Genomic DNA, 56,746 nt, shown 5'->3' on the forward strand with positions numbered 1-56,746 from the left:
CCCTGAACAAGGTCTGCGGTTCGGGCCTCAAGGCCCTCCACCTGGGTGCCCAGGCGATTCGTTGCGGCGATGCCGACGTGATCATCGCCGGCGGCCAGGAAAACATGAGCCTGTCCAACTACGTCATGCCCGGTGCCCGCACCGGCCTGCGCATGGGTCATGCACAAATCGTCGACACCATGATCAGCGATGGCCTGTGGGATGCGTTCAACGATTACCACATGGGTATCACCGCCGAGAACCTGGCCGAGAAGTACAACCTGACGCGCGAGCAGCAGGATGCCTTCGCCGCCGCCTCGCAGCAGAAAGCCGTGGCTGCCATCGAAGCCGGGCGTTTTGCCGACGAGATCACGCCGATCCTGATCCCCCAGCGCAAGGGCGATCCGCTGTCCTTCGCCACCGACGAGCAGCCACGGGCCGGCACCACCGCCGAATCCCTGGGCAAGCTCAAAGCCGCGTTCAAGAAGGACGGTTCGGTGACCGCCGGTAACGCTTCGTCCCTGAACGATGGCGCCGCCGCCGTGATCCTGATGAGCGCCGACAAAGCCAAGGCCCTGGGCCTGCCGGTGCTGGCGAAAATCGCCGCTTACGCCAACGCAGGCGTGGACCCGGCGATCATGGGCATCGGCCCGGTGTCCGCCACACGTCGTTGCCTGGACAAGGCCGGTTGGTCCGTTGACCAACTGGACCTGATCGAAGCCAACGAAGCGTTCGCCGCACAATCACTGGCCGTGGCCAAGGACCTGGAATGGGACTTGAACAAGGTCAACGTCAACGGCGGCGCCATCGCCCTCGGTCACCCGATCGGTGCTTCGGGCTGTCGCGTGCTGGTGACGTTGCTGCATGAAATGATCAAGCGCGACGCCAAGAAAGGCCTCGCCACCCTGTGCATCGGTGGTGGTCAAGGCGTGGCACTGGCGCTCGAGCGGGCGTAAGCCAACAGCGTTCAACAGACGGCGCGGGGACCCACGAAGAACCACGCCGCCTGGCAACACCCCCCGGTGCGATGCAAGTCTCACCGGGTTTTTTATGCCTGCGTTTTTTCAGGTGGACCGCGTTATCGATCATCGCGAGCACCAATCCCTGTAGGAGCAAGCTTGCTCGCGATGAACCTGTAGGCGCCCCATTTCCCCAGACAAAACCCGTCATCGTTAACGACCATCGCGAGCAGGCTCGCTCCTACAAAGGTCGGACCGTAGTTTGTATACAAAACCCATGAATCCGTAGAGCAATCGACCCGGCGCGATGTTAACGTTACGGCCTCATACAGGTCGGAGATGTACGCGTGTTGATCCTGAAACTGTTGGTAATTCCCGGATTCCTGCTGCTGATTTCCCTTGCCGGTAAACGTTGGGGACCAAGCGTGGCGGGCTGGTTGTCGGGATTGCCGGTGGTGGTCGGGCCGATTCTGTTTTTCCTCGCCATCGAACAAGGTCAGGTGTTCGCCGCGCAATCGGCAACCGCCGCGTTGTCGGCCATGTTCGCGATGATTGCCTTTTGCGTGACCTACGCCCAGGTTGCACAACGCGCCGAATGGCCGTTGGCATTGACGGTTTCGCTGTCCGTCTGGGCGGGCGTGGCCATCGTGCTGTCGCTGATCCCGGCGTCCCTGGTGTTTTCGGTGTGCGCCGCCGCGATTGCGTTGCTCGCTGCGCCGTATCTGTTCCCTGCGGTGCAACCGGTCATCAACGGCCCGGCGCCCAAATCCGACAAACTGATTTTGCGGATGATCGCCGGCGCCCTGCTCACTTTGTTCGTGACGCTGTTGGCCAGCACCGTCGGCGACCGCTGGAGCGGCTTGCTCGCGGTGTTCCCGGTACTGGGTAGCGTGATGGCGGTGTTTTCCCAGCAAACCCGTGGCCCGGCGTTCACTGCCGCATTGCTGCGCGCCACCGCCACCGGGATGTATTCATTCGCCGCGTTCTGCCTTGTCCTGGCGCTGACGCTGCCCGATATGGGCCTTAACGCATTTGTGTTGGGCGTTGCGGTTTCCATCGCCATGCTCGGCGTGACCAAACGCCTGCTGGCGCGGCCGGTCGGGACGGCAGCAAATGTGCCCGTCGCAGAGGATCGCTCTACCCAGGGAAAGTGACCGCTTGTTAGTCAGCACTGGAGTCATCGACAGTGCCCATGGGATGATCACGCCTCACCGCGCGCCCCCCCTGGAGATTTCAATGTCACTGTTCACTAAAAAAGCCCTGGTCCTGTTGCTGACAGCGGCGGCAAGTCTGGGGGCTTTGAATGTGCACGCCGCCACGGCCACATCCAGCAATGCGCCAGCGCATAAAGTTTCGATGCTCGGTGGCAAGTTCATCTTCAACTTGCCGAAGGGCTTCATCGCCAATCCGTTGCCCACCAGTCCGAACGGCGCGAGCGGCACGATGTACAGCAACGAAACCACCAAGACTGTGGTGATCGCCGCTGAAAACAGCCTGCCCAATGATCTTAGCGTCAAGGACAACGACGGCGAGTTTCTCGACGGCACCGCGGCCGATTTCGAGACGGCACAACACAGGTCCCTGCCGGACTACAACAAGCTCAGCGAAAAAAGCCTGACCCAGAAAACCGGGCTGGGCCTTCGCCAGGTAGACGGCACCGCCACTCAAGGCGGCGGTCTGACCCTCAACACAACCCTGATGGCGGCGTCCGGCAAGCGCATGGCAGTGGTTCAGGTCATTTCCCGCCCCGGCGACATGGCGGCCCACGAAACCCTGATCAAACAGATCGTCAGCGGCAAGTGAGATTCAAGGGTTGAGACGCTGCAACCAGGCGCTCAAATCTTCAATCTCTGTCGCACTGATGCTGTGCCCCAGGCCTGGATAGGCGTGGAACTCGGGTTCGAGTGACACGCTCTGCAACAGGCTGTTGGCCTCGCTGCCGTCACTCAACGGCAAGCGTTTGTCCTGCTCGCCATGACCGATGAAAATCGCCAGCGACTGGCGTTTTTCATCGGGCTCGAGTTCGGACTTGAGCACCGGCAGAATCCGCCCGCTCAACGCCGCAATCCCGCCGACCGCCTGCGGATGCCGCAGCGCCACTTCGTAGGACATGATCGCACCCTGGCTGAAACCCACCAGGAACACTTTCTCGGGTTCGGTGTGATATTTCTTCGCGGCCTGAGTGATGAAATCCAGCAGCACCTGACCGCTGGCTTTCAGATCATCCGTCTCACCGTTGTAGGCGCCTTCGCCCTTCTTGCGAAACCACTGATAGCTGCCCGCCTCCATCACCATCGGGGCCCGCACGGACAGGTAGTTGTATTGCGCAGGTAAATCATCCTTGATGCCGAACAGGTCGTGCTCGTTACTGCCATACCCGTGTAGAAAAATCACCAGGGGTTGATGGGTCGATTCGGCGTTGGCCTGCTCCAGGTACTTGAGTGGCAGGTCAGTTTGCAGCGGCGGGGTTTGGGCGTGGACAGCGGTGGATACCAGCAGCGTAAGCAAAGCGAGAATCTTCAACATAAACCTTCCTTCACAGAGCGCAGGATTCGGGCAGAGCCTAACATCTCTCATCGCCTATGCCTGTAGGAGAGTTGAGTCAGTCGTTGATCAACTTGCCCGCCCGAATCGGCTCGCGCCCGGCAACTTTCGCCTGCCACGTACCCGGCTGGGTGTAGCGCCCGCGGTCGATGGCGAACAGAACGCCGCTGGTGCCGGCGCACACCGTCGTGACCTTGTCACTCAACGGATCGACCACCTCAAACAGCGCATCGCCCTTCTCCACCCACTCACCGGCCTCCCTCAAAAAACTGACCACCCCGTGGTGCGGTGCAAACAGGTATTGGGTGCCTTCGAACGGCATACCTTCGCAGCATTCGCTCGGTGCTGCCGGCCAGGTGCCTTTGATGAACCCCTGCTCGGCCAGAAACCCCAGAATCGCTTCACAATTGGCCTGGGCCTGATCGACCCGGGTATCCCCCATACTGCCCAGCTCCAGCGTGGTCGCCAGGTTGGCCGGCGGAATCGCCGCTTCAGGGAATGCCCGGGCCAGACGCAACCATGGAGAGGAGCAGGATTCGTCGAACGAACTGCCACCAGAATCTTCACACAGCAACGCGACCCCGGCCTTCAACCGAGCCGCCAGGGATTGCCACTGCGGCCAGTGTTGCGGCAAAGCGTAAATGTGAATCGCCGCCTCGAAATCACAATGCAAATCCAGGGTAATGTCGGCATCGCAAGCATGGCGCAGCAACAGGCGATGCATCGCTTCAAGTTGCGACGCCGCAGGCGGCAACCCGTCGAGGACCTGACCCATGGTCTGGCGAATCAGAGCGATATTGGCCTCGGCATCAGCGCCCAGGCGATCACCAACCAACTCGCCCACCGGGGCACTGAGTTCAACGAACGAACGGTTGAAGTTCTTACCGCTGCCGAGCTCGAAGCGGCCCATGTGGCTGCCTTGCAAGTGCTGATCGAGACCGATGGGATTGGCCACCGGCACCAACTCGATCACGCCGTTCAACTGCCCCTGGCTTTCGAGTTCGGCCAGGCGTTTTTTCAGTTCCCAGGCGGTGCGCATGCCCGGCAACTCGTCGGCGTGCAGGCTGGCCTGGATGTACACCTTGCGAGTACCGGCGCCGTAACGGAACACACTGAGGGTGCGCTCGCTGCCCAGGTGACTCCAGGGCAGAGGATGGTCGATGCGTTGCATTGCGAACTCCTACAAAACCTGTAGGAGCTGGCTTGCCAGCGAAGACGTCGGCACCGTCGAAAAGGATGTGACTGTCAGATCGCTTTCGCTGGCAAGCCAGCTCCTACAGGTAAGAAATGTGTTAGGCAGGATAAATCATGAACACAAAAAAAGTGGCAACCGCGTCAACGGTTGCCACTTTTCCAAACGGCTGGATTACTCGCCGTAAACGTCAAACTTGAAGTACTTGTCCTGCACTTGCTTGTACTTGCCGTTGGCGCGGATTTCGGTGATCGCGGTGTTGAATTTCTCGGCCAGGGCGGTATCGCCCTTGCGCACGGCAATGCCGGCGCCGCCACCGAAGTATTTCGGATCGTTGTACTCAGGGCCAACGAATGTAAAGCCTTTACCGGCGTCGGTTTTCAGGAAACCGTCGTCCAGGTTGACCGAGTCCGCCAGCAGCGCGTCAATGCGACCGGAGACCATGTCCAGGTTGGCTTCCTGCTGGGAGCCGTAACGCACCAGGACGATCCCGGCTGGCTGCAGCACTTCGGTGGCAAAGCGGTCATGGGTACTGGCGCGCAGTACACCGACTTTCTTGCCCTTGAGTTCGGTCAGCGGGTCCTTGACGTCGGAGCCTTCCTTCATCACGAAACGCGCTGGGGTGTGGTAGTACTTGATGGTGAAATCGACGTTCTTCTTGCGATCGTCAGTGATGGTCATGGACGACAGGATCGCGTCGATTTTCTTGACCTTCAGGGCCGGGATCAGGCCGTCGAACTCTTGCTCGACCCACGTGCACTTCACTTTCATCTGTTCGCACAGGGCATCACCGATGTCCACGTCGAAACCGGTGAGTTTGCCGTCAGGGGTTTTCATCGAGAATGGCGGGTAACCGGCTTCGATACCGATGCGGATCGGCTTGGCGTCTTCGGCCACGGCGGTCAGGGACAACATCGACAGTGCCAGGGCACCGAACATCACTAGCTTCTTCATTTATAACTCCCGTGTGCGGAGACTTTTATTGGCAGCTTCGATTGGCAGCGTTCGGTGACCGCTTTATGGGCGAAAACCGAAGTGGCCGGCAGTCTAGAGTGGCAACGGGAGGGTAAATTGTGCTGAAGCGACAAAAAGTTACAGGGATGAGAACAGTATTTTGTGCGGTGTTTTCAGATCAGCATTCGCAACCGATTGCAGCAACGGGCGATTTCAGCTCTTCGGTACTCAACGCAAACCCCTCATCCAGCCACCCGGTTACGCCGCCGATCATCTCCTTGACCGGGTAACCCAATGCCGCCAGTTTCACCGCAGCCTTATTGGCACCATTACAGTGAGGCCCGGCGCAATAGACCACGAACAGGTTGTTTTTCGTGTAGCTCGCCAACCCTTCGGCCGTGAGCAGACGGCCCGGGATATTGATCGCGCCCGGCACATGACCGCGCTCGAACGCCAGCGGCCCACGCACATCCACCAGAATGAAATCGACTTCACCGTGCTGCTGACTGGTATAGACGTCGGAACAATCGGTTTCGAAGGTCAGACGGTTGCTGAAATGCATCAGGGCGATGGCCGATGGGGCGGCGGGAATGTCGCGAACCAGGCTGGGCATGGGCAGTACTCCAAAGTGTCGTCAGGTGTGAGAAGACTTTATCCGTCCCGTTCTTCCCGCTACAGTGGCGCACAAGACACTAACCGGGAGTTTTCCGCCAAATGCAACCCAACCCAGGATTGGTCGCGATTCTCGCCTACGACGGCCTTTGCACCTTCGAGTTCGGTATCGCCGTGGAAATCTTTGGCCTGGCACGCCCGGAATTCGAGTTCCCGTGGTATGCCCATCGCATCGTTGCCGTCGACCAAGGCCCGATGCGTGCCATGGGCGGCATCCAGGTGCTGGCCGATGGCGGCATGGAACTGCTCGCAGACGCCCGGACCATCATCATTCCCGGCTGGCGCGACCGCAGTGCGGCGGTGCCCGAGGAGTTGATCGCGGCGCTGCGCCAGGCTCATGCCCGAGGCGCGCGTTTGCTGTCGATTTGTTCCGGCGTGTTCGTGCTGGCCGCAACCGGTTTGCTCGACGGGCATGGCGCCACCACGCACTGGCGCTACACCACGGAGCTCGCCGAACGTTTTCCCAACATCCTGGTGGACCCGAACGTGCTCTATGTCGACTCGGGCCAATTGATCACGTCCGCCGGCAGCGCTGCGGGCATCGATGCATGTTTGCACTTGGTGGCGCGGGATTTCGGCACGCAAGTGGCCAATGCCGTGGCGCGGCGGCTGGTGATGTCGCCGCAACGCACCGGTGGCCAGGCGCAATTCATTCCGACGCCGGTCAGTCCTACACCGCGCAGCGATCTTTCCCGCATCATGCAGTGGGCGCGGGAGCGCCTGCACGAACCGCTTGAAGTGCGCGACCTGGCCAGCGAAGCGGCCATGAGCGAACGTACGTTCTTGCGCCGTTTTACCGAGGCCAGCGGCCAGTCCCCGAAAACCTGGCTGCAACATGAACGTCTGGGGCGCGCCCGCGAACTGCTGGAAAGCACCGATCAGAACACCGAGCAGATCGCCCAGCGCTGTGGTTATCGCTCGGTGGAAAGCTTCCGGGTGGCATTCCGTTCTGTGGTTGGCGTACCGCCGTCGGTGTATCGGGAGCGATTCGGGCGCGGTGTCAAAACCCTATCGTGAGGTGGCCCTTATTTCTCGGGTTTGCGCAGCAGATAGGTATCCATGATCCAGCCGTTGGCCTCTCGTGCAGCGTGGCGTACCCGCGCTATTTCGTCCTCCACGTCCTTGAGCTTGCCGCTGATCAGGATTTCATCCGGGGTGCCCAGGTAGGCGCCCCAATAAATGTCTGTCTCCTGGTCCGCCACCTGACGGTAGGCATCCTGCGCATCCAGCATCACCACCACACTGTCGGCCTCTCCCGCCTGCCCTGCCGCCAGTCGTCGCCCGGTGGTGATCTCGACGGATTGGCCGATCCGGTTCAGCGGCACCTTGTGTTGCGCCGTCAGGGCCTGGACGCTGGTGATGCCGGGGATCACCTCAAATTCGAAGGCGCAGACACCTGACGCCAGAATCGCCTGCAAGATACGGATGGTGCTGTCGTACAACGCCGGGTCGCCCCAAACAAGGAAACCGCCGCACTGACCGTCAGCCATTTCCTCGTTGATCAGGCGTTCGAAGGTTTGCTGTTTGGCCAGGTTCAGATCGTCGACACTGGTCTTGTAGTCCACGTCACCGCGCGCTCTTTCCGGGCTATGGGCCTCGACAACGCGGTAGTCGCGGTCGGTGATGTAGCGCTCGCAGATCTCGCGGCGCCATTCGATCAACTGGTTTTTACTTTCGCCCTTTTCCATCAGGAAAAACACATCGACCCGATTCAACGCCTTTACGGCTTGCATCGTGATGTAGTCCGGATTGCCCGCACCGATGCCGATGACCAATAGCTTTTTCATTCAAGCGACTCCCCGGGATCCGTGCCCGCCAAGCGCAGCCGCCAACGACCCTGGAATCGCAATTCCACAGCCGACAGCGGTTCTACATCGATCAGATTGAACGATGCGCCTTGCAACACGTGCGTCAGCGCAGCACGAATGACAAAGGGATGGGTGATGGCAACGATGTGTCCCGGTGTCGATTGCACTGACGTCAGCCATGCACTCACGCGTTCGCAGAGCCGGGTCACCGACTCGCCACCGTGGGGTGCCGAATCGGGGTTCTCCAGCCAGTGCTGAAGGGCCTCGGGTTCGGTGTTTTGCAGTTCACCGATGCGCACACCGCTCCAGCGCCCAAAATCGCAATCCTTCAGGGCTTCGATGATCTGCGGCGCGCTGCCGAACAATTCGGCGGTTTGCCGGGTTCGCAATTCGGGGCCGCACAGCAGGCGCGGGGCTCCCTTGAATTGAGTGCATCGGGATTGCTGCGCCGATTGCCAATCCATCTCCAACGGCTCGTCGGTAGGAAAGCGCGCCAATTTCTGTGCGACGGTTCGAGCGTGGCACATCAGAGTCAAACGGGTTGCCTGCACAGGTCATCACTCTATAAACGGACGTTAAACGCCTTCACGCAACGGGGCGTGCGCAATTGTGCCGTAGAAATGGTCATCCGGGCGTAATCGCCTTCGTCTTTTCAGCGTTCGCGGGTACCGGCTACTTGCCACTGACTCGGCTATCTCCGACCCCAATTTAGGCAATACCCTACAAGGCTGATCTACGTTGACTGACTCCCCGTGGCACCGGGGGTTTCGCCCCATTTTTGGGCAGGGAGAAACCCTGCAAAAATTAACTAGACAGGCCATACTCGATAAATAAATACTGCTTTCAATGAACGATTGAGGCACCCATCACGCCATCCAGCTAGAGCCCGGCACCCTCTCTGCAACCCCGGAATATCGATCAGCGGTGGTGTTCAAGCTGACCAAAACTATCAATCCGCGCCAACACCGTTAAACGCAAAAAACACTTAAAAAAACAGCGACACCTGAGCAAGAACAGATGACCGCCGATTTGACGTGAGTAAAAAACCGACAGTGATAGTCAGATTTGGCCCGGCGCCGAATCCATTGATACAAGGAGTGTCTCCATGCTGGTCTTGCGTCCAGTCGAGTTAGCCGACCTGCCCCAATTGCAGCGCCTGGCTCGTGAAAGCCTCGTGGGTGTAACGTCCCTGCCCGACGACTACGAACAATTGCACGAGAAGATTCGGCAGTCCTGTGCCTCATTCGAAAAAAACGTCCAGAGCCCTGGCCAGGAAAATTATTTCTTCGTCCTGGAAGACCCTGCGCAGCAACGCCTGTTGGGCTGCTCGGAAATCCTCGCCACCGCCGGGTTCAACGAACCGTTCTATAGCCTGCGCAACCGGCCGTTCACCAGCGCCTCGCGTGAATTGAACATCGAGCATGGCGTACCGACGCTGTCGTTGTGCCAGGATCTGAGTGGCCACACCCTCTTACGCGGTTTCCACATCGACAAGAGCCTGGAACGCACGCCACATTCCGAGCTCCTGTCGCGTGCGCGCTTGTTGTTTATCGCCGCCCACACGCAACGTTTCGCCGCCGCAGTGATCACTGAAATTGTCGGCTACAGCAACGATGAAGGGCACTCGCCGTTCTGGGATGCCATCGGCAAACACTTCTTCGATTTGCCCTACGTCGAGGCCGAACGACTTTGCGGTCTGGAAAGCCGGTCTTTTCTCGCCGAACTGATGCCGCATTACCCCCTCTACGTGCCCATGCTGCCCCAGGCGGCACAGGACTGCATCGGTCAAATCCATCCCGATGGCCAGGAAGCCTTCGATATCCTCGAACGAGAAGGCTTTGAGACCAACAGCTACGTTGACCTTTTCGACGCAGGTCCAACGCTGTTCGCGCGCACGTTGACGATCCGCTCAATCGTCCAGAGCACCTCGGGGCTTGTCCGACCGGGTACTTGCATTGATGCCCGGGGTCACTATCTGTTCAGTAATGATTCATTGAAAAACTACCGTGCCATCGTCGCCGAGCTCGACTACACCGCCGGGCAGCCTGTCATTCTGGACGCGGCCATGTGCTCAGCGCTGAAGGCCACCGAAGGCAGCGAAATCAGGCTGATCCCGCTGTGATTACGGACCGCTCCCGACACCCGAGCACGCATGAAAAAGGAACTTCAGCATGATTGTCCGCCCGGTTCAGATCACCGACCTGCCCGCTCTGATGGCGTTGGTGGGTCATGCGGAAACAGGGCTCAGCAACCTGCCGTTCAACGAAGAACGCCTGGCCCACAAGATCCGCTGGGCCCAGCGGGCTTTCGCCGAGCAGGTCGATCGTGCCGATGCCGACTACCTGTTTGTGCTCGAAGATGACGATCAGCAAGTCGTGGGCGTGAGCGCGTTGACGGGTGGAATCGGTCTGCGAGAACCTTGGTACAACTATCGGGTCGGGCTCACGGTGAGTGAGTCGCCCGACCTTGGCATCCAGCGCCAGCTTCCGACCCTGTTCCTGAGCAATGAAATGACCGGGCAATCGGAAATCCATTCGTTGTACCTGCACCCCGATGAACGCCGTGGAAGTAACGGTCGTTTGCTTTCCCTGGGGCGCTTACTGTTTGTGGCCGAATTTACACACCTGTTCGGTGACAAACTGATCGCTGAACTGCGGGGCAGTGCTGACGAACACGGCTGTTCACCGTTCTGGGACAGCGTGGGCCGCCACTTCTTCAAGATGGATTTCGGCCACGCCGAGCAATTGTCAGAACTGGGCAACAAATCCTTCATCGCCGAACTGATGCCGCGCCAACCGCTCTATACCTGCCTGCTGACCGAACAAGCCCAGGCGGTGATCGGCAAGGCCCACCCCCATACCGAACACGCTTTGAAAATCCTCGCCGCCGAGGGTTTTGCCCATAAGGGCTACATCGATATTTTCGACGCCGGCCCCGTCATCGAAGCCCCGATTTCGAGCATCCGCACCGTGCGCGAGAGTCAAAACCTGATACTGGACATCGGCACTCCGGACGATCAGGCACCGGAGTGGCTCATCCACAACCGGCGCCTGGAAAACTGCCGCATCACCAGCGCCCGGGCACGATTGGCGGGCGGAACGCTGATCGTTGACCGACTGACCGCCAAGCGCCTGCAACTGCAACCGGGGGACTCGGTGCGCGCGGTACAGCTGCTCAAGCAACAGCCCCGGGCCGTGGCGGCGTAACCAGCCGGCATCGGTCTCAATCTGTCCCGGCCTGCAAATTCGTCATCATTCTCCACCCGTTCGCGTGATAGCCTTTTGTTCCTTCGGCGTTGACACTTTTGCTCAAGCCCTTCCATTCCATTGGTGGAACTCATATGTCCAGGCTTTCTCATCAAGATTTGCGCCGCAATTTTCGCCAGCTGTTCGCTTCCAAAACCTGCTACCACACCGCCTCGGTTTTCGACCCGATGTCGGCCCGTATTGCGGCGGACCTGGGGTTCGAAGTCGGCATCCTCGGCGGCTCGGTCGCCTCGTTACAAGTGCTGGGCGCTCCTGACTTTGCCTTGATCACCCTCAGCGAATTCGCTGAGCAGGCCACCCGCATCGGCCGCGTCGCTCAATTGCCGGTGATTGCCGATGCCGACCACGGTTACGGCAACGCACTCAATGTCATGCGCACCATCGTCGAACTCGAACGCGCCGGCATCGCCGCCCTGACCATCGAAGATACCTTGCTGCCCGCCCAGTTCGGCCGCAAATCCACCGACCTGATCACCGTCGCCGAGGGTGTCGGCAAGATTCGCGCCGCGCTGGAAGCCAGGGTCGACTCGGAAATGGCAATCATCGCCCGAACCCACGCGGGCATTCTGCCGGTCCAGGAAATCATCAGCCGCACCCAGCAATATCAGGCTGCCGGAGCGGACGGGATTTGCATGGTCGGGGTCAAGGATTTCGATCACCTGGAGCAGATCGCCGAGCACCTGAGCGTCCCGCTGATGCTGGTGACCTACGGCAACCCGTTGCTACGCGACGATCAACGCCTGGCAGAACTGGGTGTACGCGTGACCATCGACGGCCACGGCGCCTACTTCGCCGCGATCAAGGCCACTTACGACAGCCTGCGTGAGCAACGACAGATCTTCACTCAGGGGGCGGATCTGAGCGCGACCGAGCTTACCCATACCTATACGCAGCCTGAGGAATACATCCGCTGGGCAGAGGAATTCATGCAAGTCAAAGAGTAATGGCGATCGTTGGAGCCTGGTTTTTGCTCACACCGAATCCGTCACTTCATGTCGCGGCCAGTCACAATCGCAACAGATAACCCGATTGCGCCCGGTTGTCTTGGCCTCATACAGCGCCTGGTCGGCGTCGTTGAGCCATAGCGTCGCGTCAGTATGGTCGGAATTGAACGCTGCCAGGCCAATGCTCAAGCTGACTTCCAGCGCCGGACTCTGCTCATAGCCCAGGGTGGAGAATCGGTCGCGCAGTGCATCCATGACCGTCGCGGCTCGGTTCAGCGGCAAATCCGGAAGGATCACGCAGAACTCATCACCGCCATAACGCCCGGCCACATCGGTTGCCCGCAGGTTCTGCTTGAGCATTTTGCTCAGCTGGCGCAGCACGATATCTCCGGCGACGTGGCCGTAGGTGTCATTGATGGCTTTGAAATGGTCGATGTCGATCAGCGCAATCGCCCCACCTTTTTGCTGGCGTTTGCAGCGCTGGAACTCGACTTCCAGTTGATCTTTCCAGGTCCCGTGATTGAGCAACCCCGTGAGGCTGTCGGTGCGGCTCAGTGCCAGCAGTTCACGCTTTTGCCGGCCAAGGGTGTGCGCCTGCCGGAAGCAGATCCAGCCCAGTGCCAGCGGGTACAGGCACAACAAGGGTAAACAGGCATAGAGCTGCAGCGCACTGGTGGCGGGTATAAAGGCCGGGGAGAAAATCAGAACCCCAACGCCCATACCCAGCAGCTGCGCAGCCGTGCCCACCAATAGAAAGCGCGGGCCGCCAATGGAGACATTGTTCATTGCCATCATGGAGACGGTGGTGGCGCTGGGCAGCGGATTGAACTGCATGGCAGCGATCCAGAAGCCGCCAAGAAAGGAATCGATCAGCAAGTTTCGGTATTCGGCGTGATACGGCACCCTGGCCCGACGCGCCCATTGGTAAGCCAGATGTGGCCACAGCAGGCCATTGAACAACATCAATCCCCAGACCCACGGTGCCGGGTCGAGTGGATACATCGCCGCGCTCACGCACACCAAACCGAGGGCAATCCCCAGGATTCGCGATGTGTAGAGCCTCCTGGCCAGTGAAAGTCCCTTTCCTCCCGTTTTTTCCATAGGGCCTCTGTGCCACTGAACGGAATCCGATAAAACCGGGGTTGCGTGTGTGCTGGAGTCTATCAGGGCGAATTTAAATAGCCATCACCGATCAGACGGGCTGAATACCCGGGCATTTCGCCAGGCACAGGTGCCTGCCGATGCACGCAGAAGCAGCTATACATGAAGGAAGGGTTGATCAATGACGATAGGCGGAGGCGCATGCAGACCTTTCAAGTGTTGATCATCGGCAGCGGATTTGGCGGGCAGTGCGCCGCGATCAATTTGCTCAAGGCCGGCATCGATGATTTTCGCCTGCTGGAACGGCGGGATTTCTTCGGCGGCACCTGGTGCCAGAACACCTACCCCGGTGCAGCCGTCGACGTCCCCTCCCCCCTGTATTCGCTGTCCTTTGCGCCTTTTCTCTGGACGCAAATGTTCGCCGGGCAGGCAGAGCTGCACCGCTACACACATCATGTCGTGGAACACTTCGGCCTGCGGGACAAGGTGGAGCTGGGCGCCAACGTCGAAGGCATCGAATGGGACGACGCCAATAAGCACTGGACTGTGCGCACTGCGGGCAAAGGCATGTTTTGCGCGCGATTCCTGATCAATGCCACAGGCCCGCTGAGCCAACCGGTCATTCCGCACTTCGAGGGCCGGGAGCGTTTTCAGGGCAAGACATTTCACACCAACCGTTGGGACCATGCCTACGACTATCGCCACAAGCGCGTGGCGATCATCGGCAGCGGCGCCAGCGCTGCCCAAGTGATTCCGGCCATTGCCCCGGACGTCGAGCACTTGCACGTGTTCCAGCGCACACCGCATTGGGTACTGCCCAGAGCCGACCGCACCTTCGGTCGTTTCCAGCGCTGGCTGCTCGGGCTCAAACCGGCCTACACACTGCTGCGCTGGATGATCTACTGGCAATTCGAAACGCGGGTCATTGCCTTCAAGTATTCGAAACCGGCCGTGCGCATGGTCCAGCATCAAGCGCTACGCTTCCTCAAGCGCCAGGTGCCGGACGCCGAGCTACGGCGCAAGCTGACACCGGACTACACCATCGGCTGCAAACGGGTGATCCTGTCCAGCACGCTGTACCCGGCGCTGGGCCGGTCAAACGTCACGCTGCACAACCAGGAACAAGGCATCGCCTCCCTCGATGAGACCGGCATCGTCACCCGGGATGGCCAGCACATCGACGTGGATTTGATCGTCTGGTCCACCGGCTATGATGCTACTGACGGGGTGATTTCCTACCCGGTAACGGGAAAAAACGGCAACCGACTCAAGGATGTGTGGGCGCAATACCCTCGGGCCTACCTCGGCACCGCCCTGCCGGACTTTCCCAACCTGTTCATCGTTACCGGCCCCAACACCGGAATCGGCCATACATCGGCGCTGTTCATCATCGAATCCCAGATGAATTACATCCTCGATTGCATTCGTACCTTGAACGCACAAGGTTTAAGCAGCATCGAAGTTCGACCCGAAGCAGAACGTACCTACACTGAAATGATCCACCGTGAAATGGAACGCACGGTGTGGAAGTCAGGAGGTTGCCACAGTTGGTATCAAAGCAAGAGCGGTCATGTGATCGCCATGTTTCCAGGGTTCAGCTTCAGCTTTCATCGCTTGACCCGGGTACTGAAACCCGCCGATCACATTTTGTCCTGATCAGCAGTAGGGAGACGCGAAATGCTTTTATTGGTCGTCGTTATTGCGGTTTTCCTGGCCTGGAGCTGGTTGACCTACCCGGCCATCGGCTACTGGGTCTATGACTTGAACATGGCGGTCGAAGCCAAGCTGTACCGGTTGCACAAAATCGTCGTGCCAATACCCGAAATGACCGTTTCGACCTGGCAAGGCGGGCCTTACGAGGCGACCAGCAGTGTCTTGATGCTCCACGGTTTCAGTGCCGACAAGAACCTCTGGCTGCGTTTTGCCCGGCACTTTGTCGGCACCCATCGGGTGATCATCCCGGACATCGCCGGCCATGGCGAAACCGGCTTCAAGGCCGGTGGCGGCTATGACATCCCGCTGCAGGCCAAGCGGATGATCCAGTTGCTGGATGTTTGCGGTGTTGAGAAAGTTCATGTGATCGGCAATTCGATGGGCGGCTACATGGCTGCGTGGCTGGCGGCCCACTATCCGGATCGGATTGTCTCGGTGGCGCTGATCGACCCTGCCGGTGTCACTTCGCCCGAACCCAGCGATCTTGAGCGTCATTTGGCCAAAGGCCACAACCCGTTCCTGATCAACTCGCGCGAAGAGTTCCAGCGCTTCTACGCCATGACCATGGCGTCGCCGCCATGGGTGCCGAAACTGGTGCTGGATGCTGTTGCCCAGCGCTACGAACAGTCCAGGGATGATCTCGAAGAAATCTTCCGGGATTTTCGTGCCAGCCCGCCGATGGAACCCCACCTCCCCGACATCACCGCCCCCGCGCTGTTGCTTTGGGGCCGCAAGGACCGGTTGATCGACGTCAGCAGCGTGGCCATCTGGAGCAAGGGCATCGCCGATCTGCGCGTGGAAATCTGGGACGGCGTCGGCCACATGCCCATGGTCGAAGTGCCTGCCGGTTCAGCGCGTCTGTATCGGGACTTTTTGGCATCACTGCGCTCGGAAAGCCCTCAGGATCAACGGCTGCACTAAAGATGCAGTCCTTTGAAGAATGAAGTTCGTCAGAATCTTCGTTTGTCGGCGTCGTGGAAGGCTGCGATCTTTTCTCCCATCCTTCACGTCACCGCGCCAGGAATCCTGTTCATGAGCCACCCGAGTTTCGTCAGCCCAGACCTGATCCGCCAACGATTTTCCAAAGCGATGTCTGACATGTATCGCGAGGAAGTGCCGTTGTACGGCGCGTTGATGGCACTGGTGGAGCAAACCAACCGTCACGTGCTGGACAGCGATCCACAGGTTGCGAAACACCTGAACAGCACCGGTGAAATCGAACGCCTGGACCTGGAGCGCCACGGTGCGATCCGCGTCGGCACCGCCGAGGAACTGGCCACACTCGCCCGACTGTTTGCGGTGATGGGCATGCAACCGGTGGGTTACTACGACCTGACACCGGCCGGGGTGCCCGTGCATTCCACGGCGTTTCGCGCGGTGCACGAAGCAGCGTTGCAGGTCAGCCCGTTCCGGGTGTTCACCTCGCTGCTGCGTCTGGAACTGATTGAAGACCTTGAACTGCGGGCGTTCGCCCAGTCGGTGCTCGATCAGCGCTCGATTTTCACCCCTGCAGCCCTCAACCTCATTGATCGCGCCGAAACCCAAGGGGGCCTGACCGAACAGGAGGCGGATGAGTTCGTTGAGCAGGCACTGGAAACCTTCCGCTGGCACCACAGCGCCACGGTGACCGCCGAGCAATATCAACAACTCAGTGCCCAGCATCGTCTGATTGCCGACGTCGTGGCATTCAAGGGCCCGCACATTAATCACTTGACGCCTCGCACCCTTGATATCGACATCGTGCAGGCGCAAATGCCGGCCCATGGCATTACCCCCAAAGCGGTGATCGAAGGTCCGCCCCGCCGGCAGTGTCCGATCCTGCTGCGCCAAACCAGCTTCAAGGCTCTGGATGAGCCGATTGCCTTCACCGACCAGCACGAGACGCGTGGCAGCCACAGCGCCCGCTTTGGCGAGATCGAACAGCGTGGCGCGGCCCTCACACCCAAGGGCCGGGCGCTTTACGATCGCTTGCTGAATGCCGCGAGGGACGAATTGAAGGACTTCCCCAACGAAGCCAACGCCGCACGCTACAACGCCCTCATGACGCAGCATTTCAGCGAGTTTCCTGACACCTGGGAAGGCATCCGCCAGCAGGATCTGGCGTACTTTCGCTACTTCACGACAGGAAAAACCCTGGCCCCGGATGCACTGAAAGCCTCGACTCTGGAAGCGTTGCTCAGCAGCGGCTATCTGCGGATTGAACCGCTGGTGTACGAAGATTTTCTGCCGGTCAGTGCAGCGGGGATTTTTCAGTCGAACCTTGGGGACGCGGCACAAGCCCATTACGGCGAGCATCCCAATCAGCACGCCTTTGAGAAGGCCTTGGGACGATCGACCATTGATGAACTGACGTTGTATGCCGAATGTCAGCAGCGGTCGATCGAGCAGTGTTTGGCAATGCTGGAGAAGTAGGCGGTAAGCCATCCAACGGTTCCGCTTCGCCCGATAATGGCCTGGTGCCGTAATGCGCAAGAAATGGCGTATCACAGCACCATATCCGCGTTAAAAAAGGCTTGAAGCCGAACCTGTCAGGCCCTCCGGGCGAGCTCGTAAAACATTGCGCAGCGTAGCGCAGGTTTTTGCGCGCTTTTCTGGAAAAATCAGGTGATCCGGTCGCACAAAATTCACATAACCAACTGTTTTTATAGATATTTATTAGCCATGGCACAGACCTTGTTTAGGTCATTGGCCCGCAGGAGCCGTTTTTCCCGTGGGTCTCTCACCGTTCAGCAAGGAGCGCATTCATGGCAACACCCGCGTACATGTCCGTCACCGGCGAAAAACAAGGCTTGATCACTGCCGGCGCGTTCACAGCCGACTCTGTCGGCAACACTTATCAGGAAGGCCACGAAGACCAGGTCATGGTTCAGGCCTTCAGCCACGAAGTCATCATTCCGCGTGACGCACAATCCGGCCAGCCAACCGGTCAACGTATTCACAAACCCGCTGTGATCACTAAGGTGTTCGACAAGGCTTCGCCGCTACTGTTGGCGGCCCTGACCTCCGGCGAACTCATCACCAAAGTCGAAATCCAGTGGTTCCGTACCTCCGCTCAAGGTACTCAGGAACACTATTACTCCACTGTTCTGGAAGACGCGATCATCGTTGATATCAAGGACTACATGCACAACTGTCAAGACCCATCAAACTCGCACTTCACCCATTTACAGGACGTGCATTTCAGTTATCGCAAAATTACCTGGACTCACGAAGTCTCCGGCACTTCAGGTTCCGATGACTGGCGCTCCCCGATTGTAGGCTAGGTCTGGCTGGACCGCATAAACCATCGACCGGCCCTGCTGGTCGATGTGATTTTGAGAACTGCAAACAATAACTTGCCGACCGACACCAATCGGCTAATCGACAAAAACAATGAAAAAAAGAAATACCGAGCATGTATTCAGACAAAAAAAATGGCAACCATGCGGTTGCCATTTTTATTTTGAATCAGGGGCTTAGCTTATGAAGAAAGAGTCCGCCCAGTGCAAAGGCCTCGGCAATCCATGCACTGGTAAAGAGCCATGGCACTGAGCGAACGAGGGGTATTTTAGTAGAAGTAGCGGGATATGTCCGTATCGCGAAGATGAAATTTATCACATGATATTTAACTACATGTCGAATTAAATACTATGGGGCGAAATTTCCAAACTCACTTGTTCGTTCATTCAAGCGGGTTGTTCTTGTACAAAACTTGCACAAGAACAACCCACACATATAGAGCTACTACTCGATTTTAGTGCTTGCTGGTTACTGTGAGGATATCGGTGTACGTCACAATCACCGACTGGCCAACTTTCAGGTCTTTGAGTTTTGCCTGAACTTCCGGCTTCTTGACATCGACAGTCTTGGTATTGCCCTTCGGCCCTTCGAACGTCACCTGGTTCTTGGCCAAATCGATGTGGGTGATTTTCAGCTGGACTTGCACTTGGCGGTAAGCTTCGCCACCCGGGGTATCGCTGCCCGGTGCGGCACGAACTTCACCGGCGCGTTCGACGCTGCCTGGCAGGCCTTTGTCGATATCAGTATCGAGGTAGGCGGCGACGGCGCTAGTGACGCGGATGTCGACTTCATCGCCAGCCTTCAGCTTGTCGAGGTTTTTCGCTTTGTCGGTAAGCGTTACTGGAAACTCTTTGCCGTCCGGCCCCTTGAGCACCACATGATGGTTGGCAGGATCAACCGAAACGACTTTAGTGGCGACCACATCAGACACTACGACCTCAGACAGCGCAACGTCTTCGGCAACGGCGTTAAAACTGGCGGCGGACAGCAAAGTGGCGAGGGCGATGGCTTTGGTCAATGCATGGCGTTTCATAGGCAGAGCTTTCCCTGTGATAGATGGCAACAGACGGCGTACCACTAGGTTCAACGCCGCGTGTGCGATCAGCATAGACGTTGTACAGCGAGTGTTGGCAGTTTCTTGTGCAAGGGTTTCATCGCTCGGCGTGTTAATAGCGCTTTTCTTGAGCCAGATCAGTTCGCCTGCCTGCAAAAACATCGTGCCTCGCTCGATTTTTCGGGTGGCCGTGGCTCGCCGGAGTTGCGGGGCCGTCACTTGGAGTTCCGGCTGATTTCAATACCCGGTCATTTCCAGATAACCCCGCCCGGCATGACTGCCGCTCAAGCGCACCGGGCCTTCCCAGTAAGGAATGCGCAAATCCATCCACGCCTGGGTATTGAGCGCGTTGATCACGATATCGAGGTGTTTACCGGGGACTTTGATTGCCCAGCGCACCGGCATTGTCCGCCCGGCGACATTGGTGGCGTCCTGTGGAATGAGGGTGATGTCACTCGCGTGCAGCAACTGTGTCCGGCCCTCGGCGTCGATCCACGTCCCGGTGAGATAAGGCTCGCCGTCCTTTTGCCGCATGCGGTAAAGCATCACTTGCTCGCCGCTGTCCAGGTGCAGGGAAAACCAGTCCCAGCCGCTCTGGTTGGCGGTCAGCGGTTGGCTGCTCCATTCGCGATCGAGCCAGGCCGGGCCGCTGACCTGAACGCTTTTGCCGTCGATTTCCAATGTGCCGCTGGCCTGGAAAAACGGCTGGCTGTAGTAATACGAAGCCTGGCCCTGTTCGGATTTCTGGCTGAAGCCCTTTTCACCCTGAAGCACCAGCGGACGCGTCGACGTCAACTGCAATTGATAGCTGAACGTCTTGTCGCGTGCGCTCAGGTGCATCTGTGCCAGTGGGTTGTCCGCCGTGGCCTGACTGCTGAACTGCCAATCGTCGATCCATGCCTTGAACGGCCCAAGGCTGACCCCCGCCTGACCCACGCCGCCACGGGCATAGCGTTCGGCCGCATGATGCAGCGTCGCCGACGTCACGGCTGCGTGACCCAGCCAAATCGCTTGATTGCCCCAGCCCGCCTGCTCGGGCGCGGCCGTCAGGGCGCTGCGAAACAACGTCCATTGCGCGCCGAATTCGTTGCCTTGAGCATCCTTGAGATTGGCGGTGACGTACCACCACTCGATGCGAAAGCCGTCGTGGGGACCGTGATCCGCCGGAAAAATGAACGCACGGCCGGGCACAACCGGTGTGAATGTCGCAGCCTGGTTACCCAGGCCGGCGAAGCCTTTTTCATCCGGTGCGGGTTGATCGCAACCACTCGACAGCAGCGCCAGAATTAATACGCTGACCTTAATCCTCATGGGCAAACGTCCTCAACAGGTCCGCCGGTTGCGTGCGGTACAAACTGTACAGCGGCCACGCCGAAGCCAATAACGTCGCCAGCATTGCCAAACCCATCAGTTGCAACAATTGCAGCGGGAACACCCGCAGCGGCAGTTTCCAGCCAAAGGCCTGCACGTTGATGACCGTGTCCAGGCACCACGCCAACGCGATGCCCAGTGGCAACGCCAGCACCAAGGTCAGTAACGCCAGCAACCAGGTTTGCCCGAGGTTGAGCAGCATCAGTTGCCGACGCGTCACGCCCAGCGCCCACAGGGGTGCCAGTTGCCCGAGGCGGCTTTTGCTCTGGGTCAGCAGGCTGATGAACAGCGCCACGCCGGCCACGCACAACGTCAGGCTGTTGAGCGCGGCGGTGGCGGCAAAGGTGCGTTCGAAGACCTGCGTGGACCAGCCCTTGAGCCGCGCCTGATCGACAATCCGGCTGTCATCCAGGGTGAAACGCGCTTGAAGCGTTGTGACAAACCCGGGGATCGATGCCGGGTCGATGCGCAGGTTGAAGCGGTTCGGCGTGAGCTGTGGCCAGCCGCGCAGCAGGTGATCGATATTGACCAGGACATGGCCCTTGGGATTGCCATAGTCGGCATAGATCCCGACGATCTTCGGCGACCACGGGCCATTGGGTGTTGGCAAGGTCAGGTGATCGCCCAGTTTTACGTTCAGCCGCCGGGCCAATTGTTCACTGAGCATCACCGCGTCTTCCTTGGCCAACTGTTCCCACGCTCGCTCGCCCGACGCTTCCAGCAACGGCCAGTGCTCGCGATAGGTCGGGTGATCAATGATGCCAAACACCTCGGTCGGCCAGCCTTGCAGCTGAATCGATACCTGCCAGTTGGGCAGCACGGCCGCCAGTTGCGGCTGCTGATCGAGCCAGGTGTGCAGCTCCCGCGCCTGCGCCGGGCTTTGTGGATTGAGGTAGAGCTCGGCGGTCAGGCGATGTTCGAGCCAGTCGCTGAACGTCTGGCGGAATCCGGCGGTCATGCTGCCGGCGCCGATGTTCGCCGCCAGGGCCAGCAACAGCGCCATCAACGCCAGGCTCAGGGCTGGCAGTTGCTGGCGGCAATCGGCGAGAAACCATTGGCCGAGCACTGAGTGACTGCGTCGCAACGCGAGGTTCAGCGACGTACTGAGCGCCACCGGCAACGCCAGCGCTGCGCCGATCAACAGCGCGGCCATCAGCACGAAACCGCTGACCAGGCTGTCGCCGAAAATCAACGCCAGCAGTGCGATCACGCCCGTCAACGCTGCCACCCAACCCTGGCGTCGCAACCAGCGTGCGTGGGCCTGATGCCAGGCTTGCGGGTCGGCCAGCGCCAGCAAGGGCAAACGCGCCGCCCGCAGCAGGCTGTTGGCCCCGGCGAGCATGGCACCGAACAGGCTCAAGCCGATGCCGCTGAACCACCACAACGGGCTCAGGCTCAACTGCCCCGCTACTTCGGCGCCGTACAACCCGCGCAGGCTGGCGGCGACATCCGGCAGCAACACGCTCGCCAACAGGTAGCCGCTGGCGACACCGGCCACACCGCCGAGGAAGGCCAGCGCGCCCAGTTCCACGGCGAGACAGCTCAACAACATCCGCGCACTGACCCCACAGGCGCGCAGGGTTCGCAGCAAACCGCGTCGCTGCTCCAGTGCCAGGCCGATGGCGGCGTGCACGATAAACAGCCCGACCACGAACGACAGAACGCCCAGAGCATCAAGGTTCAAATGAAAACTCTCGGTCAGGCGCGCCAGGTTGTTTTCTTCGCCGCGGGTCTTGAGCTGGAGTTGTCCCTTGAGTTGATCGGGCAACGGCGCGGTGAAATCCTTCGGCAGCAGCAGGCGCGACAACTGATCCGGCAACCCCAGAATCTGCTGGGCGAATCCAATGTCCACCAGCAACAGACCAGGGGCCATGTCGGTTTGCACGTGCAGTGGCGGCAGCGCCTGACCGTTGACCGCCAGTGGACGATCAGCCTCGTGCAAGCCCAAGGCCTGCAAGGTCTGCGGCGAAATCCAGGTCTTGCCTGGCGGGCTGAAAAAATCGACCACCTGCTCAATCGCCAATGCCTGCCCGGCCACCGCAGTCCCCATCGGCAGCGACACGGGTTCGATGCCCATCAATTGCAAGCGCTGGTCTTCGTGGCCTTTGAGCGTCACGCGACCTTGCAGCACCGGCGACACCGGCCACCCCGCACGGCGCAGTTCGATAAACAGCTGCTGCGAGAACGTTCCGCCACCCGGCGCGCCGAGACTGGCCTGGGGTTCGCCGCCGATCAATTGACTGGCCCGGGCGTAGCTGTCCCGCGCCTGACTGTTGAGCGCCTGCACACCGGTCAGCAGGCTGGTGGCCAGCCACAACCCGGTCAACACACTGAAAAACTGCACCGGATGCTGTCGCCAATGACTGAGCAGCGCCCGCAGTGTTTCAGCAAAAATGCGCATATCAGTGCGCGTCCACACCGGCCAGGCGACCACCGTGCAGCACCACTTTTTCCGCCATGCGTGCGGCAACGCTGGGGCTGTGGGTGACCATCAACAGTGTTGTCGGGCTGTCATCGAGCAGTTCGAGCAGCAACTTCAAGACCTCACCACTAGTGGTTTCGTCGAGGCTGCCGGTGGGCTCGTCGGCCAGCAGCAGTTGGGGTTTCGAAGCCAATGCCCGACCCAGCGCAACCCGCTGCTGCTGGCCACCGGAGAGTTGTTCGGGATAGCGCTCAAGCAAATCACCCAATCCCAGGCGCTGCACCAGATGCGCCTGCCAGCGCGGGTCATGGCGACCGGCAAGCCGCGCCTGAAAGGCCAGGTTGTCCACTACGCGCAAACTGCCGATCAGGTTGAATTGCTGGAACACCAGCCCGATCTCGGTGCGTCGCCAGTGGGCCAGTTGCCCTTCTGTCATCCGTTCCAGCTGAAGTTCGCCGCTGCGGATGCTGCCGTGATCGACCTTGTCCAGCCCGGCGATCAGGTGCAGCAAAGTGCTCTTGCCACTGCCGGATTCGCCCATCAACGCCAGGCTGCTGCCAGGCTTGAGCGTCAGGTCGACGCCTTGCAGCACCGGCAAGGGTCCTTGCGGTGTGGCGTAGCTTTTGAAAACGCCGTGGACTTCGAGCATGGGCAAAACCCGTTCGATACGCGTGGGCCAAGGATAGCGGCCCTGAATGATTTTTGTCCGATACTGATGATCGGCCTGCCCGAGCACCGCCCTACCCTCGAGGCTGGTCTAACCATAACGATAACAATCGGAGACGCCATGCCTCGTTTCACTTTGAGCCCTCGTGGCCTGTTGGCCTGCCTGATCACTGTGTGCCTCGCGCAATCGGTGGTCGCCGCCGATGCGCCGGTCGCGGCCAGCGCCCTCACTGCTGCCAACAACGCCGCGGTGCTGCAACAACTGCCCTTCACTGATCGCACCGATTTCGAGTCAGTCAGCAAGGGCTTGATCGCGCCGTTCAAAGGCCAGGTCAAGACGGCCGAAGGCAAAGTCATCTGGGATATCCAGGCCTATGACTTCCTCGCCAAGGATCAGGCACCGGACTCGGTCAACCCCAGTCTGTGGCGTCTGGCACAGCTCAGCGCACATGCCGGTCTGTTCGAAGTCAGCCCGCGCCTGTATCAGGTGCGCGGCCTCGATCTGGCAAACATGACCATCATCGAAGGTGACGACGGCCTGATCATCATCGACCCGCTGACCATGGCCGAAACCGCCAAGGCTGCGCTGGATCTGTACTACCAGAACCGTCCACGCAAACCGGTGGTAGCGGTGATCTACAGCCACACCCACGTCGACCATTTCGGCGGTGTACGCGGGGTGATCGACGAGGCGGACGTCAAGGCCGGCAAGGTCAAGGTCTACGCCCCCGCCGGGTTCATGGAACACGTGATGAGCGAGAACGTGTTCGCCGGTAACGCCATGAGCCGTCGGGCGCAGTTCCAGTTCGGCAGCCTGCTGCCCCGTGGAGAAAAGGGCCAGGTCGACGCCGGCCTGGGCAAGAGCTCGCCGAGCGGCGGCACCGTCACGCTGATTCCGCCCACCGACCTGATCGAAAAAGAACTTGAGAGCCGCACCATCGCCGGCCTGGAGGTGGAATTCCAACTGACGCCAGGCACCGAAGCTCCAGCGGAGATGAACCTGTACCTGCCGCTGCTGCGCGCCTTGTGCATGGCCGAAAACGCCACGCAAATGATGCACAACATCCTCACCCCGCGCGGTGCGCAAGTGCGCGACGCCAAGGCCTGGGCGCAATATCTGGACGGCAGCCTGGCGCGTTATGGCGATAAGTCCGACGTGCTGTTTGCCCAGCACAACTGGCCGACCTGGGGCGGTGAACGCATCCGCACGTTCCTCGCCGATCAGCGCGACATGTACGCCTTCCTCAACGACCGCACCTTGCACTTGTTGAACCAGGGCCTGACGCCGCTGGAAATCGCCGACACGATCAAGAAGCTTCCCGGCAGCCTCGACCAGAAGTGGTACACCCGTGGTTACTACGGTTCGCTGAGTTTCAACACCCGCGCGGTGTATCAGCGCTACATGGGTTTCTATGACGGCAACCCGGCCAACCTCAATCCGCTGCCGCCGGTCGACACGGCGAAACGTTCGGTCGAGGCCATGGGCGGTGAAGCGGCGGTACTGGAGAAAATGCGCGCGGCGATGGCCAAGGGTGAATACCGCTGGGCGGCGCAGCTGGGCAATCAATTGCTGTTTGCCAACCCTGAAAACGGCGATGCCCACAAAGCCCAGGCCGAGACGCTGGAGCAAATGGGTTATCAAAGCGAGAACGCCACCTGGCGCAATATGTACCTGACCGGTGCCATGGAGCTGCGCAACGGCGTACCGCCCAATACCGGCACCTCGGTATCGGTGGATATGGTGCGGGCCATGAGCCCGGAGATGTTTTTCGACTTCCTGGCGATTCGCCTCGACAGTGAAAAAGCCGTCGGTCATGACCTGACCCTGAACTGGACCTTCGAGGATCAGAACAAGGACTTCAACCTGACCCTGCGCAATGGCGTGCTGACCCACCGCACCGGGCTCAATCCCCAAGCGGATGCCGGTGTCACCATGAGCAAGGCAACCCTGGAACAGATCAGTCTCAAGCAACTGGATATCCCGACGGCGATCCAGAAAGGCCTGATCAAATTGCAGGGCAATGGCAAGAAGCTCGGCGAATTGATGGGCAGCCTCGATACCTTTGCGCCGCAGTTCAATATCGTGACTCCGTAAATCAAAGCAAAAGATCGCAGCCTGCGGCACTCCTACGGTGACCGCCGCAAGCTGCAGTATTCCTTGTAGTAGCCGGCTTGCCGGCGAAGGCGGTCTCAAGCATTGCGCCGGGCACACGGCCCTCTTCGCTGGCAAGCCAGCTCCTACGAAGCGCCCGCGTGGCGGCATGATTCCATGTAGAAGCCAATTTGCGCAGTGAGGTGCAAGACGGTATCCGCCGTAGCTGCGATCTTTTCTTTAGGCTTGCTCAACCACCGGCATCCGCCAGCGCTGTTCAATCACTTCCTGCTTCGGCCCGTACAACCGCAAAATCACGGTAAACGCGCCCTTCTCCGGGGTCGGCAGCCAGTTGCTTGACGACGACGGCGCCGAATTTTGCAGGTCGAGCGTCAACCCACCGTCCGCGTCCATCTGCAAGTGATCGCGGCTGCTCAGGCAGTAACGGTCAATCGGATTGGCCACCAGTTGTCGGTCCGGCAGGTCGTACAGCGTCAACGACCAGAATTCGCTGGCCGGTGGCAATTGCCCCGGCGCAAAGCGCAGGCGATAACGACGCCCGCCCTGCAATGGCTGTCCTTGATTGTCCTGACGACTGCCGACGTAGAACGCCTCCTCCACACTGTTGCCGTAGATGCCGACATTCGCGGCGACGGCGCGGTTGAGGTAATTGCCATGCAGCACTTCGCGGGTGCCAAACAGGCCGAGGGTGCTGCGCGTCTGACTGACCGCCGTTCGCAGTTGCGCTTGCGCATCCTGAATGCCAGCGATCAGTGCCTCACGCACATCCGCTGGCAATGCTGCCGCATCGAACGCTTGGCCCGGCACGATGCCGATCCGGGCGAAACGTGCGCGCAAGGCCTGCTCCGATGGATGCACCGGGCACAGGCTGAGAATCTGATTCAGCGCCGCAATAAATCCCGGCCCCAACCCGGTCTTGCTGTCCCACGGTTGCCAGGCAATCGCAGGGGCGGCAACCGGTGGCGCACTGCCGGTGTACTCATGCAAAGAACGCAATTGGTACTGCTGCTGCAACGCGCGCACAGAGGGCAGATCCTCGGTATTTTTCAGACCGGTACGCCCCAGAACCATGACGATCTCGGTTTCGCTGCGCAGCACGGCCTTGATACCGGGCGGCGTTTGGCCTTGCCATTGCGGCCCGGCGACCAGGTAATCCCCCGCTTCGCGACCGGTGCTGAGCGCGCCGACATAGGCGAAGTTGTGGGTGTATTGGTCGACCAGTTGATGCACGTAGTAACGGTCCGCATCGACCGCCGGCACGCTCAACACTTGCGGCTCGCTGCGCAGGTCAAGCCAGGCCCAGGAATACGGCGTGTCATTATTCGGCGTGACGATGTCGCGGTTGCTCGGGGTGAACAACTCGCTGTAGTGACGAAAGCGATTGAAGCCGCCGACGTACTCCGGCGCGACCGGGTTGAGCGCCTGTTTTTCCATAGTCTGGTAGTGCATGAGCATCGGGTAGGCGTAGATCCACGCCTCCTGCGCGATCGCCCGCAGGTCATCGGAACCGGCCGCCAGCAACCAGCGCGGCAACATCAGGCTACCGCCCATTACGCCCATGCCGCCCAATACCTGGCGGCGACTGACGATTGAATTCATGGTTCGACCCTCGCAATGGTCGGCAAGCGATAACGGCCGTCCAGCGCCCCGTCTTTCGGCAAGTACAGGCGCAATAACAGGTTGAATGGGCCTTGAGGCGTTGGCAGCCAGTTGCCCTGCGGCGCATTTTCCGGCGCGTCGGATTGCAGGATCAGGGTCAGGCCGCCGTCGGCGTCGTACTGCAAGCCCGGGCTGCGATCCCCCAGGGCGTAACGCTGGATCGGGTTGGCCGCGAGCAATTGGGTCTTGCCGTCGTACAGGGTCAGCGACCAGAACGCGTTCACCGGCGGCAGTTGCCCGGCCGGAAAATGCAGGCGGTACGCATGTTGGCCATCGAGCAATTGACCTTGGGCGTCACGCAGCGCCATCGGGTACAGCGCTTCCACCGGATCGTTGGCGTAGATGTAGCGCCAGGCAACCGCGGCGCGGGTCAGGTCGTCGTCACCGAACTTGCCGACGTTGGTCGGTGAACGCAGCCAGCCCTGCTGTTCCACCGATATCTGGCTGGACGCTTGGCGCACTTGCTCGCGTCCCGCTTCGGCGCCTTGGGCAATGGCATCGCTCAAGTCCGCAGGCGGTTGAAATGCGACGCCAGGCTTCACGCCGATGGCGGCGAAACGGTCGAGCTTCTTCTGTTCACTGGCAGTCCATTGGTGCAACGGTGCCAATGCGTTGAAGGTATCGAACAGCGTCTGGGCGGGACCGTGCTTGGTGTCCTGATAAGCGGGCAGTTGCAGCGGTGCCAACGGTTCAGGCGCCGCGCGACCGCTCACTGTGGACAGGGGCTGCAACGCATAACTGCTCAAGACCTTGGCGGCGTCCTTCTGGTCGGCTTCACCCTTGACCTCGGTGCGCCCCAGCAGAAACACCAGACGACTCGGCGAGCGAATCACGCCGCTGAAACCCGACGGCACCTCACCCTGCCAGTCCGGCCCGGCGATCAGGAAGCGCCCGGCCTGATTGCCGGTGGCACGGGTGCCGATGTAATCGAGGTTGTTGGTGCGCATGTCGACCAGTTGAAAGCTGTAGTAACGGCCTTGCACGGCCGGCACGTCCAACACCATGGGCTCGCTGCGCAGGTCGAGCAAGGCTCGGGAATAGAAGGTGTCGTTGTTTGGCGAGACGACTTTGTTGTCTTGCGGGCCAAGCAAGCGCGGTTCGCCATAGAGCCGGTTGAACGGCAGTTTGGCGGCGATGGCGGTGAGCACTTTGTCGTGCTCGACGGTGGCGTAGGCAAACACGTAGGCCTCTTGGGCCAGCGCTTTCGCCTGGGGTTGGTCGAGGGTTTCTGCGTGAACGGTGCCCAGGCTTGCGCCCAGGGCCAGAGCGGATATCCAGTGGCGCATGGTTGATCTCCTTCCTCATAAACATCAGCACACACCCGTCCCTGTAGGAGCCCGGCTTGCCGGCGATGGCGATCTTACGGACGCCATCGCCGGCAAGCCGGGCTCCTACAAAGGGGTTTGCGGTGCACTTGGGCAAATCGCGTTATTTGGCCCAGCGCCGCAGGTCCGACGGGGTGTAGTCGTCGGTCTTGGCGGCGAAGCCGACGCGCATCGGTTCGGTCTCTTCGTTGGCCAGGCCACCGGCGTAGTAACGCCCGGAGATCAAGTCATACGAGGTTTCCAGCACGTTGTAGGTGAAGCCATGGTCGTACTGCTGAATCGCGTGCAGTTCGCCGCTGCGCCACAGTTCGCCGCGACTGTCGTACTGGTCCGACTGCGCGATCTGCCAGCTGTCCTCGTCCACATAGAACCGGCGTTTGGCGTAGATGTGCCGGGCGCCAGGCTTGAGGGTGGCTTCCACCACCCACACCCGATGTTTCTCGTAACGGGCCAGGTCCTGGTTGACGTGATTGGGTTTGATCACGGCGTCGTACTTGAGGTCGCGGCTGCCGATTTTGTAGCTGTTGTACGGGATGAACAGCTCCTGCTTGCCCACCAGTTTCCAGTCGAAACGATCCGGTGCGCCGTTGTAGCCGTCGATGTTGTCGGCGGTGATCAGGCCGTTGCTGTAACGGGCGCTGTTGTCGTACGCAATCATCGGCGCGCGGCGCACGCGACGTTGGCCCGGCAGGTATTGCCAGGCGGAGCGCGGTTCCGCGACCTGGTCGATCGGTTCATGCACCAGCACCGCTTCACCGGACAAACGCGCCGGTTCCAGCACTCGGCTCTTGAACATGAACAACACGTTGTTGCCCGGTTCCAGCCCGCCCACGGTGTCGGCGAAGTTGATCAGCGACTGGTTGCGCACGTAGCTGGTGGCGCCGTTTTCGCGCACCAGCGCCGAGCTACTGATGCGCTCGTAACTGCCGCCGCGGTAACGGGTCATGTGGTTCCACATCACCTCAAGACCTTCGGTGGGCAGCGGAAACGGAATGCCTTTGGCGTAGTCATGCAAACCGTTACCGCCATCGGCCATGCTGGTTTTGGCGACGTTGTCGCGGCTCACCGCCAGCACCTCCTTGGGCAGGTTGGCGCTGCGATGGGTCGGGTAGATGTTCATCTTGTAGGTATCGGGAAAACGCTTGAACAGCGCGATCTGCCCGGGGCTGAGAAATTTCTCGTACTGCGACAGGTTCTTTGCGGTCACGGTGAACAATGGCTTTTCAGCGGCATACGGATCGCTGTAACCGCCCTTGCTGTCGACGGTGCCGGCGTTGCTCGTCAGGCCTCCGGTCCAGGCCGGGATGCTGCCGTCGGCGTTGGCCGCCATTTCCGAACCCATGGGTGTCAGGGTCTTGCCCAGGGCCGCCGAGTCGGTGCCTTTGGCCTGTGCCAGGCCCACGGTGCAGGCCAGGGCCAGCACGCACATTTGCATACGCATAACGGTTCTCCTTAGAAGTCTGCCTTGAAGCTGACGGATGCGAAGTCGCGGTCGTCGAGGGTGCTGTAGTCGTTGGAACCGAAGAACGTGTTGTAAGCCAGTTCCACGCTGTAATCGTTCATGTAGACGCTGGTCAGGCTGACGCCCAACGCTTGCTGGCCTTCCTGGAACGGTCCCTGCGGATCGTACGAATAACCCTCGACGTCATGCCGCCAGTTGACGGCCGGAATCAGGTTGATGCCCGGCAACACGTCGCTGTATTCCAGGCTGGCGCGCAGGCGATAACCCCACGACCAATCGGTGGCAAAACCCTTGTCGGTGCAGTACTGATTGGTTACGCCCGAGGCGGCGGTGTTGCACGGTATGCCGTTGCGCGTCGAACTGCGGCCGAACGCGGCGTTGCGGCCCAGACGCTCGTCACCCAGATCGTCGATGTGCACGACACCGGCTTCACCAAACAGGCTCAGTCGCGTGGCACCCAGAATGTTGTCGATGGCCTGGGTCGCCGAAGCGGTCGCCTGCCATACGCCCTTGCGCTCCCACGCGTCAAAACGGTTGCCGCGGTTGACGTTGAACCCGGGCGGCAGTTGCACCCAGGAACTACCCGCCGCACCGGAGATCACCGCAACGTTGACGTCCGGCGCGTTGATCGCCAACGGCATGTTCGGGCGATAACTCACTTCACCAGCGAGGGAAATCCCGGTGATCGGCTCGACGCCATTGAGGCTGATGCCGTACAGACGAATGTCTTCCGGAAACGCCGCCGCGTAGCTCGGTGCCTGGATGCGGCCGGGGAAGGTTCCGCGAATGGCGGTGTTTTTCGCATCGAGAGTGAAGTACGGCAGACGCGAGTGATAGTTGATGAAGTAGACCGCCGCTTCGGCATCGTTCAGCGCCGGGATCATCTGGCGCAAGGCGAAGCCGAACTGACCATTGTCGGACGGTGATTCGTTGCCACGGGACGTCGCATACAACCCCGACGCCTGCATCTGTTGATCGGTCTGCACCTGGCTCAGGTACAGCGGCCCACAGCCCTTCTGGATCGCATCGCTGCTGGCGAAGAACGTGCCGCAACCGTCGAGCACGCTGGGGCGCCAGTTGTACTGGTAGAAGCCTTCGAGGTTGGTGGTGTCGGTCAGGCCGAAGCTGAAGGAAATCATCTCCACTGGCAACTGGCCTTCCTTGATTTCTACACCAGGTCGGTTGAACGCGGAAACATCCAGCGGGTTGATCACGTTGATGCCGTTCTGGATCAGCAGCGCCTCGCCCCAGGACAACACCTGGTTGCCGACTTTCACGTTCAGTGGGTGCTCGGCGATCTGGAAATCTTTCCAGACGTACGCATCGAGCATTTCAAAGCCCTTGAACTTCGACAGGTCATCCCAACCCGAATCGTCGAAATCCTTGAAGCGTCCCTGACGGGTTTCGTAAGCATGGTCGTACCAGTATTTGAAGCGAACGAACGCCCCCTGGCCCTGGCCATCGAGGCTGAAATCGGTGAGGCCCTTGAAGACCTGGGAGATGGGGTCGCCGTCCTCGAAGTTCAGCCGGTTGTCGTCGGCACTGACGCTGCTGCCATTGGCTCTCACGCCCTGCGCTTGCAGGGCGTTGGCGCGGGTCATCAGGCTTTTGTCAGGGCTTTGCGTGGACCAGCTGCTGCCCACGGACAGACTGGTCTTGGTCGACAGGCTCCAGTCTTCGTTGAGGTCGAAGGTGGTGGCGGACGCAGGGCCCGCGAGTACAGCAAGCACCGCCAGTGCAAGGGGTTGCGGGCGGGTGTGGCCAAGCCGGGTCAGTCGTTGGCGGACTGGGGCTGTGGCCGAGCGGTTTTTTATCATTATTAGGCTCCGGTCAGGGTTGCTCAGCTCTGACACGGTGCCTAAGTGTCAGCCATGACACGCAAGCGATGGCTGACAAAAAGTAATCATTGGGGGTTGGTTCAGGGTTTTGTGCATGCACAAATTATTCGAACGGCACCCAACCTGTAGGAGCAAGCTTGCTCGCGATGAGGCCGGTGCATCCAACATCGATGTTGACTGACAGACCGCCATCGCTGGCAAGCCAGCTCCTACAGTGTTTGCGTCGAACATGAATGATTCGAACGACACCAAGCCTGTAGGAGCAAGCTTGCTCGCGATGAGGCCGGTGCATCCAACATTGATGTTGGCTGACAGACCGCCATCGCTGGCAAGCCAGCTCCTACAGGTTCGAAGTACAGTCACAAAACCCAGATCGGCGCCAAGGCTACAACCCCAACCGAAACTGCTTGGGCGTAATCCCGAACTGTTTGCGAAAGGCCCGAATAAAATTACTCGGTTGCCGATACCCAAGGCGTTCGGCAATCCGCTCGATAGGCTGATCCCCTGCTGTCAACCAATGCCGCGCCATTTCCAGGCTGTCGCTGCGGCTGTGTTGCGCGGCAGACGCTTGCCAATGCCGCAACATGCCCTGATGCAAAAACGGATTGGCCCCCAGCAGCGTTTCATCAAGCCAGGCCAATGGCAGGCTCAGACACGGATGCGGCCCTTCGCGCACATCGACACCGACGCCACGCAACCACTGGCCCGCGGCTTGCTGCGCCGTCAGGCTGACGCTGGCAAACACCTCGCCGGGCGCCCGCCCAAGGCGCCGGGCAATGTTGCGCACCAGGCTCAGCGTCGCGGCGTCCAGGCCAAAAAAGTGCGGCTGCCGATCCGCGCTGCGCAGGTGCAGCTGCGCCTGTTCAGCGGTCTCTTCGACTTCGGCGATCACGTAGTTGGTCACCCGTGGCAAAAACTCGGTGAAGCACTCAAGACTCGCACGCAGGGTCGCGGCGGAGTCCAGCAGAATGTTCAAGCCCTGCAACGTGGTGGTCGCCATGCCATTGACCAACTCGCAGCCGAAAGAAGCCCCCGCACCCGCACGTTCGCATTCATTCCACAGGCGTTCGACCAGATGCGCGGGCACATGCGTCCCCTGCCCGTCCAACAGGGAAAGACTGATTCCGGCGCGCTCCAGCAATTGTTCCTCACACAGCCCGGACTGCCCGGCATGGCTGAGAATGGTGCGGGTGAAAGCACTGGAAATAAACGGTTGGCTGGTCATGGCAGGCTACGGCGAGAAGACAGGCATGTACTTATGCCAGTGTCTGTGATATCGATCCAATGCATTAAAAGTATCCGCTGAATGCAGGAGACGCATGATGGATCTACGACAGCTCCGCCACCTCGTGGCACTGGCCGATTACCGCAACTTTGGCCGCGCCGCCGAAGCGATCAATCTCAGCCAGCCTGCCTTCAGCCGTAGCATCCAGACCCTTGAACGGGACCTCGATTGCGCCCTCGTCGAGCGCAGCAGCCGCGAGTTTCGCCTGACCGGCCAGGGTGAGCTGGTGCTGCAACATGCCCGACGCCTACTCGCGGGCAGTCAGGCGTTGCACAACGAACTGACCCAGTACAACGGCCTGACCGGCGGTGAGCTGAAATTCGGTTGCGGCCCCTACCCGGCCCAACTGTTGGTGCCCGAGGCGCTGGCGGAATTTATCCAGGCGCATCCGGCGATCCGCATCAGTTTTGATCAGGGCGATTGGGAACAACTGGCGTTGTGGCTGCGCGAACAGCAGATCGAATTCCTGGTGGCGGACTCGCGCTACTTCACCGGCGATCCGCAGTATCAGGTGCACGTATTACGCCCCCGGCGCGGGCGGTTTTTTTGTCGTGTCGGTCATCCTTTGGCCCAGCGTGAAAACCTGTCCCTGCGTGCCCTGCTCGACTATGCGGTGGTCGGCACACGCATCCCGCCGATGATCCGCAAGATACTGGCCGATGTGCAGGGCGAACCGGACTTCAACCCCAGCGTGGAGTGCGCGCAATTCGACGCGATTCGCCGCGTGGTGATGCGCTCCGACGCGGTAGGGATCGCCACAGTGGAAGCCCTGGCTGAAATGGTCGATCAAGGCCTGATCTGTTTCCTGGAGTTCTCCGACGTGCCCAAGGATGATCCCGGCCTGCAACTGCATTACGGCATCGTCAGCCGCGCCGGGCATTCCCTGACACCCGCAGCACTGGCGATGGTCGATGCGATCCTGAGCGTTGACCGGCGTTTGCTGGCGTCGAATTAAGCGCGATCTCGGTGCCTGACAGCGCATTTGTGGCGAGCGAGCTTGCTCGCGCTGGGTTGCGCAGCGACCCCAAAAAACTGGCGCCTGCTTCGCAGTCCCAACGGGAGCAAGCTCCCTCGCCACAAATGATTATTCGCACGTGAATAAGTGAAAATCAGGCACGCCGTGCCAGCGCCTGCAACGCCCGCGGCTCGCCCAGGGCGCGCAGCAGGCAATGCATCGCTTCTTCGCGGCTGCGTTCGAAGCGGTAACGGGCCTCGATGTACAGCGCCAGTTTCAGCTCCACCGGTTCATCCAGTGGCAGCGGCACTTGCTGCAATCCCAGCACCGTGGCGACACGGCTCGGCAGGCTCATGCCGAAGGGCTGGCGGTCGGCAATCAGTTTGGCGGCCAGGGTGCTTTGGGTGCTCATCGCCAGGGTCCGGCGCAGGCCTTTGAGGCCAAGCTGCAAGTCCACCGGGCTGAGCCCGTCGCGGCGGCTGGAGATCTGAATCTGCGGTTGTTCCAGATAGGCTTGCAGGGAACGCGGTGGTTCCTTGAGCGCCGCGCCATAAGCGAACACGTAATGGTCGGCCGGCAGCGATTGCTTGTGCAGGCCGGCGAGCCCGGCCAGGGGCTGGTCGAGGTCGATGAGGATATCGAGTTTGCCGCTGGCCAGGTCCTGCAAGGCGTCGCGGCGCCGAGGCTGAAAGTAGCGCACCTGCCAGTCGGCGTGGGGCGATTCGAGCAAGGCATCGAGCAACACCGGTTGCAGACAATCCAGACAACTGATGCGCAGCAACGGGTTGTTCTGCCGCGCAGCGGGGATCATGCGCAAGCCATCGCGCAACGACTCCAGCGCCGCTCGCACGTAATCGGCCAGACGATGGGCGACCAGTGTCGGCGTCACCCCCAGACGACTCTTGATGAACAGCGGGTCGCCGCACAATTCGCGCAGGCGACGCAACGCATTGCTCATGGCCGGTTGCGACAGGCACATCACCTCGGCGGCACGGGTGACGCTGCGCTGCTGGTAGATCGCATCGAAGGCAAGCAAAAGGTTCAGGTCGAGCTGGCGTAAATCAAGCATGGTCTTGCTCCGGCAAATCGCTTAACGTCGGGCAGCCTAACCAGTGTTCCGAAACAAGCTGTGAGCCCTACATGACAAAAAGCGATCAGCCATTGCACGTTCAACCCTCAGCCAATGCGTTCTACGCCCCGACGTTGCTGCCGGCCATTGAAGAATTGCTCGCACGCGGGATTGCCCGTGAACGCATCGAAGACCTGTTTCGTCGCAGCCTGTTCGAATTGCGCACGCCGTTCATGCGCATACCGCTGTTCATGTCGCGACGCTTTTGGGCGTTTGCCCTGGAGCAGACGGGCGATCCGTTGATCGGTCTGGCGGCGGGTCGGCGCTTCGTTTCCACCGCCACCAATGGTCTGACCTATCTGTTCGACGTGGCTGCCTCACTGGACAGCGCCTGTGAGTATTTCGTGCGTTTCTTTCCGTTTTTCAACGGTCACTTTCAAGCGCAGATCGTGCGCGGTGAAAACAGTGTCGAGTTGCGCCTGCTCGACTGCGGCAGCGTCAAGACCCCTGCGGCGACCGCCGACTACATCCTCATCAGCCTGTGCAGCATGTTGCGGCGAAAATTCCTCGCCAGCGGGCTGGAGCGCGATCCGGTGCTGGGTGTCAGTCTGCCCGGACCCGCCCCCGCCAATTCTCAGGAACATGAACACGCCTTGCGCGCCACCGTGCAATGGCAGCAACCGCACTATTCGATTCACCTCGATCCTCAGCTGTTCGTCATCGCACTGACACCGGGCAATCATGAGCTGGAACAAACCCTGGTCGAACTGCTGGAGCAGACCCGGCGCAACAGCGAGCCCACCTTGCTGGAGCAAGTCAGCGACTACCTGATCGCCGATCTCGCCGATGCCAACTGGCAGCAGTTTTGCGCCGCCCATCATTTGCTCGAACGCACTGCAGCCCGGCGCTTGAAGGCACTGGGCTGGAGTTTTTCAGAGTTGCTGGATGAATACCGTCGCTGCCGCGCTGAAGACTTTTTGCAAGCGGCGGACCTGGAGTTGGTAGAGATTTCTGACCGGTTGGGCTACAGCGATGTGCAGAGTTTCAACCGTGCGTGTTTGCGGTGGCTGGGTTGTGCGCCGGGTGTGTACCGGATGCGCCGAAGCAAATAAGGTAGGGAGAACCGCGTCATGCGGTTCGCCCCGACAGGGTAATCAGGATTATTGATCGGATTTGATGGCGGTCCAGACTCGTGTGCGGACACGTTCGAGTTTTTGCGGCAACGGCTGCACGACGTAGAGCGTCTTCAACGCTTCGCTGGTCGGCGTCAGGTTCGGGTTGCCGGTGATCTCCTTGTTGATCAGCGGCAGCGAATCCTTATTGACGTTCGGGTATCCGAGGAAGTCGCTGATCGGTGCGATCACTTTCGGGTCCATCAAGTGATTGAGAAACTCGTGGGCTTCGGCAACGTTCTTCGCACTTTTTGGAATGGCGAACGTATCGAACCAGATCGGCGCGCCTTCTTTCGGCAGGCGCCAATCGACGACAACGCCGTTGCCCGCCTCTTTGGCGCGATTGCCGAATTGATAGAAGCTGCCGGAGTAGCCGATGGCGACGCAGATATCGCCGTTGGCGATGTCAGTCATGTATTTGGCCGAGTTGAAGTAGGTCACGTAAGGCCGAACCTTCAGCAACAGCGCCTTGGCTTTTTCGTAGTCATCCGGGTTCTGGCTGTTCGGGTCCAGGCCCAGGTAATGCAGGGCGATCGGCAGGATTTCCGACGGTGAATCGAGCATCGCTACGCCACACGACTTGAGCTTTTCCATGTTCTCGGGCTTGAACACCAGGTCCCAGCTGTCCACCGGCGCGTTTTCGCCCAATGCCGCCTTGACCTTGGCCGGGTTGAAGCCGATCAACACGGTGCCGTACATGTAAGGCATGCCGTACTGGTTGCCGGGGTCGTTCTTGTCCAGCAGCTTGAGCAGGGCCGGGTCCTGGTGCGCCCAGTTCGGCAGTTTCGACTTGTCGAGTTTCTGGAACACGCCAGCCTTGATCTGGGTTTCGATGAACTGGTTCGACGGCACTACAAGGTCGTAGCCCGAGTTACCGGTCAGCAACTTGGCTTCGAGGGATTCGTTGGTGTCGAAGGTGTCCCAGGTCACTTTGATCCCGGTGTCCTTGGCGAAATCCTTGGGCACGGACGGCAGGATGTAATCCGCCCAGTTGTACACGCGCAACTCGCGCTGTTCTGCCTGCACGGCACTGGCCAGCAGCGACAACCCGCAAACAGCGGCGCCCAGTATGCGTTTCATTGTGTCCATGGATTTTCCCCAAGTGTGGCGTGAGTTCGATGGTTTTTATGTTCTGTACACGGCAGCGGCCTTGAAAATGGCCAAGGGCAAGGATCTGGAGATTCTAGTTGTGGTTTGGGTGGTCGTTGCACTATCGGCAACCGGTGCCTGATTCTTGCCGACGGGGTGGCCGGAGCACAGCGTGGGGTTGGCCAAAAGGGGATCGTAATGGCCAATTTTGCTGTCCGGATGGATGCCACCGTCCCGATGAGGCGAACCCATCATCGCAGTGACACCCGATTCAGTGATTGAGCTGCGCTGGCTACAACCCTGGCAAAGCGCGCCAGGCCGGATTCTCGATCAGCACCGCCATGCCCTGCCCGCCGCCGACACAGGCGGCGGCAATGCCGTAACGCAGGTTGTGTGCGCGCAGTTGCCGGGCCAGGGTCATCACCAGGCGCAAGCCGCTGGCGGCCAACGGGTGACCGAGCGCAATTGAGCCGCCGTGGACGTTGAGTCGGGAACAGTCCAGTTCCAGCGCCTGCGCCACGGCGAGCACTTGGGCGGCCTGGGCTTCGTTGATTTCGAAGCGGTCAATCTGATCCAGATTCAGACCGCTGCGATGCAACAACAGGCGGATGGCCGGTGCCGGACCGATGCCCATGAACTCCGGCGCCACCCCCACCACGGCGCTCGCTCGCAGCAACGCCAGCGGCGTATCCCGACAGGCCGAAGCCGATCCGACCAGCGCCGCTGCGGCACCATCGACCACCGCACAACTGTTGCCGGCGGTTTGTACGCCCCCTTCGTGCACGGCGCGCAACCGGGCCAGTGCGGCGACATCGCCGGGGCGCGGATGGCTGTCTTCACTCACCGCTTCGATGCCGCGTGGCAGGCGAATGCTGCGCGGCTGATAGCCTGGCAGCTCAAAGGTTTGAGCACTCACGGCAACGATCTCGGGCGCCAGCCACCCCGCTTGCTGCGCCGCGAATGTGCGCTGATGGCTGGCACACGCGTAGGCGTCCACGGCGTCGCGGCTCAAGCCATAACGCCGCGCCAGGTTATCGGCGGTGGTGATCATGTCGACACCGGGAGCCGGGTCGTACAGTGCCTCCCACAGAAAATCCTTGAACTGCACCTCGGCACCCAGGCGAAAGCCACCGCGATGGGTGTAGGCCGCAATCGGATTGCGTGACATCGATTCGGCGGCCACGCACAGCGCCAGTTGCACGCCGTCATCCAGTTGCCTGGCGGCCTGGTGCAGCAGTTCGAAGCCGGTGGCACAAATACGCTGCACCCCCAACGCCGGAACCGATTGCGCCACGCCGCTGTAGAGGCCGATGTGCCGAGGCAGCATGTAGGCATCGAAACTGGCCTGGGCCACGGAGCCTGCGAGCACGCTGTCGACCGCCAGCGGATCGACATTGGCGCGGGCCAGCACTTCGCGTCCGACCTTGATGCCCAGGTCGATCGGCGAAACCTCGGCCAACGCACCGCCGAGGTCCACCCACGGCGTGCGCAGCGCATCGAAAATCGCCGCATCGGCAAAAGCCGAATACCGCCCGTTAGCGCTCATGATTTCGCACCCGCGCGCAAAATGCTCGGATCGAGCCCGCGATACAGCGCCTCGACCTTTTCCGCACGCCACTGCAATACCGCACGCTGATTGATCGAGCCCTTGTCGGTGATTTCACCCCGGTCAATAGACGCCGGCTCGTCGAGCAAGGCGATCCATTCCAGCCGACTGGCATTGCCCGTGGCCTCGCGATTGAGCCGCTGCAACCAATCGGCGAACCACTCGCGCACCGGCGCACTGGCCAACACTTCGCTGTCGCTGGCACTCGCCGCCAACCCTGACAGCCGTCGACATTCGAACATCCGCGCAAACACCAACGCGCCCAGGCACTCGCGATCCGGCGCGGTCACCACCAGGTCCTGAACATACGGCGAACCTTCGAGCACCGCACGATTTCGCAAAGGCCCGACGCTGACAAACACCCCGGACGACAGCTTGAAATCTTCAGCGATGCGCCCGTCGAACATCAGCCCCAATTGCGGATCACGCGGATCGGCAAGCTTGAGCGCATCACCGGAACAGTAATAGCCCTGCGCGTCGAACGCTTCGCGCGTCTGCTGCGGTGAGCGCCAGTAGCCGGGCATGATGTGCGGCCCGCGAAAGCGCCCTTCCAGCTTGCCGTCCACCGGCACCAGGCGCACCTCGCAACCGGGTGCCGGCAGGCCGACATAACCGGCCATGGACAACGGCCCGGTGGTGAAGGTGCAGGACGGCGAAGCCTCGGTCATGCCGAGCCCGGCCATCATGCGGATACGTTCACCGCAATGCTGTTCGCTGACGCGGTCGAGGCGGTCCCAGACGCTTTGCGACAGACCGGCCGCGGCGAAGAAAAACAGACTGATGCGCTTGAAAAAAATCTCGCGCAATTCGGCGTCCTGCTCCAGCGCCGAAGCCAATTCTTCCCAGCCTTTGGGCACGGTCAGGTAGGCGGTCGGCGACACGTCTTTGAGATTGCGCAGGGTTTGCGCAAAACCTTGCGCCGTCGGTTTACCGTCATCCAGATAAAAGCTGCCGCCGTTGTACAGCACGATGCCGACGTTGTGACTGCCGCCGAAGGTGTGGTTCCACGGCAGCCAGTCCACCAGCACCGGCGGTTCTTCGCCGAACACCGGGAACGTCTGCAACAGCATCTGTTGGTTGGAGCACAGCATGCGCTGGGTGGTGATCACCGCTTTGGGCAGTTTGGTCGAGCCGGAGGTGAACAGGAACTTGGCGATGCTGTCCGGTCCCGTACCGGCAAACGCGGCTTCGGCCTCGGCAGCACCCGGTTGTTCAAGCAGGCTGGCAAAGCTGACCTGGCTGCGCCCGGTGATGTGGCCACGAACCGTGATCAAAGGCGTTTCAGCCGGCAGCACCGCCTCGATGGCTCGCTGGTACGCCGCCGCATCGCTGACAAACACCAGGCCGGGTTGCAGCAAGTCGCAGACGTGCCGCAGTTTCGCGAAATCCTGGGACAGCAGCGAATAGGCCGGGGACACCGGGCAGTAGGGAATGCCCGCATACAGGGCGCCGAACGCCAGTTGCAAATGTTCAATGTCGTTGCCCGAAAGCAGCACCAGCGGTTTCTCTGCGCACAGGCCATAACTGAGCAAGCTCTGGGCAATGGCGCGAACGCTGTCGAGCATCTCGGCGTAGCTGACGCGGCGCCACTCACCGTCGGCCTGGCGGGCGGCGATGAAGGTTTGCTCGGGACGCACGTTGGCCCAATGCACCAGGCGATCGAGCAGTCGTGGCGGACACTCGGCCAATGGCTCCAGGGAACGCATGTGCAATGCGCCCTGCTGCTCTGTCACCTCGACCGCGGCGCGACCGATCGACACGTGACGATAGCGCGGCGCGCTGGCTTCGGTGTGGGGTTGCGATCTGAATTCGGAACTCACGTGCTTGTTCTCCATCAAGGCACGCTACCACCAAGCCGCACGAATGGGCATGGTGGTGGCTGCAGCCTTCTTATTGTTATTTCTGCGGTTCAGATCGGGTAGTGCCGCGGTCCATGCTGCAAGGTCACCCAGCGCAACTGGGTGAAATGCTCGATGGACGCCTTGCCGCCAAAGCTGCCGTAGCCGCTGGACTTGACCCCGCCGAAGGGCATTTGCGCTTCGTCGTGCACGGTCGGGCCATTGATATGACAGATGCCCGACTCGACCCGTTGGGCCAGCGCCAAAGCGCGCCCGGTGTCGCGGCTGAAGATCGCTGCCGACAATCCGAACTCGGAGTCGTTGGCCAGGCGCAGCAACGCTTCATCGCCCTCCCCGCGCAACATCACCGCCACCGGGCCGAAGGACTCTTCGCGGTACAGACGCATGGTTTCGTCGACGCCGTCGAGCAGGGTCGGCTGCAAAATGCTGCCTTCCAGCTGCCCGCCAATCACCAGCCGCGCACCCTTGGCGACGGCATCGTCGATCAGCGACTTGATGCGCGTGCCGGCACTGGCATCGACCAGTGAACCGAGCACCGAATCCGCCGCCGCAGGATCACCGGCGCGCAAGGTCTCGACCTTGGCCGCCAGTTTGGCGACGAAGGCATCGGCAACCTTGGCATCGACGATCAACCGTTCGGTGGACATGCAGATCTGGCCCTGATTGAAATACGCGCCGAAGGCTGCCGCCGCCACCGCTGCATCCAGGTCGGCATCATCGAGCACCAGCAACGGCGCTTTGCCGCCCAACTCAAGCAGCGCCGGTTTGAGGTGACGCGCCGAGAGTTCGCCGACAATGCGCCCGACGTGGGTTGAACCGGTGAAGTTGACCCGTCGCACCGCCGGGTTGGCGATCAGCCGTTCGACAATCGCCGCGGCATCGGCCGGGGCATTGCTGATGACGTTGACCACGCCATCGCCCAGACCTGCATCCTGCAGGACCTGACCGATCAACCGGTGCACGGCCGGGCTCAGTTCGGAAGCCTTGAGCACCACGGTATTGCCGCACGCCAGCGGCATGGCGATGGCACGGGTGGCGAGAATCACCGGGGCATTCCACGGGGCGATGCCCAGCACCACACCGCAGGGTTGGCGCAGGGCCATGGCAAAACTGCCGGGCACATCCGAAGGGATGACTTCGCCGTTGATCTGGGTGGTCATCGACGCCGCTTCACGCAGCATGTTGGCCGCCAGCCGCACGTTGAATCCGTACCAGTTGGCCATGGCCCCGGTCTCGCCGGCCGCTGCGATGAACTCGTCGCTGCGCGCCTGCAACTGCTCGGCGGCCTTGAGCAAACGGGTGCGACGTTCATTGGGCGCCAAAGCAGCCCAGGCGGGAAACGCCGCCTGAGCGGCAGCCACCGCGGCGTCGGCATCTTCCAGGGTGGCAGCGGCGACCCGCGACACCAATTCGCCGGTCACCGGGTTACGGCGTTCAAAGGTTCGACCGTCGCGGGCAGGAAGCGACTGGCCGCCAATCAACAGGGGCACGTCCAGCATGGTGATTCCTCTTTATTGTCTTTGTCGGGAATGCATTCGAGCGATACAGCGCGCCGGGGCGGACAGGCACCCGGCGATCAGTCTCAGCGCTTGTAGGCCTGCAGACCGGGCTTGATGCTCTTGTCGTCGAGGAACTGCTTCATGCCCTGCTCGCGGCCACCTTCGGTGTCGAGCAGCCGCGACTGGTCAAGCTTGGCGTACAGGTAGTCTTCGTTCTGCTCCCAGGTCAGCTCGCGGCAACGTTTGAAACCATGCTTGGCCGCACGCAGCACCACCGGGTTTTTCTCCAGCAGGTTGCGCGCCAGCTCGACAGTGACTTCACGCAGTTGCGCCAGCGGCACGCTTTCGTTGACCAGGCCCATCTCGGCGGCTTTCTGCCCACCGAAGGTCTTGCCGGTCATGATGTAGTACAGCGACTGACGATGGCCCACGGTGTCGGCCATGGCTTTGCTCACCAGGTTGCCCGGTGGAATGCCCCAGTTGATTTCCGAGAGGCCGAAGGTCGCTTCGTCGGCGCAGATCGCCAGGTCGCACGCCACCAATGGGCTGAAACCGCCACCGAAGCACCAGCCGTTGACCATCGCGATGGTCGGCTTGGCGTACATGCGCAGCAGTTTCCACTGCCATTGCGAGGCTTCGCGGCGGATTTTTTCCTGAAGGATTTCCGGGCCCGCATCCACTTCGCGGAAGTACTCCTTGAGGTCCATGCCCGCGGTCCAGGCGTCGCCGGCACCGGTCAGTACCAACACGCCGGCTGCCGGATCCTGCTCCAGGGTTTCCAGCACATCGATCATTTCGCGGTTGAGCGTCGGGCTCATGGCGTTGCGTTTTTCCGGGCGATTGAGGATGACCCACGCGATGCCTTCTTCCACTTCGACTTTGACGGTTGTCCAGCGACCTTCGTAATTGCTCATGGCGATGCTCTCTTGTTCTTGGCTTGAAGATGACTGGAAATTAAAGGAGCAATTTAGTTATGTCAATTAACTATTATTCAAATTAACCATTTTTCCTTCTCAGAAAAAAAGCCCTCACGCCCATCATCAATTACCACAGCCATAGCTATCGGTGGCCAACCCCGGCAAACTAGATAGCCTTGTTAACCTCTACTTCTTCAGGATTCACCTGCCATGGCCAAGTCTTCTCCTACCGCCGACCTGAGCGAGTCCCCGCCCGTCGATGCCCAGACGCAGGCACCGCTGGATTCAGCGCTGGACGATTTGATCGGGTACGCCATGCGCCGGGCTCAACTCAAACTGTTCCAGAACCTGATCGGTCGTCTTTCTGCCCACGATCTGCGCCCTGCCCAGTTCTCGGCCCTGGCGATCATCGACCAGAACCCCGGTCTGATGCAGGCCGACCTGGCCCGCGCATTGGCCATCGAGCCGCCCCAAGTGGTGCCGCTGCTCAACAAACTGGAAAGCCGCGCACTGGCGGTGCGGGTGCGCTGCAAACCGGACAAACGCTCCTATGGGATCTTCCTGAGCAAGACTGGCGAAACCCTGCTCAAGGAGCTCAAGCAGATCGCTGCGCAGAGCGATTTCGACTCCACGTCAGCGCTGACCGGCGGGGAACGCGAAGAACTGCTGCGCCTGCTGAAGAAGGTTTATCAGGACTGAACGGGAAATGCCGGCGCACCCCCGACGGGTGGCCGGCCAGGAACATCGAACAACCCGGCGCTACCAGATCGGCAAGGTGTAGAGCACCTGGAAGCGGGTCTGGTTTTCATCACGAAAGGCCGTACCGCTCGGGAAGTCATTGCGATAAATCGCCTTGCGCGCCAACAGCCCGACGTTTTTCAGCGGACCGCTCTGGATCACGTAACCCAGTTCCATCTGGAACTCGCGCTCCTTGCGGTCCTCGGCGTTGAAGGCCGCCAACTCGATATTGTCACCGCGCACGTAACGCAACCTTCCCTTCAAACCGGGCACCCCGGACGCCACGAAGTCGTAGTCATAGATCGCTTGCCAGGTGCGCTCCTTGGCATTGAGAAAATCCGAAGCCATGGTCTGTTCGCTCATGCCCATCAACTCGGTGCCGGAGATGTAGGGCGTTGCGGTGTCGCCGCTCGAATGCATGTAGCCAAGGCTCACACGGTGCCCGCCGAGGCGGTAGCCGAACAATGCCGAAAGGTTGATGTTGTCCACTTCACCCGCTTTGGCGGCGCCATCCTCACGGCTGAAAAAACTGCGCAAGTCAGTGGTGAACACACCTTCGCCGAGCGGCAGGTTGTGCAGCAGCGCCAGGGTGTCCTGTTGGTACAGGTCGGCCACCTCGGCATGGTAGGCGCGCAGACTGAGTTCTTTGTTGACCTGATAATCGCCCCCCACGTACGCCAGATGCGAGGTGGTGGCGGCGCCGTTGAATCGCCGGTTTGGCGTGGCGATGCTCATGGCCTGATAGTCCGTGGAATCGCGCTTGTTGATGCGATCGATGTAGCCGGTGTTGAAAGTCAGGCCGTCGAAATCTTTGGAACTGAGCGTGGTGCCGCGAAAGGTCTGTGGCAACAGGCGCGATGGGCTGGCGAAAGCGAACGGCAGGAAAATCGAGACATCGCCGCTCTTCACCGTGGATTGGGCAAATCTCAGTTTGGCCGTCGGGGCGAGCCGCGAATACTCATCCGCCGCACGCTTGTCGCTGGCCGACACCGGCAACAGCTCGGTGCCGCTGCGATCCGGCGCAGAGTCGAGCTTGACCCCCAGTAACCCACGAACGTCCAGGCCGAAACCCACAACCCCTTCGGTATAGCCCGACTCCATGCCCAGGATGAAACCCTGGGCCCATTCCCGCGCAGCGGATTTGGCCCCGCCATCCTTGTAGTCACGGTCCAGGTAGTAATTGCGCAGGGTCAAGTTGCCGTGGCTGTCCTCGATGAAACCCGCTGCATGCGAATGCAAGGGCTGGACGCTGAAGCCGAGAAGCGCCAGGAGCAACCCTGGATTAACGCGGGACACACAGGAAACAGACGCCGGTGCTTCGGCGTTGACGGGGTGTTTTGGCATGTTCGATATCCATTTTTATTGTTGTGCTGGATGCCTGACGACCACAGGGCAATCGGCTTCGTGGACAGAGAATGGAAACAGCCGAGGGTGATCGTCAATCGCAGATAGCCGATAATCGAACATTAATATTCTTATCTATTTTTAGGTAAAATCATCATAAATCAATCAATCGATTGTTTTTAAAGGTTTTTATTCAGTGAATTATGCCTTTTAAGAGGTCGTTCATTTTTTAGTTATATTTGTTATCTTAATCATCAGCCATTACATCCAGCGTGCCGGAGTGCAAAGGAATGGCTCGACTCCACAACAAAAACAACAACGAGGTTCACCCATGGACAGTCCATCGCGTCGCTCGACGCTGACTATCGCTTTGTGCTTTATCGTTGCGCTGATCGAAGGGTTCGATCTGCAAGCTGCCGGCACCGCTGCCGCCGGATTGCGCCAAAGCTTTGCCCTGGACCCGAAAATGATGGGCTGGGTCTTCAGTGCAGGGATCATCGGTTTGCTGCCCGGTGCATTTTTTGGCGGCTGGGGGGCCGATCGCATCGGCCGCAAGAAAATCCTGGTCGGCGCCGTGCTGCTGTTCGGCCTGTTCTCGCTCTGCACCGCCTATGTCGAAACCTACAGCGGTCTGTTGCTGGTGCGCTTCATGACCGGCCTGGGCCTGGGTGCCGCCCTGCCCAACCTGATTGCCTTGTGTGCCGAGGCCGTCAGCGAACGCAAACGCGGCACCGCCATCAGCGTCATGTATTGCGGCGTACCCTTGGGCGGCGCATTGGCGGCCGTAGTGGCGATGTTCTCCAGCGAACACTGGCAGACCACCTTTATCATCGGCGGCCTGACGCCTTTGCTGGTGGTGCCGTTGATGGCCCTGCTGTTGCCCGAATCCACGGCGTTCCGCCAGCAACATGTCACGACCGAAGGCCCCCGCTCTTCCACCGGCCGGGCGCTGTTCGGCGAAGGTCGCGCGCGCAACACCCTGGCCTTGTGGCTAAGCTACTTCTTCACCCTGACCGTGATGTACATGCTGCTCAACTGGCTGCCGTCGCTGCTGTTGGCGCAGGGTTTCACCAAACCCCAGGCCGGCATGGTGCAGATGTTGTTCAACATTGGCGGTGCGATCGGCTCGCTGCTGGGCGGTATGCTGCTCGACCGTGGCAACGGCCTGAAGGTCGTACTGTTCGTGTACGCCGGTTTGCTGGCGGCACTGGCCGGAGTCGGCCTGTCGGTGGGTATTGTGCAAATGGCGATTGCCGGGTTTGCGGTCGGGCTGTTTGTCATGGCAGCGCAACTGGTGCTGTACGCCCTGGCGCCTCCGTCCTACCCGACCTCGGTACGCGCCACCGGTGTCGGTGCAGCGGTGGCCATCGGTCGTCTGGGTTCGGTCGCCGGGCCTTTGGCCGCCGGGCAGATTCTCGCCGCGGGCGCAGGTACTGCCGGAGTGCTGCTGGCGACTTCACCGGGACTGGTGATTGCGGCGCTGTCGATCATCACCGTGATTGCCCGTAGCGGAGCCAGCACCGAGGCGCAACCGGAAGCTGCAAACTGACTGCATTTGATGAACCAGTGGCGAGGGAGCTTGCTCCCGCTGGGCAGCGAAGCGGCCCCGGCTCTTCATCTGAAAAGCAGGGACTGCTGCGCAGTCCAGCGGGAGCAAGCTCCCTCGCCACACTATTTTGTTTAGTCTCAGGCTGCGATCTTTTGATCTTCGACATGCACACCAAATTTCAGGCAAAAAAAATCCCAGGCAGCTGATGGACGCCCGGGATTTAAAAATGCATAAACCGTGGTGGTGAACGCGGCGCGGATATTACGGAATATTTCAGCCTGTAACAAGATATTTTTACTCACTATCCAGTTACTAACCTTTATAAGCCTTTAAATATCCACACATTTTCTATGCCCCATCACAGGAACCAACGGTACTCACGCGCACTGATGTCATGCAGAAATGCCAGATGATCCTGACGCTTGTTTTCGCAGTAAACATCCACGAACTCCGCGCCCAGGCCTTCGCGCAGTGGCGCATGGTTTTGCATGGACTGCACGGCGTCGAGCATTTCCAACGGAAATTCGATACCACTGGTACGGTCTTCGTTGAGCGGTGCAATCGGCTCTCGCTCCCCTTCCAGCCCTTGCTCCAATCCCACCAGAATGGCTGCGAGTGCCAGGTACGGGTTGGCATCGGCGCCCGCCAGGCGATGTTCGATACGTAGATTCTTGAGGTCTGACTCGGGTATCCGCAGGCACGCATCCCGGTCTTCAAAGCCCCAACTGGCACGGGACGCGACGTTCACTGTGCCGCTCAAGCGGCGCAAGGCGTTGTGGTTCGGCGCAAAAATCGGCATGCAGTGCGGTAACACGTCCAGGCAACCGGCCACGGCGTGACGCAACGCGCGCTGACCGTTCGCAGCCAACAGGTTGTTGCCGGCCTTGTCGTACAGGCTCACGTGCACGTGCATGCCGCTGCCCGGGTGCTGCAAATAAGGTTTGGCCATGAAACTGGCGCGGTAGTTGTGTTTGAGCGCCACGCCCCGGGTGCTGCGGCAAAACAGGGCCGCCCAGTCGGCGGCGCGCAGGCCGTCATCGCAATGCCCGAAATTGATTTCGAATTGACCGGGGCCAAGTTCGGCGGTGATCACCGTGGCATCGACGCCCTGAGCCCTTGCGGTCTCGACCATTTCATCAAGCACCGGAGCGAACCGCGACAGGCGTTCGATGTGCATGTTCGGCTGGTCATCCGCGTCGCCGGTCAGGTCATCGCGGGGGAACTGCGGCAGACCCTCCTTCAAGCGGCTGTCAAACAGATAGAACTCCAGCTCGAACGCCACCACCGGAAAAATACCTTTGCGGTGCAGGCGTCCCAGTACCTGCGCCAGCACTTCGCGGGGTTCGAATTCGATGGGCTTTTCGGTACCGTCCGAGGTAATCAACATCTGGCCCAGGGGCTGCTTTTCCCAGCTCACCAATTTCAGCGTGCCGGGCACCAGACGGCGCAGCGCGTCCGGGTCACCGTCGTTGAAGCAGTAGTCACCGATCTTGAACAACCCACCCTGCGTCCCCAGCAGCACGCAGTTTTGCGGCAACTTGAGTGCACTGCCCGCCGCGACTTTTTCCAGCATTTCAATCGGGTAGCGCTTGCCGTAGAAATGCCCCGGGATGTCCAGGGAGATGAGGTCGACGTATCGCACTTCGGGGTTGCAGTGGCGGAAGTTGCGAACCTCGGCCAGCAGTTCAGAGCACACAGCATCCATCATTTCATTCCTTGTTGTTTTCAGGTGTAAACCCAAAGCACGCGGGTCGGTTGATCGGAAAGGTTGCCGTAGCGGCAGTGCGCATGGCTGGCCAGTTGAAAGCTGTCGCCGGTTCGCAGGGTCACCGGGGCGTTGTCATCGAGCCACAGGGTCAACTCCCCTTCCAGCACGTAACCGCCCTGCTCGGAGCTGTCCTTCATGTGCCGGTCACCGCTGCTGGCGCCGGGTTCGAGCTGGCTTTCGAGCATCGAAAACGACGCGCGCATCTTGGGCGAGACCAGGATGTCGGTGATGCCGTCGGCGTAGTACAACGTGCGACGCTCATCCGGGCGGGTGACCCACGGCAACGCCATGGGCTTGGGCAGGCTGTAGAAATACGTGGTCGGCACGCCCAGGGTTTCGCTGATGGCGGTCAAGTCCGCCACGGTCGGGCGCGACAGTCCACGCTCGACCTGGGACAGGAATCCGACGGAGCGACCGATTTTGTCCGCCAGCTCCTTGAGCGTGTACTTTTTATGCTTGCGCAGGTCCTGGATCAGGATCGCCAGCGCCGAGATTTCTTCTTGCATGTCCATCTAGAGGCTTCCAGAAAGTGTCGCTTCAAATGCTGTCGCGCAGCCGATACCAGGCCTTGCCGATGGCTTCCAGCGGTGCCGCGAAGTATTTACCGCCGGGAAAACTGCCGTTGTTCAAGCCTTGGTACAGGGACAACTCGTCCGGCTGGCCCAGAATTGCGTCGGAGATCGCCCGCGCCCCGGCCAGTGTCGGCAGCACGCCATGCCCGGAGTAGCCCTGCATCCAGTACAGACCGCCGCGACGGCCAAGATCCGGGGTGCGCTTGAGGGTCAGGTCGATGTGCCCGCCCCAGGCGAACTCCAACTCGACACCGGTGAGCTGGGGAAATACGCGTTCGAGAAACGGCCGGGTAGCGGCGGCGATGTCCCTGGGCATGCCGCCCAGATAGGTGCAGCCACCGCCGAACAGCAGGCGGTTGTCCGGCGTGCGCCGAAAGTAATCGAGGACGAACTGATTGTCGGTGACGCACACATTGCTTGGCAGCAACGCAGTGGCCAGATCCTTCGTCAGCGGCTCGGTTGCGACCTGATAGGTGCCGACCGGCAACACGCAACTCGCCAGCTGCGGATCAAGTTGATCGAGGTAAGCGTTGCACGCCAGCACCAACACATCGGCGCGAATACGGCCGCGCTCGGTGGTCACCACGTACCCGTCACCCTCCTCGCGATAGTTCAGCGCCTTGCTGAGTTCATGGATGCGGCCACCGGCCTGCTCGATGGCATCCGCCAGGCCGAGGGCCAGTTTCAACGGATTCAAATGCCCGCCTTCGGGATCGAACAATCCGGCCTGATAACGCGCACTGGCCACCCACTGCGGTAAATCACGGCGCTCGATAAATTGCAGGCCGTCGTGGCCCCACTTGTGGCTGGCCTCGTGCTGCCACTCGGTCAGCAGGTTCACCCGGCGCGGCATCACCGACGTCCACAGGTGGCCGGCGCGGTAGTCGCAATCAAAACCATGGCGTCCGGGCAAATCGCGCAGCTCCCGCGCCGCCCAACGCATGCCGTCCCACAAACGCCGCGCCCGTTCATAGCCCAGCGCCGCTTCCAGCGGTGGCATGTCGCACGACCAACCGAGAATGGCCTGGCCGCCATTGCGCCCGGAAGCCGCCCAGGCGACCCGACTGGCTTCCAGCACCGTGACGCGCTTGCCGGCCAACGCCAGGCGCAAGGCCGTATGCAATCCGCTGAAACCGGCGCCGATGATCACCACGTCGGTGTCCTGCTCGCCTTCCAGCGCCGCGCGATCTACCAGCCGATCAGTGCACGTGTGGGCGTAGTAACTGGCGACATGCTGCGTAGACTGCTGAAACATACGGCCCCATGAAATTTTCTATTTATAATTTCATGAAAAGTTACACGATAAATTTCACGCAAGCAATTCGAGCCAAAAAAATCCCGCCCGGGAGAGTCCGGGCGGGATTTTTCGGTTCAGTCACGCGTATCAGGCAATCGGAAGACGCAAAGCCCCGCCGGAGTTCGGCGTTGAAGTGGAAAACTGGATGAGCGATCGGCGGGAAAAGAAAAGCGCAACTCAAGACGCCCCGCTCATCCCGGTGACCACTCTCGGCGATTGATGCTTAAAGACAGTCGCGCACCGCTTGACGCAGTGCGCCTGATTTCGCCCAGGGTGGTCCCTGATACAGCGACACCCGGCTACCGTCCTTGGACTTGACGATGTCGAGCACTTCGTCAGCGCTGATCATGCCTGGCGCGGTTATCCGGTAACCGTTGGAAATCGAAACCTGGCTCGTCTTCGATACCTCATGCTGCCAAAGTGGCAATACGCACGCCGCAAACTCCTTGGGCGGCTTTTCACTGTATTTGCTGACATTCGGTTCACCCGGCACCACTGACGCTGGCAACGAACACCCGGCCAGCAACGCCAGCACGCTTCCCCCCATCAACATCCTCATGATGTGTCCTTAAGTCCTGAAAAAGAAAATGTAGCGCGTCGCCGCTTGGTCATCTATCAGCCAATCATATTGTCAGCGGCTGTCATGGATGCCATTTCTGATGTTTAGTTCCTCTCGTTAAGATAGGCCATCCATCGTTCATACGCTTCATGCTGCCATCGGGTAACCCGCTCCCACTCCGGCCCGCTGAGTTGATGGGCTGAAATCAGCTTCATCATCTCGGTGGTGGACGCGTTCAGATCATTCATCAACTCATGGGCCCGGGCCCTGAATTCATCGGTAGTGGTCATTTGACGTCGCCCCGCCCTGCTGAAATGCCTGCACGTGAGTAGGACAGCGGATTCGACCGTTCGCGTGCATTTTCCCGACCAAAGGGAACCTCGATCAATCAGACAAATACAACGTCCCGACCCGCAAACAGGTCTAAAATTTTGGAGTGCAGAATAAGGAGATCGACATGTGGCTTAACGAACAGGAACAGCAGCTTCGGCGCGATCTGCAAGGGCTCGCATCCGATTTACGCTGGTCAGCGGTGGAGCTTTTACGTATCGAGCAACAATTGCGGCTGGCCGGGAATGAAGCCGATGCGCAAGCCGTCCAGAGGCTGTGTGCGCTATTCCAGGGCGATGAAGAAAAACTGTCGGGCTATGCCGAGGAAGTGAAGGCCAAACTCATCAGCCGGAACCGGCAAGAGCAAGGCGCAAGTCCCAAAGACGCATGACAAAAGCCCCAGCGAACCGGGGCTTAAAAGCTGCTTCATTGTGTCTGCTGGTTGCCCGAAGACTTGCCGGCGCGAGCGCGGGCCTTGTAGCCGGGTAACGAGGCGGCAAACGCCAGCGCTTCCTCCCGGCTGTCGAACGAGCCAAGCCGGTCACCCTGGGTGCAAACCCGCCAGGGACCGTTGTTTACGCTGAGTACGTCGTAACCGTTCATGTGCATTTTATTCAGCATCGGTACGCTCATGGTCACCTCCTTCTCGACAGTGATATCAGGTGGACTTGCTTACCTTACACCCACCGTTCTCCAAAATACCGACCAGACGTCGCCGCATAAATTCCTCATTTAAATTGCACTGCGAGCGGTAAATTCAGCTCAAACTGCTTCGACAACAGCGCATAGGGGCTCGGCCCTGATGTTGCAATTTTGTGCCTGCTCGATGACATGTCGGGGTAACCCATGAAAATTCGCGCAACGGTCATTTGTGAGCAGGACCGGCACGTGCTTCTGGTGCGCAAGGCGGGAAGTCGCTGGACGTTGCCGGGCGGCAAGGTCGAATGGGGGGAAACCGTGGCCGGCGCTGCCGTCCGCGAACTGGAGGAAGAAACCGGGTTGCACGTTGATGAGCTGGTTTACCTGATGGAATTCGAATCAGGCAGCACGCGACACCACGTCTATGAGGTGTCGGTGCTGAACCTGCATCAGGCCCGGCCGCAAAACGAGATCATCGATTGCCTCTGGCATCCGCTGGAAACGGTTCACAACCTGAACATCAGCGACGCAACGCAGAGCATCGTCAGAGCGTTTCTGCGTCGCCTGTAGCCCCAGCGAACGTTAACCCAGGTCGCCACCGCCCACGGGCATGACCATGCCTGTGATGTAAGACGCCTCGTCGCTGGCCAGAAACAGAATGGCGCCAACCTGCTCATCCAGCGTGCCGTAGCGCTTCATCAAACTGCTGTCCAGGGTTTGATCGACGATTTGCTGATACCAGACCTTCTCCTGCTCACTCTGCTCGGCGTCGTTGCGGGGAATACGCCGCGGTGGCGCTTCGGTGCCACCGGGCGCCGTGGCGTTGACTCGCACACCGCGGCCGGCGGTTTCGAACGCCAGACAGGCAGTCAGCGCATTCACCCCGCCCTTCGCCGCACCGTACGGCACGCGGTTGACGCTGCGCGTGGCAATGGACGAAACGTTGACGATCGCGCCACTGCCCTGCTCCAGCATGACCGGCAGCGCGGCGTGGCAGCACCACAACGTCGGAAACAACGAACGACGGACCTCAGCCTCGATCTGCGACGCTTCGTAGTGCTCGAACGGCTTGGCCCAGATCGTACCGCCGACGTTATTGACCAGCACATCGAGGCGCCCGAAATGCTTGACGGCGGCTTGCATCACGCGGCTGCATTCTTCGTATTGCTCGAGGTCGGCGGTCAGGGCCAGGACCTGAGTGGTCGGTGCCAGCTGTTGTTGCACTTCGAACACCAGGTCTGAACGATCCACCAGGATCAGCTTCGCCCCTTCGGCGGCCATACGCTCGGCCACCCGGCGCCCGATGCCTTGGGCTGCGCCGGTGATCAGCGCGACTTTTTCGTGGAATCTGTTCATGAACACCTCAAGATCTGAATGACGACACCGGACCCCGTAGGAGCGTCGCAGCAGAGAAAACTCACGCCGCGCTGGCGGCGAATTTCTCAAAGTAGAAGTTCGCAGGCTTGATGCCTTGCTCGCGGATGAACTGGCTGACCGCCTCGACCATCGGCGGCGGGCCGCACAGGTAGACGTCGACGTCGCCATCGTTCAGATGCTTTGGCTCGATGTGCTGGGTCACGTAGCCCTTGAGCGGGTGCTGGCTGTCCGGGCTGGCGACGCAAGCGCTGAAGCTGAAATTCGGGATGCGCGCAGCGAAGCCTTCCAGGCGATCGAGTTCCACCAGGTCGAAATCATGGGTCACGCCGTAGATCAGATGCAGCGGATGATCGCTGCCCTGCTCGGCGATTTTCTCCAGCATGGCAGTGAACGGCGCCAACCCGGTGCCACCGGCCAGCAACAACAGCGGACGGCGAATGTCGCGCAGATAAAAACTGCCCAAAGGACCGGCCAGGCTGATGTTGTCGCCCGCCTTGGCCATGCCGGTGAGGAAACTGCTCATCAAACCGCCCGGCACGTTGCGAATCAGAAAACTGACCTCGCCGTCGCGCTGCAACGAGCTGAACGAATAGGCGCGGGTCTGCTCGCTGCCGGGAATCTCCAGGTTCACATATTGCCCCGGCAGAAACGCCAGTTTGCTCAGGGCTTCGCCCTTGATCGACAGCGCGATGGTGCTGTCGGACAACTGGCGCACCGCGCTGATGGTCGCGTCGTAGCTGGCCTGGCGGGTACGGCAGACCTCGGAGGATGTCGGTACGCGCACCACGCAATCGCTCTGGGCGCGCATCTGGCAGGTCAGGACAAAACCCTGAGCGGCCTCTTCAGGGCTGAGGGCGTCTTCGATGTATTCCTCACCCAGATCGTAGCGACCGGCTTCGGCAAAACACTTGCAGGTGCCGCAGGCGCCGTCGCGGCAATCCAGCGGAATATTGATGCCCTGGCGGTACGCGGCGTCGGCCACGGTTTCGCCGACATTGGCGTCGATGAACCGAGTGACGCCGTCTTCGAAATTGAACGCAATGGAATGGGTCATGACGGCAGTCTCACAAGTGGTAAACATCGATGACCTGGCGAACGTAGTCGTTCTTCAGGATCACTTTCTTGGCCTTGATCAGCGGATTCTCACCGCGCACGTCGAGGGTGTAGAAACTGCTGCCGAAATAGCTGTCGACGGTCTTGTAGCGAAAACTCAGGGTGTGCCAGTTGAAGCGCACCTTGCACAGTCCGTCGGCCTGTTCGAGCAGCTCGATGTTGCTGATGTTGTGGGACGTGCGGGTGTCCGGCACGCTGGCGCTGGAGCGCTCGGTCTTGATACGGAAGATGCGATCTTCCAGGCCTGTGCGGTTGCCGTACCAGATCAGCGAGATCTCCCGCTGCGGGTCTTCGGTCAACTCGTCGTTGTCGTCCCAGGACGGCATCCAGTACGTCGCGTCGGGGGCGTACATTTCCAGCCATTCGTCCCATTGACGGTCGTCGAGGTAGCGCGCTTCGCGGTAGAGGAAATCGCGTACTGCTTCATAGGAAATGCTCATTGCACGTCCTCCACGGCAATCAGCTTCGACTGCTCGGCCGCCAGGGCCTTGAGCATGGTTTGCTGCCAGTATTTGTGTTGCAGCACGAACAGGCCTTCGTCTTCGGTGCGCACGCCGCTGAGCAGCGGATGCAGGTCGATTTCCTTGGCTGCATCGTCGGCACCTTCAATCCAGTGTTCGGCGCCACGGGACATGTCGTTCCAAGTGGTGACGCTGCCCTGATAGCTGGTCTGGCAGGAGCGGAACTCCTCCAGATCGTCCGGCGTCGCCATGCCGCTGACGTTGAAGAAATCCTCGTACTGACGAATCCGGCTCGAACGGGCGTGGTCGCTTTCGCCTTTGGGGGCGATGCAATAAATGGTGATTTCCGTGCGGTTGACCGAGATCGGCCGGGCGATGCGGATCTGCGAGCTGAACTGATCCATCAGGTACACGTTCGGGTACAGGCACAGGTTGCGCGAGTTCTCGATCATCCAGTCGGCGCGGGCCTTGCCGAAGTCTTGCGCCAGCTCATCGCGGCGCTCGTACAGCGGACGGTCCTCGGGGTTGGACCAACGGGTCCAGAGCAGCATGTGGCCCTTGTCGAAGGAATAGAAACCACCGCCCTGCTTGGCCCACGAACCGGCGCTCATGGTCGGGTTGGTGTCACCCGCTTCACGCTGTTTGCGCTGGTTCTGGGTGGCCGCGTAGTTCCAGTGCACGGAGCTGACGTGGTAGCCGTCGGCGCCGTTTTCGGCGGTGAGTTTCCAGTTGCCTTCGTAGATATAGCTGGAAGAACCGCGCAGCACTTCCAGGCCATCGGCGGACTGGTCGACGATCATGTCGATGATCTTCGCCGACTCGCCCAGGTGCTCGACCAGTGGCACTACATCGGCTTTCAGGCTGCCGAACAGGAAGCCGCGATAGGACTCGAAACGCGCCACCTTGGTCAGGTCGTGGGAGCCTTCGCAGTTGAAGCTAGACGGGTAACCGGCATTGGCCGGGTCTTTGACTTTGAGCAGCTTGCCGGAGTTGTTGAAGGTCCAGCCGTGGAACGGGCAGGTGTAGGAGCTCTTGTTGCCGGACTTGTGCCGGCACAGGGTCGCACCGCGATGGCTGCAGGCGTTGATGAAGGCGTTGAGCACACCGTCCTTGTTGCGCGCGATGAAGATCGACTGGCGCCCCATGGTGGTGGTGTAGAAATCGTTGATGTTGGGGATCTGGCTTTCGTGGGCCAGATACAGCCAGTTGCCCTCGAAGATGTGTTCC

General features: G+C 60.4%; 53 protein-coding genes (2 of these 53 running past the window's edge). 19 read left to right on the forward strand and 34 right to left on the reverse strand.

Annotated elements, in window-relative coordinates:
- The 3 genes from CKW19_RS04985 to CKW19_RS04995 all read left to right on the forward strand — a co-directional run.
- Window positions 1-935, forward strand: partial view of an acetyl-CoA C-acetyltransferase gene (locus CKW19_RS04985; protein ID WP_095056862.1) — the 3' portion only. It extends 247 nt beyond the left edge of the window; the window shows 935 of its 1,182 coding nt (coding positions 248-1,182); its start codon lies beyond the left edge, outside the window; the stop codon is at window positions 933-935.
- 350 nt (window positions 936-1,285) lie between these two features.
- On the forward strand, window positions 1,286-2,092 hold the full coding sequence (locus tag CKW19_RS04990) for a hypothetical protein (protein ID WP_095056863.1): 807 nt from the start codon (window positions 1,286-1,288) through the stop codon (window positions 2,090-2,092).
- An 82-nt stretch (window positions 2,093-2,174) separates the two neighbouring features.
- The gene (locus tag CKW19_RS04995) at window positions 2,175-2,741 is read left to right on the forward strand and encodes a hypothetical protein (protein ID WP_095056864.1); all 567 of its coding nucleotides are present in this window, start codon (window positions 2,175-2,177) and stop codon (window positions 2,739-2,741) included.
- Window positions 2,742-2,744: 3 nt separating this feature from the next.
- Here CKW19_RS04995 and CKW19_RS05000 read toward each other — a convergent pair whose 3' ends face one another.
- The 4 genes from CKW19_RS05000 to CKW19_RS05015 all read right to left on the reverse strand — a co-directional run bounded on the left by CKW19_RS05000 (window position 2,745) and on the right by CKW19_RS05015 (window position 6,241).
- Window positions 2,745-3,464, reverse strand: a complete 720-nt coding sequence (locus CKW19_RS05000) for an alpha/beta hydrolase (protein ID WP_095056865.1) — start codon at window positions 3,462-3,464, stop codon at window positions 2,745-2,747.
- A 76-nt stretch (window positions 3,465-3,540) separates the two neighbouring features.
- A complete protein-coding gene (locus CKW19_RS05005; RefSeq protein WP_095056866.1) occupies window positions 3,541-4,653 on the reverse strand; it encodes a succinylglutamate desuccinylase/aspartoacylase family protein in 1,113 nt (370 codons plus the stop codon).
- Between the two features lie 195 nt (window positions 4,654-4,848).
- Window positions 4,849-5,628: an ABC transporter substrate-binding protein gene (locus CKW19_RS05010; RefSeq protein ID WP_095056867.1), complete on the reverse strand. Its 780-nt coding sequence runs from the start codon at window positions 5,626-5,628 to the stop codon at window positions 4,849-4,851.
- Between the two features lie 178 nt (window positions 5,629-5,806).
- On the reverse strand, window positions 5,807-6,241 hold the full coding sequence (locus tag CKW19_RS05015; protein ID WP_095056868.1) for a rhodanese-like domain-containing protein: 435 nt from the start codon (window positions 6,239-6,241) through the stop codon (window positions 5,807-5,809).
- A gap of 101 nt (window positions 6,242-6,342) precedes the next feature.
- Here CKW19_RS05015 and ftrA point away from each other — a divergent pair, with 101 nt between their 5' ends.
- Entirely contained in the window at window positions 6,343-7,317 is a 975-nt protein-coding gene (gene ftrA / locus CKW19_RS05020) for a transcriptional regulator FtrA (protein ID WP_095056869.1), read from the forward strand.
- An 8-nt stretch (window positions 7,318-7,325) separates the two neighbouring features.
- Here the strand turns inward: ftrA and cobF are convergent, their stop codons facing one another.
- Window positions 7,326-8,087 (reverse strand): precorrin-6A synthase (deacetylating), encoded by a 762-nt coding sequence (gene cobF, locus CKW19_RS05025; RefSeq protein WP_095056870.1) that lies wholly within the window; start codon window positions 8,085-8,087, stop codon window positions 7,326-7,328.
- Complete coding sequence (locus CKW19_RS05030) at window positions 8,084-8,659, reverse strand: histidine phosphatase family protein (RefSeq protein WP_095056871.1); 576 nt, start codon at window positions 8,657-8,659, stop codon at window positions 8,084-8,086. The genes cobF and CKW19_RS05030 overlap by 4 nt, the downstream gene beginning before the upstream one ends.
- A 554-nt stretch (window positions 8,660-9,213) precedes the next feature.
- Between CKW19_RS05030 and CKW19_RS05035 the strand changes: the two genes are divergently transcribed.
- From CKW19_RS05035 to CKW19_RS05045, 3 genes are all read left to right on the forward strand, one after another.
- Window positions 9,214-10,230 (forward strand): arginine N-succinyltransferase, encoded by a 1,017-nt coding sequence (locus CKW19_RS05035; RefSeq protein ID WP_095056872.1) that lies wholly within the window; start codon window positions 9,214-9,216, stop codon window positions 10,228-10,230.
- Window positions 10,231-10,279: 49 nt separating this feature from the next.
- Window positions 10,280-11,314, forward strand: a complete 1,035-nt coding sequence (astA, locus tag CKW19_RS05040) for an arginine N-succinyltransferase (protein ID WP_095056873.1) — start codon at window positions 10,280-10,282, stop codon at window positions 11,312-11,314.
- Window positions 11,315-11,448: 134 nt separating this feature from the next.
- Complete coding sequence (locus CKW19_RS05045; protein WP_095056874.1) at window positions 11,449-12,318, forward strand: oxaloacetate decarboxylase; 870 nt, start codon at window positions 11,449-11,451, stop codon at window positions 12,316-12,318.
- A gap of 27 nt (window positions 12,319-12,345) precedes the next feature.
- Here CKW19_RS05045 and CKW19_RS05050 read toward each other — a convergent pair whose 3' ends face one another.
- The gene (locus CKW19_RS05050; RefSeq protein WP_095056875.1) at window positions 12,346-13,419 is read right to left on the reverse strand and encodes a diguanylate cyclase; all 1,074 of its coding nucleotides are present in this window, start codon (window positions 13,417-13,419) and stop codon (window positions 12,346-12,348) included.
- A gap of 201 nt (window positions 13,420-13,620) precedes the next feature.
- Here CKW19_RS05050 and CKW19_RS05055 point away from each other — a divergent pair, with 201 nt between their 5' ends.
- From CKW19_RS05055 to CKW19_RS05070, 4 genes are all read left to right on the forward strand, one after another.
- Entirely contained in the window at window positions 13,621-15,075 is a 1,455-nt protein-coding gene (locus CKW19_RS05055) for an NAD(P)/FAD-dependent oxidoreductase (RefSeq protein WP_095056876.1), read from the forward strand.
- 21 nt (window positions 15,076-15,096) lie between these two features.
- Window positions 15,097-16,053, forward strand: coding sequence for an alpha/beta fold hydrolase (locus CKW19_RS05060; protein ID WP_095056877.1), 957 nt, complete (start codon window positions 15,097-15,099; stop codon window positions 16,051-16,053).
- A 111-nt stretch (window positions 16,054-16,164) separates the two neighbouring features.
- Entirely contained in the window at window positions 16,165-17,544 is a 1,380-nt protein-coding gene (locus CKW19_RS05065; RefSeq protein WP_095056878.1) for a VOC family protein, read from the forward strand.
- A gap of 332 nt (window positions 17,545-17,876) precedes the next feature.
- Complete coding sequence (locus CKW19_RS05070) at window positions 17,877-18,395, forward strand: Hcp family type VI secretion system effector (RefSeq protein WP_095056879.1); 519 nt, start codon at window positions 17,877-17,879, stop codon at window positions 18,393-18,395.
- 470 nt (window positions 18,396-18,865) lie between these two features.
- Here the strand turns inward: CKW19_RS05070 and CKW19_RS05075 are convergent, their stop codons facing one another.
- The 4 genes from CKW19_RS05075 to CKW19_RS05090 all read right to left on the reverse strand — a co-directional run bounded on the left by CKW19_RS05075 (window position 18,866) and on the right by CKW19_RS05090 (window position 23,907).
- On the reverse strand, window positions 18,866-19,444 hold the full coding sequence (locus CKW19_RS05075) for a hypothetical protein (RefSeq protein ID WP_095056941.1): 579 nt from the start codon (window positions 19,442-19,444) through the stop codon (window positions 18,866-18,868).
- A 258-nt stretch (window positions 19,445-19,702) separates the two neighbouring features.
- Window positions 19,703-20,776 carry a lipocalin-like domain-containing protein gene (locus CKW19_RS05080; RefSeq protein WP_095056880.1) on the reverse strand — a complete coding sequence of 358 codons (1,074 nt, stop codon included), beginning with the start codon at window positions 20,774-20,776 and terminating at the stop codon, window positions 19,703-19,705.
- On the reverse strand, window positions 20,766-23,237 hold the full coding sequence (locus CKW19_RS05085) for an ABC transporter permease (protein ID WP_095056881.1): 2,472 nt from the start codon (window positions 23,235-23,237) through the stop codon (window positions 20,766-20,768). Before CKW19_RS05085 ends, CKW19_RS05080 begins: the two co-directional genes overlap by 11 nt.
- 1 nt (window position 23,238) lies before the next feature.
- Entirely contained in the window at window positions 23,239-23,907 is a 669-nt protein-coding gene (locus CKW19_RS05090; protein ID WP_095056942.1) for an ABC transporter ATP-binding protein, read from the reverse strand.
- A 138-nt stretch (window positions 23,908-24,045) separates the two neighbouring features.
- On the opposite strand from CKW19_RS05090, the gene CKW19_RS05095 reads away from it, so the two are divergent.
- Window positions 24,046-26,019 carry an alkyl/aryl-sulfatase gene (locus CKW19_RS05095; RefSeq protein WP_095056882.1) on the forward strand — a complete coding sequence of 658 codons (1,974 nt, stop codon included), beginning with the start codon at window positions 24,046-24,048 and terminating at the stop codon, window positions 26,017-26,019.
- A gap of 237 nt (window positions 26,020-26,256) precedes the next feature.
- On the opposite strand, the gene CKW19_RS05100 is transcribed toward CKW19_RS05095, so the two are convergent.
- The 5 genes from CKW19_RS05100 to CKW19_RS05120 form a co-directional block, all read right to left on the reverse strand.
- Window positions 26,257-27,636, reverse strand: coding sequence for a DUF1254 domain-containing protein (locus tag CKW19_RS05100; protein WP_095056883.1), 1,380 nt, complete (start codon window positions 27,634-27,636; stop codon window positions 26,257-26,259).
- Window positions 27,633-28,982, reverse strand: a complete 1,350-nt coding sequence (locus tag CKW19_RS05105) for a DUF1254 domain-containing protein (RefSeq protein ID WP_095056884.1) — start codon at window positions 28,980-28,982, stop codon at window positions 27,633-27,635. The genes CKW19_RS05100 and CKW19_RS05105 overlap by 4 nt, the downstream gene beginning before the upstream one ends.
- Before the next feature lie 142 nt (window positions 28,983-29,124).
- A complete protein-coding gene (locus CKW19_RS05110) occupies window positions 29,125-30,462 on the reverse strand; it encodes a DUF1329 domain-containing protein (protein ID WP_095056885.1) in 1,338 nt (445 codons plus the stop codon).
- Window positions 30,463-30,473: 11 nt separating this feature from the next.
- Window positions 30,474-32,300, reverse strand: a complete 1,827-nt coding sequence (locus CKW19_RS05115; RefSeq protein WP_095056886.1) for a DUF1302 domain-containing protein — start codon at window positions 32,298-32,300, stop codon at window positions 30,474-30,476.
- 406 nt (window positions 32,301-32,706) lie between these two features.
- Window positions 32,707-33,546: an AraC family transcriptional regulator gene (locus tag CKW19_RS05120; RefSeq protein WP_095056887.1), complete on the reverse strand. Its 840-nt coding sequence runs from the start codon at window positions 33,544-33,546 to the stop codon at window positions 32,707-32,709.
- A gap of 97 nt (window positions 33,547-33,643) precedes the next feature.
- Here CKW19_RS05120 and CKW19_RS05125 point away from each other — a divergent pair, with 97 nt between their 5' ends.
- The gene (locus CKW19_RS05125; RefSeq protein WP_095056888.1) at window positions 33,644-34,561 is read left to right on the forward strand and encodes a LysR family transcriptional regulator; all 918 of its coding nucleotides are present in this window, start codon (window positions 33,644-33,646) and stop codon (window positions 34,559-34,561) included.
- A gap of 154 nt (window positions 34,562-34,715) precedes the next feature.
- Here CKW19_RS05125 and CKW19_RS05130 read toward each other — a convergent pair whose 3' ends face one another.
- Entirely contained in the window at window positions 34,716-35,630 is a 915-nt protein-coding gene (locus CKW19_RS05130; protein ID WP_095056889.1) for a LysR family transcriptional regulator, read from the reverse strand.
- Window positions 35,631-35,701: 71 nt separating this feature from the next.
- Here CKW19_RS05130 and CKW19_RS05135 point away from each other — a divergent pair, with 71 nt between their 5' ends.
- Window positions 35,702-36,742, forward strand: coding sequence for an AraC family transcriptional regulator ligand-binding domain-containing protein (locus tag CKW19_RS05135; protein ID WP_095056890.1), 1,041 nt, complete (start codon window positions 35,702-35,704; stop codon window positions 36,740-36,742).
- A 48-nt stretch (window positions 36,743-36,790) separates the two neighbouring features.
- Here the strand turns inward: CKW19_RS05135 and CKW19_RS05140 are convergent, their stop codons facing one another.
- Window positions 36,791-37,891, reverse strand: coding sequence for a polyamine ABC transporter substrate-binding protein (locus tag CKW19_RS05140; protein ID WP_095056891.1), 1,101 nt, complete (start codon window positions 37,889-37,891; stop codon window positions 36,791-36,793).
- Here CKW19_RS05140 and CKW19_RS28705 point away from each other — a divergent pair.
- Complete coding sequence (locus CKW19_RS28705; RefSeq protein ID WP_159953413.1) at window positions 37,872-38,033, forward strand: hypothetical protein; 162 nt, start codon at window positions 37,872-37,874, stop codon at window positions 38,031-38,033. The two genes, CKW19_RS05140 and CKW19_RS28705, sit on opposite strands and share 20 nt — an antisense overlap.
- Before the next feature lie 150 nt (window positions 38,034-38,183).
- On the opposite strand, the gene CKW19_RS05145 is transcribed toward CKW19_RS28705, so the two are convergent.
- The 4 genes from CKW19_RS05145 to CKW19_RS05160 form a co-directional block, all read right to left on the reverse strand.
- On the reverse strand, window positions 38,184-39,437 hold the full coding sequence (locus CKW19_RS05145; protein WP_095056892.1) for a thiolase family protein: 1,254 nt from the start codon (window positions 39,435-39,437) through the stop codon (window positions 38,184-38,186).
- Entirely contained in the window at window positions 39,434-41,317 is a 1,884-nt protein-coding gene (locus CKW19_RS05150; protein WP_095056893.1) for a feruloyl-CoA synthase, read from the reverse strand. Before CKW19_RS05150 ends, CKW19_RS05145 begins: the two co-directional genes overlap by 4 nt.
- An 89-nt stretch (window positions 41,318-41,406) precedes the next feature.
- Window positions 41,407-42,855 (reverse strand): aldehyde dehydrogenase, encoded by a 1,449-nt coding sequence (locus CKW19_RS05155; protein ID WP_095056894.1) that lies wholly within the window; start codon window positions 42,853-42,855, stop codon window positions 41,407-41,409.
- A gap of 83 nt (window positions 42,856-42,938) precedes the next feature.
- Window positions 42,939-43,769, reverse strand: a complete 831-nt coding sequence (locus CKW19_RS05160) for a p-hydroxycinnamoyl CoA hydratase/lyase (RefSeq protein ID WP_095056895.1) — start codon at window positions 43,767-43,769, stop codon at window positions 42,939-42,941.
- Window positions 43,770-43,982: 213 nt separating this feature from the next.
- Here CKW19_RS05160 and CKW19_RS05165 point away from each other — a divergent pair, with 213 nt between their 5' ends.
- Window positions 43,983-44,471 carry a MarR family winged helix-turn-helix transcriptional regulator gene (locus CKW19_RS05165; RefSeq protein ID WP_095056896.1) on the forward strand — a complete coding sequence of 163 codons (489 nt, stop codon included), beginning with the start codon at window positions 43,983-43,985 and terminating at the stop codon, window positions 44,469-44,471.
- Window positions 44,472-44,531: 60 nt separating this feature from the next.
- On the opposite strand, the gene CKW19_RS05170 is transcribed toward CKW19_RS05165, so the two are convergent.
- The gene (locus CKW19_RS05170) at window positions 44,532-45,854 is read right to left on the reverse strand and encodes an OprD family porin (protein WP_095056897.1); all 1,323 of its coding nucleotides are present in this window, start codon (window positions 45,852-45,854) and stop codon (window positions 44,532-44,534) included.
- A 331-nt stretch (window positions 45,855-46,185) separates the two neighbouring features.
- Between CKW19_RS05170 and mhpT the strand changes: the two genes are divergently transcribed.
- On the forward strand, window positions 46,186-47,403 hold the full coding sequence (mhpT, locus tag CKW19_RS05175; protein WP_367316887.1) for a 3-(3-hydroxy-phenyl)propionate transporter MhpT: 1,218 nt from the start codon (window positions 46,186-46,188) through the stop codon (window positions 47,401-47,403).
- Between the two features lie 137 nt (window positions 47,404-47,540).
- Here the strand turns inward: mhpT and CKW19_RS28710 are convergent, their stop codons facing one another.
- From CKW19_RS28710 to CKW19_RS05200, 6 genes are all read right to left on the reverse strand, one after another.
- Window positions 47,541-47,705 (reverse strand): hypothetical protein, encoded by a 165-nt coding sequence (locus CKW19_RS28710; RefSeq protein ID WP_159953414.1) that lies wholly within the window; start codon window positions 47,703-47,705, stop codon window positions 47,541-47,543.
- A gap of 56 nt (window positions 47,706-47,761) precedes the next feature.
- On the reverse strand, window positions 47,762-49,108 hold the full coding sequence (locus tag CKW19_RS05180; RefSeq protein ID WP_095056899.1) for a glutamine synthetase family protein: 1,347 nt from the start codon (window positions 49,106-49,108) through the stop codon (window positions 47,762-47,764).
- A 20-nt stretch (window positions 49,109-49,128) separates the two neighbouring features.
- Window positions 49,129-49,683 carry a helix-turn-helix domain-containing protein gene (locus tag CKW19_RS05185; protein WP_095056900.1) on the reverse strand — a complete coding sequence of 185 codons (555 nt, stop codon included), beginning with the start codon at window positions 49,681-49,683 and terminating at the stop codon, window positions 49,129-49,131.
- Window positions 49,684-49,708: 25 nt separating this feature from the next.
- Window positions 49,709-50,998, reverse strand: coding sequence for an FAD-binding oxidoreductase (locus CKW19_RS05190; protein ID WP_095056901.1), 1,290 nt, complete (start codon window positions 50,996-50,998; stop codon window positions 49,709-49,711).
- Window positions 50,999-51,263: 265 nt separating this feature from the next.
- Window positions 51,264-51,599, reverse strand: coding sequence for a hypothetical protein (locus tag CKW19_RS05195; protein WP_095056902.1), 336 nt, complete (start codon window positions 51,597-51,599; stop codon window positions 51,264-51,266).
- 104 nt (window positions 51,600-51,703) lie between these two features.
- Window positions 51,704-51,889, reverse strand: coding sequence for a hypothetical protein (locus CKW19_RS05200; RefSeq protein ID WP_095056903.1), 186 nt, complete (start codon window positions 51,887-51,889; stop codon window positions 51,704-51,706).
- Between the two features lie 167 nt (window positions 51,890-52,056).
- On the opposite strand from CKW19_RS05200, the gene CKW19_RS05205 reads away from it, so the two are divergent.
- A complete protein-coding gene (locus tag CKW19_RS05205) occupies window positions 52,057-52,320 on the forward strand; it encodes a hypothetical protein (protein WP_095056904.1) in 264 nt (87 codons plus the stop codon).
- A gap of 35 nt (window positions 52,321-52,355) precedes the next feature.
- Here CKW19_RS05205 and CKW19_RS05210 read toward each other — a convergent pair whose 3' ends face one another.
- Entirely contained in the window at window positions 52,356-52,562 is a 207-nt protein-coding gene (locus tag CKW19_RS05210; protein WP_095056905.1) for an SPOR domain-containing protein, read from the reverse strand.
- A 213-nt stretch (window positions 52,563-52,775) separates the two neighbouring features.
- Here CKW19_RS05210 and CKW19_RS05215 point away from each other — a divergent pair, with 213 nt between their 5' ends.
- The gene (locus tag CKW19_RS05215; RefSeq protein ID WP_095056906.1) at window positions 52,776-53,138 is read left to right on the forward strand and encodes an NUDIX hydrolase; all 363 of its coding nucleotides are present in this window, start codon (window positions 52,776-52,778) and stop codon (window positions 53,136-53,138) included.
- A 12-nt stretch (window positions 53,139-53,150) separates the two neighbouring features.
- Here CKW19_RS05215 and CKW19_RS05220 read toward each other — a convergent pair whose 3' ends face one another.
- From CKW19_RS05220 to benA, 4 genes are all read right to left on the reverse strand, one after another.
- Complete coding sequence (locus CKW19_RS05220; protein ID WP_095056907.1) at window positions 53,151-53,924, reverse strand: 1,6-dihydroxycyclohexa-2,4-diene-1-carboxylate dehydrogenase; 774 nt, start codon at window positions 53,922-53,924, stop codon at window positions 53,151-53,153.
- 61 nt (window positions 53,925-53,985) lie between these two features.
- On the reverse strand, window positions 53,986-54,999 hold the full coding sequence (benC, locus tag CKW19_RS05225; protein WP_095056908.1) for a benzoate 1,2-dioxygenase electron transfer component BenC: 1,014 nt from the start codon (window positions 54,997-54,999) through the stop codon (window positions 53,986-53,988).
- A 10-nt stretch (window positions 55,000-55,009) separates the two neighbouring features.
- Complete coding sequence (benB, locus tag CKW19_RS05230) at window positions 55,010-55,498, reverse strand: benzoate 1,2-dioxygenase small subunit (RefSeq protein WP_095056909.1); 489 nt, start codon at window positions 55,496-55,498, stop codon at window positions 55,010-55,012.
- Window positions 55,495-56,746, reverse strand: partial view of a benzoate 1,2-dioxygenase large subunit gene (gene benA, locus CKW19_RS05235; RefSeq protein WP_095056910.1) — the 3' portion only. It continues 113 nt past the right edge of the window; the window shows 1,252 of its 1,365 coding nt (coding positions 114-1,365); the start codon falls outside the window, past its right edge; its stop codon occupies window positions 55,495-55,497. Before benA ends, benB begins: the two co-directional genes overlap by 4 nt.

It is taken from the genome of Pseudomonas sp. Irchel s3f7 (assembly GCF_900187615.1).
Classification (GTDB): Bacteria; Pseudomonadota; Gammaproteobacteria; order Pseudomonadales; family Pseudomonadaceae; genus Aquipseudomonas.

Bases quoted from the DNA above. Each gene is read 5' to 3' on its own strand.
- CKW19_RS05140 (WP_095056891.1), bottom strand. From the start codon at position 37,891: ATGGACACAATGAAACGCATACTGGGCGCCGCTGTTTGCGGGTTGTCG.
- CKW19_RS05195 (WP_095056902.1), bottom strand. From the start codon at position 51,599: ATGAGGATGTTGATGGGGGGAAGCGTGCTGGCGTTGCTGGCCGGGTGT.
- CKW19_RS05200 (WP_095056903.1), bottom strand. From the start codon at position 51,889: ATGACCACTACCGATGAATTCAGGGCCCGGGCCCATGAGTTGATGAAT.
- CKW19_RS05185 (WP_095056900.1), bottom strand. From the start codon at position 49,683: ATGGACATGCAAGAAGAAATCTCGGCGCTGGCGATCCTGATCCAGGAC.
- CKW19_RS05055 (WP_095056876.1), top strand. From the start codon at position 13,621: ATGCAGACCTTTCAAGTGTTGATCATCGGCAGCGGATTTGGCGGGCAG.
- CKW19_RS05145 (WP_095056892.1), bottom strand. From the start codon at position 39,437: ATGAGCGCTAACGGGCGGTATTCGGCTTTTGCCGATGCGGCGATTTTC.
- CKW19_RS05000 (WP_095056865.1), bottom strand. From the start codon at position 3,464: ATGTTGAAGATTCTCGCTTTGCTTACGCTGCTGGTATCCACCGCTGTC.
- CKW19_RS05210 (WP_095056905.1), bottom strand. From the start codon at position 52,562: ATGAGCGTACCGATGCTGAATAAAATGCACATGAACGGTTACGACGTA.
- CKW19_RS05190 (WP_095056901.1), bottom strand. From the start codon at position 50,998: ATGTTTCAGCAGTCTACGCAGCATGTCGCCAGTTACTACGCCCACACG.
- benB (WP_095056909.1), bottom strand. From the start codon at position 55,498: ATGAGCATTTCCTATGAAGCAGTACGCGATTTCCTCTACCGCGAAGCG.
- CKW19_RS05010 (WP_095056867.1), bottom strand. From the start codon at position 5,628: ATGAAGAAGCTAGTGATGTTCGGTGCCCTGGCACTGTCGATGTTGTCC.
- CKW19_RS05035 (WP_095056872.1), top strand. From the start codon at position 9,214: ATGCTGGTCTTGCGTCCAGTCGAGTTAGCCGACCTGCCCCAATTGCAG.
- CKW19_RS05045 (WP_095056874.1), top strand. From the start codon at position 11,449: ATGTCCAGGCTTTCTCATCAAGATTTGCGCCGCAATTTTCGCCAGCTG.
- CKW19_RS05085 (WP_095056881.1), bottom strand. From the start codon at position 23,237: ATGCGCATTTTTGCTGAAACACTGCGGGCGCTGCTCAGTCATTGGCGA.
- CKW19_RS05095 (WP_095056882.1), top strand. From the start codon at position 24,046: ATGCCTCGTTTCACTTTGAGCCCTCGTGGCCTGTTGGCCTGCCTGATC.
- CKW19_RS05165 (WP_095056896.1), top strand. From the start codon at position 43,983: ATGGCCAAGTCTTCTCCTACCGCCGACCTGAGCGAGTCCCCGCCCGTC.
- CKW19_RS04995 (WP_095056864.1), top strand. From the start codon at position 2,175: ATGTCACTGTTCACTAAAAAAGCCCTGGTCCTGTTGCTGACAGCGGCG.
- astA (WP_095056873.1), top strand. From the start codon at position 10,280: ATGATTGTCCGCCCGGTTCAGATCACCGACCTGCCCGCTCTGATGGCG.
- CKW19_RS05135 (WP_095056890.1), top strand. From the start codon at position 35,702: ATGACAAAAAGCGATCAGCCATTGCACGTTCAACCCTCAGCCAATGCG.
- CKW19_RS05005 (WP_095056866.1), bottom strand. From the start codon at position 4,653: ATGCAACGCATCGACCATCCTCTGCCCTGGAGTCACCTGGGCAGCGAG.
- CKW19_RS05050 (WP_095056875.1), bottom strand. From the start codon at position 13,419: ATGGAAAAAACGGGAGGAAAGGGACTTTCACTGGCCAGGAGGCTCTAC.
- CKW19_RS05170 (WP_095056897.1), bottom strand. From the start codon at position 45,854: ATGCCAAAACACCCCGTCAACGCCGAAGCACCGGCGTCTGTTTCCTGT.
- mhpT (WP_367316887.1), top strand. From the start codon at position 46,186: ATGGACAGTCCATCGCGTCGCTCGACGCTGACTATCGCTTTGTGCTTT.
- CKW19_RS05125 (WP_095056888.1), top strand. From the start codon at position 33,644: ATGGATCTACGACAGCTCCGCCACCTCGTGGCACTGGCCGATTACCGC.
- CKW19_RS05065 (WP_095056878.1), top strand. From the start codon at position 16,165: ATGAGCCACCCGAGTTTCGTCAGCCCAGACCTGATCCGCCAACGATTT.
- CKW19_RS05205 (WP_095056904.1), top strand. From the start codon at position 52,057: ATGTGGCTTAACGAACAGGAACAGCAGCTTCGGCGCGATCTGCAAGGG.
- CKW19_RS05155 (WP_095056894.1), bottom strand. From the start codon at position 42,855: ATGCTGGACGTGCCCCTGTTGATTGGCGGCCAGTCGCTTCCTGCCCGC.
- CKW19_RS05220 (WP_095056907.1), bottom strand. From the start codon at position 53,924: ATGAACAGATTCCACGAAAAAGTCGCGCTGATCACCGGCGCAGCCCAA.
- CKW19_RS05120 (WP_095056887.1), bottom strand. From the start codon at position 33,546: ATGACCAGCCAACCGTTTATTTCCAGTGCTTTCACCCGCACCATTCTC.
- CKW19_RS05105 (WP_095056884.1), bottom strand. From the start codon at position 28,982: ATGCGCCACTGGATATCCGCTCTGGCCCTGGGCGCAAGCCTGGGCACC.
- CKW19_RS05075 (WP_095056941.1), bottom strand. From the start codon at position 19,444: ATGAAACGCCATGCATTGACCAAAGCCATCGCCCTCGCCACTTTGCTG.
- CKW19_RS05110 (WP_095056885.1), bottom strand. From the start codon at position 30,462: ATGCGTATGCAAATGTGCGTGCTGGCCCTGGCCTGCACCGTGGGCCTG.
- CKW19_RS05100 (WP_095056883.1), bottom strand. From the start codon at position 27,636: ATGAATTCAATCGTCAGTCGCCGCCAGGTATTGGGCGGCATGGGCGTA.
- CKW19_RS05015 (WP_095056868.1), bottom strand. From the start codon at position 6,241: ATGCCCAGCCTGGTTCGCGACATTCCCGCCGCCCCATCGGCCATCGCC.
- CKW19_RS05215 (WP_095056906.1), top strand. From the start codon at position 52,776: ATGAAAATTCGCGCAACGGTCATTTGTGAGCAGGACCGGCACGTGCTT.
- CKW19_RS05060 (WP_095056877.1), top strand. From the start codon at position 15,097: ATGCTTTTATTGGTCGTCGTTATTGCGGTTTTCCTGGCCTGGAGCTGG.
- CKW19_RS28705 (WP_159953413.1), top strand. From the start codon at position 37,872: ATGCGTTTCATTGTGTCCATGGATTTTCCCCAAGTGTGGCGTGAGTTC.
- CKW19_RS05090 (WP_095056942.1), bottom strand. From the start codon at position 23,907: ATGCTCGAAGTCCACGGCGTTTTCAAAAGCTACGCCACACCGCAAGGA.
- CKW19_RS05070 (WP_095056879.1), top strand. From the start codon at position 17,877: ATGGCAACACCCGCGTACATGTCCGTCACCGGCGAAAAACAAGGCTTG.
- CKW19_RS05130 (WP_095056889.1), bottom strand. From the start codon at position 35,630: ATGCTTGATTTACGCCAGCTCGACCTGAACCTTTTGCTTGCCTTCGAT.
- CKW19_RS05160 (WP_095056895.1), bottom strand. From the start codon at position 43,769: ATGAGCAATTACGAAGGTCGCTGGACAACCGTCAAAGTCGAAGTGGAA.
- benC (WP_095056908.1), bottom strand. From the start codon at position 54,999: ATGACCCATTCCATTGCGTTCAATTTCGAAGACGGCGTCACTCGGTTC.
- ftrA (WP_095056869.1), top strand. From the start codon at position 6,343: ATGCAACCCAACCCAGGATTGGTCGCGATTCTCGCCTACGACGGCCTT.
- CKW19_RS05080 (WP_095056880.1), bottom strand. From the start codon at position 20,776: ATGAGGATTAAGGTCAGCGTATTAATTCTGGCGCTGCTGTCGAGTGGT.
- CKW19_RS05180 (WP_095056899.1), bottom strand. From the start codon at position 49,108: ATGGATGCTGTGTGCTCTGAACTGCTGGCCGAGGTTCGCAACTTCCGC.
- CKW19_RS05115 (WP_095056886.1), bottom strand. From the start codon at position 32,300: ATGATAAAAAACCGCTCGGCCACAGCCCCAGTCCGCCAACGACTGACC.
- cobF (WP_095056870.1), bottom strand. From the start codon at position 8,087: ATGAAAAAGCTATTGGTCATCGGCATCGGTGCGGGCAATCCGGACTAC.